Annotated in this window: 53 protein-coding genes (1 of these 53 running past the window's edge); 39 read left to right on the forward strand and 14 right to left on the reverse strand. The window is 47.5% G+C overall.

The genetic code is table 11. The features are described 5' to 3' along the window. The 4 genes from CRJ00_RS02680 to CRJ00_RS02695 form a co-directional block, all read left to right on the forward strand. Positions 1–207 (forward strand): integrase core domain-containing protein (locus tag CRJ00_RS02680; RefSeq protein ID WP_144038076.1); only part of this gene is annotated, 207 nt, incomplete at its 5' end. 421 nt (positions 208–628) lie between these two features. Beyond that, positions 629–1,963, forward strand: coding sequence for a TlpA family protein disulfide reductase (locus CRJ00_RS02685; RefSeq protein ID WP_180268400.1), 1,335 nt, complete (start codon positions 629–631; stop codon positions 1,961–1,963). Continuing rightward, positions 1,953–5,138, forward strand: coding sequence for a SusC/RagA family TonB-linked outer membrane protein (locus CRJ00_RS02690; protein WP_099365351.1), 3,186 nt, complete (start codon positions 1,953–1,955; stop codon positions 5,136–5,138). The genes CRJ00_RS02685 and CRJ00_RS02690 overlap by 11 nt, the downstream gene beginning before the upstream one ends. Then, entirely contained in the window at positions 5,048–6,556 is a 1,509-nt protein-coding gene (locus tag CRJ00_RS02695; RefSeq protein ID WP_144038077.1) for a RagB/SusD family nutrient uptake outer membrane protein, read from the forward strand. The genes CRJ00_RS02690 and CRJ00_RS02695 overlap by 91 nt, the downstream gene beginning before the upstream one ends. A gap of 1,049 nt (positions 6,557–7,605) precedes the next feature. Here the strand turns inward: CRJ00_RS02695 and CRJ00_RS02700 are convergent. The 4 genes from CRJ00_RS02700 to CRJ00_RS18580 all read right to left on the reverse strand — a co-directional run bounded on the left by CRJ00_RS02700 (position 7,606) and on the right by CRJ00_RS18580 (position 10,086). Then, on the reverse strand, positions 7,606–8,292 hold the full coding sequence (locus CRJ00_RS02700; RefSeq protein WP_099365353.1) for a potassium channel family protein: 687 nt from the start codon (positions 8,290–8,292) through the stop codon (positions 7,606–7,608). Positions 8,293–8,296: 4 nt separating this feature from the next. Then, positions 8,297–8,854 (reverse strand): potassium transporter TrkG, encoded by a 558-nt coding sequence (locus CRJ00_RS19320; RefSeq protein ID WP_218962172.1) that lies wholly within the window; start codon positions 8,852–8,854, stop codon positions 8,297–8,299. A gap of 30 nt (positions 8,855–8,884) precedes the next feature. After that, on the reverse strand, positions 8,885–9,670 hold the full coding sequence (locus tag CRJ00_RS18945; RefSeq protein WP_218962169.1) for a potassium transporter TrkG: 786 nt from the start codon (positions 9,668–9,670) through the stop codon (positions 8,885–8,887). 227 nt (positions 9,671–9,897) lie between these two features. Continuing rightward, the gene (locus tag CRJ00_RS18580) at positions 9,898–10,086 is read right to left on the reverse strand and encodes a hypothetical protein (protein ID WP_144038078.1); all 189 of its coding nucleotides are present in this window, start codon (positions 10,084–10,086) and stop codon (positions 9,898–9,900) included. Between the two features lie 1,060 nt (positions 10,087–11,146). Here CRJ00_RS18580 and CRJ00_RS02715 point away from each other — a divergent pair. Then, positions 11,147–11,344 carry a hypothetical protein gene (locus tag CRJ00_RS02715; protein WP_099365355.1) on the forward strand — a complete coding sequence of 66 codons (198 nt, stop codon included), beginning with the start codon at positions 11,147–11,149 and terminating at the stop codon, positions 11,342–11,344. A gap of 228 nt (positions 11,345–11,572) precedes the next feature. On the opposite strand, the gene CRJ00_RS18735 is transcribed toward CRJ00_RS02715, so the two are convergent. Beyond that, positions 11,573–11,728, reverse strand: coding sequence for a hypothetical protein (locus tag CRJ00_RS18735; RefSeq protein WP_180268401.1), 156 nt, complete (start codon positions 11,726–11,728; stop codon positions 11,573–11,575). Between the two features lie 88 nt (positions 11,729–11,816). Further along, positions 11,817–12,335 carry a hypothetical protein gene (locus CRJ00_RS02720; RefSeq protein ID WP_144038079.1) on the reverse strand — a complete coding sequence of 173 codons (519 nt, stop codon included), beginning with the start codon at positions 12,333–12,335 and terminating at the stop codon, positions 11,817–11,819. 76 nt (positions 12,336–12,411) lie between these two features. Between CRJ00_RS02720 and CRJ00_RS02725 the strand changes: the two genes are divergently transcribed. From CRJ00_RS02725 to CRJ00_RS02735, 3 genes are all read left to right on the forward strand, one after another. Further along, positions 12,412–12,636, forward strand: coding sequence for a hypothetical protein (locus tag CRJ00_RS02725; protein WP_099365357.1), 225 nt, complete (start codon positions 12,412–12,414; stop codon positions 12,634–12,636). A gap of 14 nt (positions 12,637–12,650) precedes the next feature. Next, entirely contained in the window at positions 12,651–13,847 is a 1,197-nt protein-coding gene (locus CRJ00_RS02730) for a GTP-binding protein (protein WP_099365358.1), read from the forward strand. A 99-nt stretch (positions 13,848–13,946) separates the two neighbouring features. Next, positions 13,947–14,843 carry an NAD(P)/FAD-dependent oxidoreductase gene (locus tag CRJ00_RS02735; protein WP_099365414.1) on the forward strand — a complete coding sequence of 299 codons (897 nt, stop codon included), beginning with the start codon at positions 13,947–13,949 and terminating at the stop codon, positions 14,841–14,843. Between the two features lie 1,147 nt (positions 14,844–15,990). Here the strand turns inward: CRJ00_RS02735 and CRJ00_RS02740 are convergent. Then, complete coding sequence (locus CRJ00_RS02740) at positions 15,991–16,605, reverse strand: MauE/DoxX family redox-associated membrane protein (RefSeq protein WP_099365359.1); 615 nt, start codon at positions 16,603–16,605, stop codon at positions 15,991–15,993. Positions 16,606–16,675: 70 nt separating this feature from the next. Then, complete coding sequence (locus CRJ00_RS02745) at positions 16,676–17,296, reverse strand: Crp/Fnr family transcriptional regulator (protein WP_099365360.1); 621 nt, start codon at positions 17,294–17,296, stop codon at positions 16,676–16,678. 515 nt (positions 17,297–17,811) lie between these two features. On the opposite strand from CRJ00_RS02745, the gene CRJ00_RS02755 reads away from it, so the two are divergent. The 18 genes from CRJ00_RS02755 (at position 17,812) to CRJ00_RS02850 (ending at position 35,963) form a co-directional block, all read left to right on the forward strand. Continuing rightward, positions 17,812–18,783 (forward strand): hypothetical protein, encoded by a 972-nt coding sequence (locus tag CRJ00_RS02755; protein ID WP_099365362.1) that lies wholly within the window; start codon positions 17,812–17,814, stop codon positions 18,781–18,783. Between the two features lie 63 nt (positions 18,784–18,846). Beyond that, positions 18,847–19,902 (forward strand): histidine kinase, encoded by a 1,056-nt coding sequence (locus CRJ00_RS02760; RefSeq protein ID WP_099365363.1) that lies wholly within the window; start codon positions 18,847–18,849, stop codon positions 19,900–19,902. Between the two features lie 5 nt (positions 19,903–19,907). Beyond that, positions 19,908–20,660 (forward strand): LytR/AlgR family response regulator transcription factor, encoded by a 753-nt coding sequence (locus CRJ00_RS02765; protein WP_167554341.1) that lies wholly within the window; start codon positions 19,908–19,910, stop codon positions 20,658–20,660. 339 nt (positions 20,661–20,999) lie between these two features. Next, entirely contained in the window at positions 21,000–21,908 is a 909-nt protein-coding gene (locus CRJ00_RS02770) for a hypothetical protein (protein WP_180268402.1), read from the forward strand. 3,125 nt (positions 21,909–25,033) lie between these two features. Continuing rightward, a complete protein-coding gene (locus tag CRJ00_RS02785) occupies positions 25,034–25,318 on the forward strand; it encodes a DUF4134 domain-containing protein (protein WP_099365416.1) in 285 nt (94 codons plus the stop codon). A 10-nt stretch (positions 25,319–25,328) separates the two neighbouring features. Further along, the gene (locus tag CRJ00_RS02790; protein ID WP_099365367.1) at positions 25,329–25,667 is read left to right on the forward strand and encodes a DUF4133 domain-containing protein; all 339 of its coding nucleotides are present in this window, start codon (positions 25,329–25,331) and stop codon (positions 25,665–25,667) included. After that, positions 25,664–28,153 carry a TraG family conjugative transposon ATPase gene (locus tag CRJ00_RS02795; RefSeq protein ID WP_099365368.1) on the forward strand — a complete coding sequence of 830 codons (2,490 nt, stop codon included), beginning with the start codon at positions 25,664–25,666 and terminating at the stop codon, positions 28,151–28,153. Before CRJ00_RS02790 ends, CRJ00_RS02795 begins: the two co-directional genes overlap by 4 nt. Continuing rightward, positions 28,146–28,835, forward strand: coding sequence for a conjugal transfer protein TraI (locus CRJ00_RS02800; protein WP_144038082.1), 690 nt, complete (start codon positions 28,146–28,148; stop codon positions 28,833–28,835). The genes CRJ00_RS02795 and CRJ00_RS02800 overlap by 8 nt, the downstream gene beginning before the upstream one ends. Positions 28,836–28,848: 13 nt before the next feature. Next, positions 28,849–29,499, forward strand: coding sequence for a hypothetical protein (locus tag CRJ00_RS02805; protein WP_144038083.1), 651 nt, complete (start codon positions 28,849–28,851; stop codon positions 29,497–29,499). Further along, positions 29,496–30,131, forward strand: coding sequence for a hypothetical protein (locus CRJ00_RS02810; protein ID WP_099365371.1), 636 nt, complete (start codon positions 29,496–29,498; stop codon positions 30,129–30,131). Before CRJ00_RS02805 ends, CRJ00_RS02810 begins: the two co-directional genes overlap by 4 nt. A 13-nt stretch (positions 30,132–30,144) precedes the next feature. Further along, positions 30,145–31,341, forward strand: coding sequence for a conjugative transposon protein TraJ (gene traJ / locus CRJ00_RS02815; protein ID WP_257213671.1), 1,197 nt, complete (start codon positions 30,145–30,147; stop codon positions 31,339–31,341). A gap of 21 nt (positions 31,342–31,362) precedes the next feature. Beyond that, the gene (gene traK, locus CRJ00_RS02820) at positions 31,363–31,983 is read left to right on the forward strand and encodes a conjugative transposon protein TraK (protein ID WP_099365372.1); all 621 of its coding nucleotides are present in this window, start codon (positions 31,363–31,365) and stop codon (positions 31,981–31,983) included. Beyond that, positions 31,980–32,426 (forward strand): hypothetical protein, encoded by a 447-nt coding sequence (locus CRJ00_RS02825; RefSeq protein ID WP_099365373.1) that lies wholly within the window; start codon positions 31,980–31,982, stop codon positions 32,424–32,426. Before traK ends, CRJ00_RS02825 begins: the two co-directional genes overlap by 4 nt. Then, entirely contained in the window at positions 32,398–33,657 is a 1,260-nt protein-coding gene (gene traM, locus CRJ00_RS02830) for a conjugative transposon protein TraM (RefSeq protein ID WP_099365374.1), read from the forward strand. Before CRJ00_RS02825 ends, traM begins: the two co-directional genes overlap by 29 nt. Positions 33,658–33,682: 25 nt before the next feature. Beyond that, positions 33,683–34,552 (forward strand): DUF4138 domain-containing protein, encoded by an 870-nt coding sequence (locus CRJ00_RS02835; RefSeq protein WP_099365375.1) that lies wholly within the window; start codon positions 33,683–33,685, stop codon positions 34,550–34,552. Positions 34,553–34,673: 121 nt separating this feature from the next. Then, a complete protein-coding gene (locus tag CRJ00_RS02840; protein WP_144038084.1) occupies positions 34,674–35,318 on the forward strand; it encodes a hypothetical protein in 645 nt (214 codons plus the stop codon). Positions 35,319–35,332: 14 nt separating this feature from the next. Then, positions 35,333–35,662, forward strand: a complete 330-nt coding sequence (locus CRJ00_RS02845; RefSeq protein WP_180268403.1) for a hypothetical protein — start codon at positions 35,333–35,335, stop codon at positions 35,660–35,662. Between the two features lie 112 nt (positions 35,663–35,774). Beyond that, entirely contained in the window at positions 35,775–35,963 is a 189-nt protein-coding gene (locus CRJ00_RS02850) for a hypothetical protein (protein ID WP_099365378.1), read from the forward strand. 70 nt (positions 35,964–36,033) lie between these two features. Here the strand turns inward: CRJ00_RS02850 and CRJ00_RS02855 are convergent, their stop codons facing one another. Together CRJ00_RS02855 and CRJ00_RS02860 are read right to left on the reverse strand one after the other, a co-directional pair. After that, a complete protein-coding gene (locus CRJ00_RS02855; protein WP_099365379.1) occupies positions 36,034–36,711 on the reverse strand; it encodes a DUF421 domain-containing protein in 678 nt (225 codons plus the stop codon). A gap of 56 nt (positions 36,712–36,767) precedes the next feature. Beyond that, positions 36,768–37,037, reverse strand: a complete 270-nt coding sequence (locus CRJ00_RS02860; protein ID WP_099365380.1) for a hypothetical protein — start codon at positions 37,035–37,037, stop codon at positions 36,768–36,770. Positions 37,038–37,195: 158 nt separating this feature from the next. On the opposite strand from CRJ00_RS02860, the gene CRJ00_RS02865 reads away from it, so the two are divergent. The 4 genes from CRJ00_RS02865 to CRJ00_RS02880 all read left to right on the forward strand — a co-directional run bounded on the left by CRJ00_RS02865 (position 37,196) and on the right by CRJ00_RS02880 (position 41,712). Then, positions 37,196–39,388, forward strand: coding sequence for a hypothetical protein (locus CRJ00_RS02865; RefSeq protein ID WP_099365381.1), 2,193 nt, complete (start codon positions 37,196–37,198; stop codon positions 39,386–39,388). A 413-nt stretch (positions 39,389–39,801) separates the two neighbouring features. Further along, on the forward strand, positions 39,802–40,539 hold the full coding sequence (locus CRJ00_RS02870; RefSeq protein WP_099365382.1) for an SDR family oxidoreductase: 738 nt from the start codon (positions 39,802–39,804) through the stop codon (positions 40,537–40,539). A gap of 139 nt (positions 40,540–40,678) precedes the next feature. After that, entirely contained in the window at positions 40,679–41,332 is a 654-nt protein-coding gene (locus CRJ00_RS02875; protein WP_099365383.1) for a DUF6766 family protein, read from the forward strand. A gap of 110 nt (positions 41,333–41,442) precedes the next feature. Continuing rightward, positions 41,443–41,712, forward strand: coding sequence for a hypothetical protein (locus CRJ00_RS02880; RefSeq protein ID WP_099365384.1), 270 nt, complete (start codon positions 41,443–41,445; stop codon positions 41,710–41,712). 162 nt (positions 41,713–41,874) lie between these two features. On the opposite strand, the gene CRJ00_RS02885 is transcribed toward CRJ00_RS02880, so the two are convergent. The 4 genes from CRJ00_RS02885 to CRJ00_RS02905 form a co-directional block, all read right to left on the reverse strand. After that, a complete protein-coding gene (locus tag CRJ00_RS02885; RefSeq protein ID WP_099365385.1) occupies positions 41,875–43,383 on the reverse strand; it encodes an FAD-dependent oxidoreductase in 1,509 nt (502 codons plus the stop codon). 921 nt (positions 43,384–44,304) lie between these two features. Next, a complete protein-coding gene (locus CRJ00_RS02890) occupies positions 44,305–45,069 on the reverse strand; it encodes a LuxR C-terminal-related transcriptional regulator (RefSeq protein WP_099365386.1) in 765 nt (254 codons plus the stop codon). Positions 45,070–45,119: 50 nt separating this feature from the next. Beyond that, complete coding sequence (locus tag CRJ00_RS02895; protein ID WP_099365387.1) at positions 45,120–45,800, reverse strand: metal-dependent hydrolase; 681 nt, start codon at positions 45,798–45,800, stop codon at positions 45,120–45,122. A 310-nt stretch (positions 45,801–46,110) separates the two neighbouring features. Beyond that, positions 46,111–46,530, reverse strand: a complete 420-nt coding sequence (locus CRJ00_RS02905; protein WP_099365389.1) for a nucleoside-diphosphate kinase — start codon at positions 46,528–46,530, stop codon at positions 46,111–46,113. Between the two features lie 83 nt (positions 46,531–46,613). Here CRJ00_RS02905 and CRJ00_RS02910 point away from each other — a divergent pair, with 83 nt between their 5' ends. From CRJ00_RS02910 to CRJ00_RS02950, 9 genes are all read left to right on the forward strand, one after another. Then, positions 46,614–47,462, forward strand: a complete 849-nt coding sequence (locus tag CRJ00_RS02910) for a 4-hydroxy-3-methylbut-2-enyl diphosphate reductase (RefSeq protein WP_099365390.1) — start codon at positions 46,614–46,616, stop codon at positions 47,460–47,462. Positions 47,463–47,599: 137 nt separating this feature from the next. Further along, positions 47,600–48,634, forward strand: coding sequence for a ferrochelatase (hemH, locus tag CRJ00_RS02915; RefSeq protein WP_099365391.1), 1,035 nt, complete (start codon positions 47,600–47,602; stop codon positions 48,632–48,634). Between the two features lie 3 nt (positions 48,635–48,637). Then, a complete protein-coding gene (locus tag CRJ00_RS02920; protein WP_099365392.1) occupies positions 48,638–49,894 on the forward strand; it encodes a metallophosphoesterase in 1,257 nt (418 codons plus the stop codon). Between the two features lie 338 nt (positions 49,895–50,232). Continuing rightward, on the forward strand, positions 50,233–51,717 hold the full coding sequence (locus CRJ00_RS02925; RefSeq protein ID WP_099365418.1) for a hybrid sensor histidine kinase/response regulator: 1,485 nt from the start codon (positions 50,233–50,235) through the stop codon (positions 51,715–51,717). After that, positions 51,707–55,294: a response regulator gene (locus CRJ00_RS02930; protein WP_099365393.1), complete on the forward strand. Its 3,588-nt coding sequence runs from the start codon at positions 51,707–51,709 to the stop codon at positions 55,292–55,294. The genes CRJ00_RS02925 and CRJ00_RS02930 overlap by 11 nt, the downstream gene beginning before the upstream one ends. 11 nt (positions 55,295–55,305) lie before the next feature. Further along, a complete protein-coding gene (locus tag CRJ00_RS02935) occupies positions 55,306–55,701 on the forward strand; it encodes a response regulator (protein WP_099365394.1) in 396 nt (131 codons plus the stop codon). Further along, positions 55,698–56,513 (forward strand): CheR family methyltransferase, encoded by an 816-nt coding sequence (locus CRJ00_RS02940; protein WP_099365395.1) that lies wholly within the window; start codon positions 55,698–55,700, stop codon positions 56,511–56,513. Before CRJ00_RS02935 ends, CRJ00_RS02940 begins: the two co-directional genes overlap by 4 nt. Before the next feature lie 5 nt (positions 56,514–56,518). Next, positions 56,519–56,893: a response regulator gene (locus tag CRJ00_RS02945; RefSeq protein WP_099365396.1), complete on the forward strand. Its 375-nt coding sequence runs from the start codon at positions 56,519–56,521 to the stop codon at positions 56,891–56,893. A gap of 367 nt (positions 56,894–57,260) precedes the next feature. After that, positions 57,261–57,671, forward strand: the 5' portion of a protein-coding gene (locus CRJ00_RS02950) for a PAS domain-containing protein (protein WP_099365397.1). Its footprint extends 2,109 nt past the window's final position; only the first 411 of its 2,520 coding nucleotides appear in the window; the start codon lies at positions 57,261–57,263; the stop codon falls past the right edge of the window.

The raw sequence follows: 57,671 nt of genomic DNA on the forward strand, positions 1-57,671 counted from the left end.
AGGCCGATGCAAAACGGTTACATTGAACGTTTCAACCGCACATTTCGGGAAAGTATCCTGGATGCCTACCTCTTTGAAGATACACAGCAAGTACAGATACTTGCAGAAGAATGGATTCAGGATTACAACTACAAAAGACCACATGAGTCATTGGGAGGAAAGACACCAATGGAATACGATGCCCTGCCGGCGGCATGTTATCAATAGGTCAACTTTAAAAAAGATTGACCTATTGATAACAACTATTTTTAAATTTGAAAACTCGCCTGGATGCCAGTCCGAAAATAGGGAGGGTTACACATCCAAGTATAATATTTCTGATTCATGATCTTAATAGGTTGGTGATCTCACCTCCTGAATAATATTAGTCTTAGTCCTAAACTGGACAGATCAATAATTTCTTTCGACTATTATTTCTTAAAATTCTTTGGTGCCGTTCTGATCAACAGAGCAGTGTCCAAAGGAAATATCACCAATTATGAAAACTTATTTTTTTTATTCAGCTCGAAAGCATGTAAGATATATGCATTTGCTTTCATATCGATTTATTTTCACTCGGCTCATAACCCGTCTATGTATTAAGTGGAAATTATCCCTAATAGTACCAACGTTGATTTTCTTTGTAAATGTGGGAAATGCCCAGCAGATCCGTTCAAATCAAGCGAACGGGGAAATTCAGCGATTGGAGATCCCTGAAGGTGCACACCTACCGGAATCATTCTGGAACATTTCTGTGGACCTGGTTAACCATCCTAGCGGAAATTCCAGAATGTTCCTTGGGGAAATCGCGAATACTGAGCTTGTAGTCCTGGATTTCTGGGCCACATGGTGCGCACCATGTGTTGCCGCCATACCAAAGAACATGGAGATCCAGCAGGAATACAAGGACCGATTGATGTTTGTTCTGGTAAGCAGGGAAAATAGGGAGACCTTAATGGGATTTCTGGATAGACAGTCATCAGATCAGGGTCTATCCCCATCCTGGACCGTATGGGGAGACAGTACCCTTCACAGGACCTTTCCAACAAGGCTGATACCACATTATGCCATCATACATAAAGGGATCTATAAAGGAGCGTTGGAGGCAGACCAGATGAACAGGGAAAATATTCAAAGGATGCTAGAGAATGACTGGGAAGAAATAAAGTTCAAAAAAAAGGAGAATGCAATTACACATAGGTATGATGAGAATGGTCTTCTCTATGTTGATGGGAATGGTGGAGGTAAGGAGTTTATAGCATACCATTCCGTCTTCGGACCGTATAATCCCTCCTTGGGATATGGTAGCACCAAAGGGACCATCCCAAGTGAAAAGGGAGGAAGGCTGAGCTTTCTGAACATATACATACCATGGTTCTACCAGGTGGCCTACGGTGCTGGAAGGAACACCTATTACCAGCTGAACCGGGTGGTTCTTGATGTTGCCGATCGATCAAAGCTGATACATACGGACTCGGGCCTCGATGCAAAGGAGTGGATAGAGGCAGGGAACGTCTATAATTATGAACTTTCGGTCGGTCCTGCCCTAGGGAGCCGGTTCTATGAGATCATGAAGCAGGATCTGGCCAGGATCTTTCCCCAATATACCGCCCATGAAGAGATCAGGGACATGGACTGTTGGGTGCTGAAGATCATGGATAGAAACAGGCTGGATGGCCACCGGACCAGGTACCTTAACACCCGCACAAAATTTGATATGTTCGGGATCTCGCTTGAGCGGATCTCCCTTAACGGTTTTTTTTCAATGATGAAGGACTATTTCATGCAATCCAGTACGGAGCCTTTGATCGCGGATTACCAGTATCCGGATCTTATCGATATCGAACTATCCACCCAGATGTCGGATATAAATAAGGTCAATGATTCCCTGAGGGAATATGGAATCCGGTTCATTAAGGAGAAAAGGCCCCTACAGATCCTTGTGATCAGTGATAACCCCAAAAAAGATCAAGATGAAAACTAAAGATATAATAGTATTCCTGTTCCTTATTTTTCTGGGTATGTCCCAGAACGCCAATTCCCAGCAACTCCTACGGGGAGTCGTACTGGATGCATCCAGCCACGTTCCCATCCCACTGGCCGTTGTACTGCATAATGGAAAAAAAACTATGACCGATTCCGTTGGAGCATTCCACCTGAGGGTCCGGACCGGTGATAGGATAAGGGTGACAGATATTGCCCGCCATCCAAAGGAACATGTTTTTTCGGATGGGGATGGAACAGATCTGACCATATTACTGGAACCATTGATAGAGCAGCTGGAGGAGGTTGTTGTCAGTTCCGGGTACCAGGAGCTCTCCAAAAAGGATGTTACGGGATCCGTAGCTGTTGTTTCCAGGGCCGAGCTGGAAAAGAACCCTGACCCGAATATCCTTTCCAGGCTCCGTGATGCGGTCCCGGGATTGATATTCAACAAGCTGGACGTCCTACAACGGCAGAGCATTTCCATAGGTGGGAAATCCACCCTGTTCGCCAATTCCGAACCATTGGTGATCCTGGACAATTTTCCCTACGAGGGGGATATTTCTGATATAAACCCCCAGGATGTCCAGAGTATCACCGTGCTCAAGGATGCTGCCGCTGCAGCAATCTGGGGAGCGCGGGCAGGGAATGGGGTCATCGTGATAAAGAGTAAAATAGGGATAATGGGACAATCCAATAAATTCAATGCTTCCATGAACCTGGGTATATCGGATCCCGTCGATCTTTTCTACAATGCCAGGATGACAAGCCCCGAGTTCATAGAGATGGAAAAAAGACTTTTTGAAAATGGATATTACCGTTCCCAGGAATCCTCCCAGAGCAATACGCCTCTATCCCCCGCGGTCGAACTTATGATCGCTCACCGTGAAGGTCTGATCAGCGCCGATCAGCTTGACCTCTCGCTCATGGAACTTGGCGCACATGATGTCCGTAAGGACCTGATGAAGGAAGTGTACCGGCCTGAAATGCGCCAGCAATATGCAGTTTCCCATTCCTTTTCCGGCAGGGGGAATGCGGGCATGGTTTCCCTGGGCTACGATAGGAACAGGGAGAACCTGCAGGGAAATTGCAACGACCGGCTCACCCTGACATTCAACCAGCAGATCAAGGTATGGAAGGATCGGATGACCATTACGCCCGGGATAGGTTTTACCCAAAGGGCGGGTGATAGGCCAAATAGGATCCCTGTCGATCTGCGTTTCGGTTCGACCTCCATATATCCCTATGCGGTCCTGAGGTCACCCCAGGGCGATCCCTTGGCGGTAACGAGGAGCTACCGTAGAAAATTCTTGGAATCTGCGCTGCAGCAAGGGCTTTTGGACTGGGAATATGTCCCCCTTTCTGATGTGGAACACCTCCAGTTCAGGACCAACGACAGAATGCTCAGGGCCTCCCTGAATGCAGACCTTGAACTGCTCAGCGGTCTGAAGCTATCGGCAGACTATCGCTGGTTAGGGAGCTGGTCCTCCGGGAAGAGCCTCTATGGTCCCCAGAGCTATTATGCACGGGACATGGTGAACAACTATACTTTCCTTAACGGCGGACAGCTGCAGTATGGAATTCCACAGGGCGGGATCCTTGATGGCAGGTACGGGAACGGGAGTTCCCATAATCTCCGTACCCAGCTACAATTTGATAAGGACTGGGAGGACCATAGGTTTAACATCCTGGTCGGAGGCGAGGTGTCCGATGCAAATTCACGGACCGATTCATACCGCCTATACGGATATGATCCCGAGCACCATGTAAGTGGTCCGGTGAACTATCTTGTCAACTATAAGCAGTACAGCAGTCCGTTCTCCAGGAGGATTCCCTATCAGGATTCCGGATCGGACCTGACGGATAGGTTCCTTTCCTATTATTCCACATTGGGATATTACCTGAAGGACAGATATCTGTTCAATGCCAGTGCCAGATTGGACCGAAGTAATATTTTCGGGGTCCGGAGCAATCAGAAGGGCATTCCATTGTTCTCCCTTTCTGCAGCTTGGTCACTGGATAGGGAGGATTTCTTCCGTCCATTGAGCCACCTTTTTTCCGGTATGAAACTTCGTCTGAGCTATGGACATACGGGGAATGTGGATAATTCCCTTTCCTCCCTGATGGTCGCTCAGAGAAGTCCCGTGACAGCCGACCACACTGGGCTGCCCTATTCGACCATTATGAATCCGGCAAATCCCGAACTGAGATGGGAACGTGTGGCAATAAGCAATATTGGGGTAGATATGGTACTTTTAGGGGGGAAATTCGACGTGACCCTGGATTCATATAGGAAAATTGGAAGGGACCTGCTGGGCAGCATAGATTTCCCAACGTCTTCCGGAATTTTCAGCTTCTATGGGAATACCGCGGGTACAAAGACCTGGGGGACCGATATCTCCCTGAAGGGTAGGTTCCCGATCATTGCAAAGGCCTCCTCGACCACTTCCTTCATGTTCTCCTACAATAGGGATGAGGTCACCCATTACACGCTGGAACATCCGGTGACAAGTGTCCTTTCCGCGGGCCATATAGGGAGCTTCCCCGTTGTCGGTAGGCCCATCCACAGTATCTTCGCGTACCATTGGAGTGGTCTTGATTCCGAGAATGGTAGACCGCTGGGCCTGATCAATGGGGAGGTTTCGGGTGATCATAGAAAGATTATCCAGTCCTCAAAGTTGGAGGACCTGCTCTTTGTTGGGACCTCCAGGCCAAGGATGTTCGGATCCCTGCGACAGGAATTCATCTATTCCAACATAAGCCTTGCAATCGGACTTTCCTACCGGTTAGGATATTGGTACCGTAGGGAGTCCGTCAATTATAACCATCTGTTCACGGCGACCAGGGCGCATGGGGATTTTTCAGAGCGTTGGAAGGTCCCAGGCGATGAACTTTACACACAGGTCCCCTCCATGCCGACGGTAAGGGATAATAACGAGGTCCTGTTCTATACGAACTCGGCCATTCTGGTGGAGCCCGGTGACCATATACGGATCCAGGACATTCGGGCACAGTACCGTTTCCAAACAAGGGAAATCCCTGGTACAGTGGCACTGTTCGGACATATTGAAAATGTTGGGATGCTGTGGAAGAGCAGCGGGAAGAAGCTGGACCCGGATCATCCCAACCAGAAGGCCCTGAGGTACTGGACATTTGGTATGAGGATCGATTTTTAGGATTATTTATTATGATGAAGATGAAAAATAGATTTATGACGATGGCCATGATCGGTATAACAATGGCCATTCTGGGATGCGGAAAGGATTTTTTGGAGAAAAGGAAGGATATTTCCCTGGCCGTACCCCGGACACTCGAGGATGCAGAGCTTCTGCTCAACCATACCAACCAGAACTTTGGGACGACCCCAGGCCTGCAGATCATCTCTGCCGACGAATACACTATGGAAGAACCGAACCTGAACTCCCTCAGTATTACGGAAAGGAGCAGTTTCCTATGGTCGCGTGATTTCTACCAGGGGGAAAGGTTCAATCTGGATTGGACCTATATGTTCTCCCAGGTATATTACGCCAATACCGTGATTGAACTGATCGATGGGATGGGGGCGTTGGAGGGACCACAAAAGGACCGTGCCGATGGCCTACGGGGCAGGGCGCTGTTCCATAGGGCCCATGCCAACTGGTGGCTGGCCCAGCTGTTTGCGGAGAATTACAGACCTGGACAGAACGACGGTTCACTGGGCATTCCACTTAAGAGGACCGGGAATATCCATGAGGATCTCAGGGTCTATTCCCTAAAGGAGACCTATGATTTTATCCTTTCGGACCTCAGGGAGGCAGAACGGCTGCTTCCGGCAGTCCCGAGCGGACTTTCCAGTCCATCCAAACTTGCCTGTGATGCGTTTTTTGCGCGGATATTCCTGGATATTGGGGATTATGGCCAAGCCCTGGCACACGCTGACCTTGCCATCCCGAAACTTTCCCTAATGGATTACAATCAGTTCGGACTGGAAAACGATAGCAGGCGCCCGTTCCCTGGACTCTTTCCCTCGGGGAACCCTGAAGTAGCCTTTTTCTCAAGTGCGATTCCCTACGGTTGTCCCGTTTTTGGCAACGGATGTCGGGTGGACCCGCAAATCTATGCTTCCTTTGAGCAAGGTGACCTTCGAAAAAACCTGTTCTTTTATCGATTTGACGACCAGCAAAACGTTATTTTCCGGGGCTCCTATGGCGGAGCTTCCGTGTACGCACTGTTCACTGGCCTCGCATTGGACGAACTCCTGCTCATCAAGGCCGAATGCCTGGCAAGGGAGAACGAAGGGCCAATGGCGGTCAAGGTCCTCAACGACCTACTGGAGACAAGGTTCGATCCGGCCTCCTTTTCCCCAAGGGTTTATACCGATGATCGGGGCACCCTTGATATGGTACTCATGGAACGCAGGAAACAGCTCCTGGCAAGAGGGCTCCGCTGGTCAGATCTGAAAAGGCTGAACAGGGAAGCAGGTCGGGAGGAATGGTTGAAACGTTCCTTTCCTAAAATGGGCGAGTTTGTACTTTCCCCCGAGGATCCCAGATATATTTTCCCTATTCCAATGGAGGAGGTTGAGCGTTACGGCCTTGAGGTATATCCCCGATGATCTGGGCCTAAAGTAAGGGGAGGTTGACCAACCCATTGGTCCTAGGCGCCCCCCCTTACTTCCTATTTCCCATGCAATGGGGGCAGTTTATATTAGGGGGGCTGATGGCACTTCCCATGGATACATTCAAAGGATGCGGAGGTAAGGAGCCGCTCTGATTGCTGGCCCCCTTATTATCATCTAGATTGCCCGGCGCATTCCTTTCCAAAATAATAGGGCTGAGGAGTTCGCCAACCCCAAATAGGAAACAAAGTGGGGAATTTGCCTATAAATCGCAAACTACATCGAGCCTATTCCGACCACTGGCATTAACCCCAGCTAAAATAGGTGCTACCACTGTTCCATTTCCCAAATGGCCAGGTATTGCTTCGCCGGTGTACAACCAATGGGATAAGAGTGGGCCATCCTTTTAGCTCAATGCTCCAGATCCCAGGGACCCGGGGCTGGAAATGGCAGTAATCCTAGAAACCAGATAGAACCTTGTATCGACCATCTTTATGAACATATGATCGGTTGCCAATTTGTTCTAATTTTCCCAATCGACAGTGCATTTGACAATAAATGGAAATTACTTTGCTTTCCCGGCTACAGTGAGCCGCCTAATCCATTTTTGCCATATCGAGCATATTAGGTATTAGGTTCAGTTTCTGACCAACGGAGGAAACATATAATAAATTGAGTTATTAAAATTTTATCTTTATATTCATGCCAATAAAATTTAAGGAGAAAGGTTTTATATTTGGACAGCGAACAAATTCAATGGACCATAGTTGTCATCCTGATCGTTTTCATTGTTCTGGATATCCTTCGTGTCGTTAACAGACATGGAAGGGACTGATCATGCAGACTGATCTGATGGCCCTATTGTGTACCAGAATGTAAACTTTCACTGATTATGTCCTGTTGGTCGATCTGAACGGGTACATTGCCAACCTCCTTACTGTGCTGATCCGGTGTCTTTGACCGATAGCAAAAGGTTCCCTCCGATAGAGCTTGGTTAGAATGGAACAGATCTGTCATCTGTTGCGCACGGGCAGCCCGGTACGGCCCTATATTTTAAGGAATTCTTTTATGCTCCTGTTATTGCCGTATATCACAATGATCTCTCCTTCCTGTAATATGGTATCAGGCTTAGGGATGCCATGAAGAACTGTGGTTACTATCCTGCTCCTGCCGATAAGTGTATCACGTTCCGTTTTTTTGAGGATGGTCAATACCAGGATCTCATAATGCTCTCTAAATCCAATCTCCTGGATCGATCGACCCACGTACTTCTGTGGGATGATGGCCTCAACGATACTGTAGTTGGCATTTAGTTCAAACGAGTCCACCAAACCACTAAGACAGAGTTTTTTTGACCATCTTTCAGCAGTTTCCTCTTCGGGATGGACAATTTCAGAGATCCCGATGGCATTCAGGACCTTCTCATGTAGACTGTTTACCGCGCGGCTTATGATCCTTTTGACGCACGCTTCCTTGCACAGTGCAGTTACCATTATATTTGCTCCCTCGTCCTCGCCAATGGCAACAATGACCACGTTCGTGTTTTTCAAAGGAAGGGAGTTGAAAGCAACCGGATCGGATGCATCTAAGGCAATGGTATGGGTGATGTGTTCCTTTAGAGCTGAAACGCGTTCCAGCTTGATATCCACACCTATCACTTCGTTACCCTGTGCCGTAAGTTTTATAGCTAGGGATGCGCCAAAATTTCCAAGGCCAATAATAATGAATTTCATAAGTCTAGTTAATGGTTAGTTCTTCCTTTGCATACCGGTATCCGGTAAATTTTACCTTCCTGAAAACCGCGATCATAATGGAAAGCATCGTTACCCTCCCTATGAACATCAAAACGATCAGCACGGCCTTGCTTGCCATGGACAGCTTAAAGGTGATCCCGAGTGTAAGACCTACAGTGCTATATGCCGAGAAACACTCAAAGGCGATCTGAATCAGGGTGAAGTCGTTTTCAAAAACACTGATTAGCAGGATGCAAATCCCTATGACAAATAGAGACAGGGTCATGGTAGCGAATGCCCTTTTGATGGTGATTTCCGCGATCTCCCTCCTGAAGATCTCCAGCCTTTCCTTTCCTCGCACCAGGCTCAGGATGTTCAGTACGGCCACAGCAAATGTACTGGTCTTGATGCCCCCACCCGTTGAGTTCGGCGAAGCCCCTACCCACATCAAAAAGATTACCAAGAGGATGCTGTGTACCTGAAGGTTGGCGAAATCTATGCTGTTGTACCCCGCAGTGCGGGGGGTGCTGGCCGTAAACAGGGCAGTTATCCACCGTCCAATAGTGCCATGCCCACTGAAGGCTGACTTGCCCTACAATAACCATAGAATGATGGTAGCAGTTAGGGTTATGCTGAATGTCGTGATCAGGTTGATCTTGCTATTGATGTTTATTACCCAGGGTTTGGAGGGATATTGGTCCTTTGAATATCTGTAAATCAGTAGATTGCTTAGGTGCTTGATGTACCGTAAAAGGTTGATCACGATTGGAAAGCCCAATCCTCCCAGAACGAACAGAATGATGATGATAAGCTGGAAGGGGTAATTGTATACCAGGGTTTCATCTGCAAGCCCAGATTCGAGCGTAGAGAAACCAGCATTGCAGAAAGACGAAATTGAATGGAATGTACAGAAGAACATATGCTGGACAAATCCATTCCCGACAGGAGGGGTGCTGAAAAAAAGTAGGGCTGCCCCAACCGCCTCAATGGCAAAGGTGATGAGTATGATCCGCTTCAAAAGAAGGAATACTTCGCCCAACTTATCCGAATTTGCAATGTCCCTACTTGCCAATTGGTTCTGATAGGAAGAACCCCCTTTGAAGAAATAGGCGAAATATGAAGCAAATGTCAATATGCCTAGCCCACTCAGCTGGATCAGGATCATTATTGAAATCTTGCCAAATGGTGTGAAGGCCGATGCAGTATCCACGACAATAAGACCAGTCACACATACTGCACTCGTTGCAGTGAAGAGTGCGTCTATCCAGGACAGCTGCTGGGTATTGGACACTGGGAGATGTAGGATCATCGCGCCCAATAGGATCAGAAAAATAAAACTACCGGCAAAAAGCTGGGCAGGGTTGTAAATTCTCTTCAATTCTAGTTCCTTTCTCCAAAATTAAAAAATAGTTGCGAAAAAATCACAGATGCTCCAATTTATCTGAATACTGTCCTGTGTGGTTCAGTTTATTTTTTTCCATGCCTTTTTTGGATCTGTGTCGGAAGATGGCCCACCATCCAACCTTCTTTCTGCTTTTCGGCACTCGGGAAATTCAGTACTATATTTCATCTTTCCTGAATGTACAGCAGGGACCCAAAGATGGCTCACGGGATCTTTTTGTTGTTCATCAGGAACCAACTGGCGTTCATATACCGATCCAGTTCCTTTTTCAGTAGTTCTGGCCATTTTTCCAGAGATGAAATAATAAGTTCTTCACCATCACTGTATTTCCTTTTTGATCTGGCCAGTAACTGTAGCTGGTCAAGTTCGGTCTGTTCGGGATATTTTTCCATCGTCTCTCATAATATTGGGGACCCCCATATTTCCTTACTGATCTCTGTATGTGCCCCCGGGTTTCCATGATAATAGATATGGTCAAAAATATCAAAAAATATCACGGAACGTAAGTCATCTACTGATCATAGAACTCTGGGAATGCTGGTTAGAGGGCGCTGGCTCCAACCAATTCATGGGATTTTTTTTTCATGACACTGCGTTTCAGATTTTTATCGGTATATTTGTCTACGTTTATTATGGTAACTTGAACAAAGTTTACTATCCATCCCACCCTCTTCAATGAGGGTGGGATTTGTTCTAAATATGGGCCTCCGGATCTGGGCCAGGCCGTGTGTCTATCGATCGGGAATCCCTAAGCTAAATTCGATCCTTAAAACCCTGTGGAAATCCTACCATCACCAGCTCTTATTCATCAAGTGCGGAGATTAGGGTTGATTTGACCGAAATCTTTTATATATTTGGGTGTTTGTCAGAACACCCTTGATGCGCATAAGCTCAAGTTAAGGAAAATGCAAAGGTAAAATTTGATTAGGATAGTACCTTCGGGTACTATCTTTTTTTGGTAAGTTTCATAAAATCACTAGTATATTAATTGATCGGTCCCCGCTTATATTTTGGCGGGGATTGTTCATTTGGACCAGTTGGAACGTGGACTCCCTGGTTTAATTCAGGATATTTAACGGAGATCCCATCCAAGGCTGACAGATAGCATACATAAGGGGCGGGAACGGGCTTTGAAATCAAAGGTCTTTGGTCAATTTTCCTGGCTCCTGTTCGTGCAGTGCACGCTGGGGACAGTGAAAGGCACCATATCTGGAACCCGCAAAATCCCTTAATTAATAAAATGGAACCATTTCTAGAATCAGTCCAGCTGTAGTTTGGCTGTATTTACCGTATTGTATATAAATATCCATTGGTAAAATTTTCGGCCAGGTCGAAGTGCTCTTTCGGCTCGGTTCCATCACATGTGGGATATTATCCCAATCTTGTCCATATATTCCTTGACATTTATCACCGCCCCACCATCTATCGGTTTAAGGACCCAGGAAAAGAAGTTTGATATCTTACAAAAACATTCAATTTGGGCAAACCGATTGCACCACCCCTCCTGAAGCTGGTACAGGTCATTTCTATCAGCAACAATTCCAATCTCCACATAATAATTTGAAAGTGGGGCTTGAACCACATTGGTCAACCATGAAGATCGATGAGAATTATGGACCTTTTAGGAAGCAAAAGATAATCGAAGGCTGACCAAAAAAAGGATGGACATGGAAATAACAGAAGTATTCGGGCCGACATCCTAGTGGGTTGGTCAGGTCGCATGAAATGCCATTCCTCAAGTATTGATGAGGTTCTTCTTTTCAATTGGAAAACCGCATTCAAGACCATTTCTTGACTGGGTATGCCTGACAATGGACAGATTTTTAAGGTAGTCCCAAACGATCTACGATGAACTTGTGGCTGTCTGTTAGGGACTGTTTACTTTGGTGAGTTCTGCATCAGCACCCTAGAATGCCCGAATGGTCCTGATGAATGGTAAGCATAGGGATCCGGATAGGATACCAATTGATAGAGGTGGAGACATACCTGGATCGATCGCCCAACTTGGAACGGATTTCGACCTTTAACCTTCAAAATATCCAGGTCTACAAAAAGGGATAGGTGGTCCGTCGTTTCAATACACGTTTTCGGGAGCGCATTTACCGATTGGGAGGGAATTGGGTTAATTAGTGACGATTGAGGCCTTTTCTATCCAGATTTCCACTCGTTTTCTGTCCATTCCGTTAAGGACCGTTTTTCCCCTTATCAGTATGGGCCTGTCGGAAGCCCTTACCTTTTTCCCTCCGGATAGTGTCACTTCTACCATGGCGGGTATCCCGTCCTGTCCACAGAACATACATTGATCGATAGGGAGAACGGACAGCAGGAACATATTGTGCCTGAAGCCGGGTTTAATCGGGACGACATATCCTTGTAATGCTACCTTTTTGCCATACATGGCCTCTAGCCTCGGAGGAAAATGAGGTGCATAGACTTTTTTGACTTTTTCGGTAGTCACCCTGTACATCAGCAGATCGAACGTTTCCCAAACGCTGTTCATCATAGGTACATGGTCGGTAAGATGCTTGGCTTCGTTTATATTCTGCTGGGCGGAAGCCGTTGGGACCACCGTAATCAAACAGACCAATAAAATACTTCTAAGTGATAATCCTGTCATATCCTGATGATTGGTAGTTTTCAAATATATAAAAAAATCAATATCGCAACAATGTTGCATTTAATAAAATTTATGATTACTTTTGGACAAAGACATATATATGAGTGCTATACCCAAAAGTTTTGAAGAGTGGAGGTTCTGCATCGAGCAGAGATGTGGTATCCCGCTGACACTGGAATTTGCAGAGGAACGCCTGTCCATTTATTTGGATGAAAATCTCCCGGAGACACAGCGTTTTGTGAAACTTTATGGTGGGGGTCACCTTTGCAACATTCGGGAATGGCTATCCCGGGCCATTTCAGAGAAACGAAAGCCGGAAATCTAATTAAATATTATACCATGAATAAGAAACTACCTGTAACCGTGTTGAGCGGCTTTTTGGGGGCTGGGAAGACCACACTATTGAACCATGTTCTGCATAATAAGGAAAATCTGCGGGTCGCTGTAATCGTCAACGATATGAGTGAGGTCAATATCGATGCGCGGACGGTGGAGCGGGAAGAGGCGTTATCGCGTACGGAAGAAAAACTTGTCGAGATGAGCAACGGCTGTATCTGCTGTACACTCCGTGAAGATCTGATGGTAGAGGTGGAGCGTTTGGCCAAAGAGGACAGATTTGACTACCTGCTGATAGAGAGTACCGGTATCTCCGAACCGATCCCGGTTGCACAGACGTTTAGCTATGTGGACCAGAACAATGGAATTGATCTTTCATCCTTTAGCTATATCGATACGATGGTGACCGTGGTGGACTGCTATAACTTTTTCAATGACTTTGGCAGTGCTGAGACACTGAGCGACAGGTATCTGACGGATGACGATCTGGATAATAGAACCATTGTCAACCTATTGACCGATCAGATCGAGTTTGCCAATGTGATCATCCTCAACAAATCCGATCTGGTGTCCGAAGAAACATTGGGTATCCTTGAAGCCGCGATCCATAAACTAAACCCGGGTGCAAGAACTGTCCGTGCCCAATTTGGCAAAATTGATCCGAATGATATCATAGGTACGGGATCATTCGATTTCGATGTAGCCTCATCATCCGCCGGCTGGATCAAAGAGCTGGAAACTGAACATACTCCCGAAACAGAAGAATATGGGATTTCTTCTTTTGTATTCCATTCGCAGAGACCATTCCATCCCCAACGTTGGCACAACTATCTTAATGTAGGTTACCCGCACAACATGATCCGGGCAAAGGGACTGTTCTGGCTGGCCTCACGTCCAGATGCAGCGATCAGCTTCAGTCAGGCCGGAGGAAGCCTGCGTCTTGAAAATGCGGGTTCGTGGTGGAGCAGTATGCCCGAAGGAATGCGCTATCGGTATCCAGGATATGCCGATATACGTAATGACCTTTTGAAACGTTGGCACCCGGAGTGGGAGGATCGCAAAAACGAACTGGTGTTCATCGGCCAGAACCTTGATAAAGAAAAGTGCCTATCAGAACTTGAAGGCTGTCTTCTCACAGAAGATGAAGCCGATGACTGGAGATTTACCTCGTGGAAGGATGAATTCCCAAAGAACCTCTAATCACTTTCGTCGCTATAAAAAGACGGGACCGGATCATTAAAGCTGGGTTTGGAGATGCCATTTGGAAGCTCCCCTGAAGATTATTCAAAAAAGTATGCTATGAAGGAAAAAACGAATTTTGATGTTATTATTATCGGTGGCAGCTATGCCGGACTGTCTGCCGCGATGTCCTTGGGCCGCTCGCTCCGTGAGGTGCTGATCGTTGACAGTGGTCTTCCCTGTAATCGGTATACACCACATTCACACAATTTCATTACGCACGACGGTGCCGTACCCGGGGATATCGCAGCGAAAGCTAAAAGCCAGGTCCTGGAGTACAGGACAGTGTCCTATCACCAGGATATTGCTCTGAGCGGACAAAAAATCAATACCGGATATCAGATCAATACCCGGTCCGGTAAAACATTTCAGGCAAAAAAACTCATCTTCGCAACGGGTGTAAGGGATATCTTTCCGGCCATTAAAGGTTTTGAAGAGTCTTGGGGGAAATCGTTAATCCACTGTCCGTACTGCCACGGTTACGAGGTTAAGGGGCAGAAGACCGCTATTCTGGCCAATGGAGAAAGGGCCTTACATGTAGGTGGTCTTGTTGACAACCTGACCAAGGATCTTACGGTTATAACGAGAGGGAAAGCAGATTTTTCGGAAGAACAATGGAAATCGTTGGAAAGAAACAGGATCCGGGTCATCGAACGGGATGTGGTCGAGGTTATGCACCACAACGGTCAGATAAAAGCAGTACTATTTGATGATGGCACGCAGGAAAATTATGATGCGGCCTATGCGGCCATTCCCTTTGAACAGCATTGTGATATTCCGGTATCCCTTGGCTGCGAACTGACCCAGGCGGGACATCTGAAAGTCGATCAGTTCCATCAGACCACCGTTGGCGGAATTTTTGCTGCGGGGGACTGTACCTCAATGTTCCGATCTGTGGCAAATGCCGTTTCTACCGGTAATTTGGCAGGTGCAATGGTCAACCACCAGCTTGTTTAGGATAGCTTTTAACCACTGGTACGAATTAACTGTCCATACCTTCGGTCAAGGGGTATAGGCCCTTATTCTCCCGATTCCGGGAAATAATTGCCGGCCCCAACCGGAGCGTTCAGGGGACATGATCGGGTGCTACAACGGTAGGGTATGGTTGGCTGGAAATCGATGGGACAAGACGCCCGTTGGACCGCGGTCCCGGGGAAACTATGGATTATGACCTGGAGACCTATATTGAACCGATACAAAAAACCTCTACAGAGGGGATTGGGATTACCACCCAGGTAGAGCACAGGATGAAACTGCTCTATGGGTTTCGGGAAGCTTTCTGGTATTTGTCGACAGTGTCTCCCTAAACTTCAAAACTTTCCTTGTCAAGAAGATATATCCAGCCAGGTTCCTACCCATCTTTAGTCGGTTAATCGGACTATCCATCAACCTCTTTTTTATGTAAAGAACTTTGGATAGTCCCCAACTTGTACAAAAAATCCAATTCCCAGGCTTAAACAAATATAGTTCCTCCTTTTAGGAAACCTAGGTGAAGCTCCTGCATACGTCCAAGAATTTGCTATTTGGGTTTTACATGATAACCACGCAATGGGATAACCTCATATGCTCTGTGCAATCCAATCCGTTTCATCAAGATTCCCGGAATCCTGATCGCCAACACAGTTAGGGAGGTGTTTGGATGCAGGGAGTTCTTACCTTAGGAACGTAGCCTACAAGTCTCCTGACGGAAAGTTAGAATTTCAAGATGGGTAAGGAGTAAGTTAAAGCTTGAACTATCCTTTGAAAGCCGGGGGGACCAAATAAGGTGGCCATCAATGGACGGCCACCTCCGTTATGCTTAGCTCCTGGTATTACGGAAGCTCATAACTTCCCCTGTCGGATAGGGGTGTTCCTGAGTTCTGCTCCGGTGTCTCTGTTTCCGTGGGCGGGGCTTCAAACCGGAACTTGCATACCTTGCTAGGATCCGGTTTACAGGTGTGGAGACCATCTACTGGTATCCACTGGTTGGTTGAATAGTCGTAGCCATAATCCATTGTGGGAGAATTTGAGTACGCACTAGCGGTAATTGCAGCCGCTGCGAGCAAGGTTCCTCCGAGTATCCTTTGGGAACCTCTTGATAGTTTTCTGTTCATGATATGATTGTTTAAAGTTTAACTTTTCTTTTACTTTCCATGGCTAGGGCAGAAATTCCCAATCCGACCAATACCAGATTGAATATCAGGTGTTCAGTCCAGTTCAAGGATCCAATAAGGCCAGAGCAGCTGCACTGTGAATGGTGCATCCCGGTCACCATCATGATGGTGATATATATGGTGAAGGTCCCCATCAGCACTACTGAACACCATAACCCGATCCTTTCATATCTGCCAAAAGCGAACAGCAGAATGGAAGAAAGGCATAATTCAAGGATCGGTAGTGCCGGAGCTATCACCGGGGCGATGCCCCTCACAATTGGAACGCCCTTCAACTGGGTCCTGAATTCTTCCAGACCAAGCAGTTTATCCATGCCCGAATAAAGATAGATTAGGCCATAGACGGATCTGGCAATATTGAAGATCAACCGATCACTTACGGAGTATCCTCTTCCAAGATTTCCCTTTACTGGGTGGGGCGATCCGATATCTGCATTGCTGCATACTGGATCATTCTGCCCTGGCACATCCAAACCGCCTTGCAGTTGGTGTCCCGATGACTTTCCGATATCCCCTTGCGGGGATTGGAAGACCGCCGATTTTCTGTTGTGGATCTTTCTTTCCATGAGTATCAACTGTTTTTGACAAATTTACCGACCGATTTGGAACGGGGATGGAAGGTCTGGGCATGCCGAATTATCTGTTTTGCCCATTGAATAGTAGAAACCGCTGCATTTTCTGCACGGTATCCCTTGATATTCCCAGAAGATCGGCCTGCTCCCTTTGTGTGGTAAGTTTCCGAAGTTCCGGAAAAAGGCGGTCGAACAACAGGTACCTTTCCGATGGGGAGGTGGATTCTTTGACGGTCAACATCTTGGCCAACGCCCTGGAGTTGTTGTTTGAGAGAATGTTGACCAGGCATGCCGTATTGGGGTCCTGTTCTAATCCCTGACGTATTTTTTTATTGCCAATGACAAGTATCAAAGATTTCCTAAGGGCGACAATATCCCCCATGATGCATGTGGTACTGTAGGGATGTATGGTAGTGGAGATGGACTGGTACTGTCCAGCGATCAGAACTAGCCTCCTGCGGCCCTTCCAGCTTCCTTCCTTTTCCCGGGCCAGAAGTCCGTTCATGACCAGTCCGGTTATTTTAAGGTTCGAACCTTCATGGAAGAGGTATTCTCCCCGTTTCAGGTTCAGGATTTCAAAGGATTCCATGGCCCATTGGAGATGGTAGTCTTCCAAGTGGCAATGTTTTGCCCAGAATTCCATCAGATCTAGGAAAACTTTTGGGGCCTTCAAATTTCGGTTCATTTCAAATTGGGGCTAACTGCTGGGGAAACTGCTGGCTCATGTGCCTGTTCCCCGCCCGGACATACGGTTACAAAAGTGATTTTTTTTGTCCACCTACCATCTATGTTTCCTCCGAACGTACATATTCCATGGATAAAAAGCAGTTTGCATTTGTTAAATCCCTCAACCGGCATTATATATATTTTATATGAAGATTGGGCAGAGATGGTTTGCACATATCGCCTGTAAGGGACAAATTTGGGTAGATCGATTCAAAGCCTTCTTGGCCGGAAGCCGTAAATCCGATGCGAGATCGGATACATTGTTAAACAAAAACCGGACATACTATGGATTTATCAGCATTGGTCTCCCTAATAGAAGTCCTTTCAGAAACTCCAGTTTCAGTCGAGGGAATGAAGGATCTATTTTCAGGGGACTCATCTGAGAGGAAATGCAACATTGTGTTTCCGTTTTAACTGACCCAAAGGTGCGCATCTACATTTGCGCACCTTACCTGGAAAACCATTTACGGATCCATGGCTTGCCCTGAAGCTTTGATTGACCATAAGTTATTAACCAATAAGACCTTCTCTTTTCCCCTGGAGGAGAAAAGCTGGCGGGAATTCGCCTACTTTTCTGCCAATGTGTGCCATATATTCGGGCCAAAAAATTTTAAGGATGCATTTTCATTGTTCGAAAGGGCAATTGTGTTCTCGCAGATTCAATCAACCCACCATTTCCAGAAAGAACAGGAAATCGAACTCGGCCCTAGGGGGGCAGGGCAGGATCCTGAACTGTTTGTCACCTTCCATTATGGCAAGTACAGGATGCTCCCTCTGCTCCTGATTACCTCTGGCAGATCGGTGGCGGTGGTAATCTCGGAGGAAGTATATGAAAAGTATTCGCGATTCTATTCTGGATGGATGCAGACTGATAATGGTGGACCGAGGCTTTTTCTTGAAAGGGCCGAGAACCCATTCCTGGGCCTGCGAATTAGAGGGCACCTTGAGCGGGGAGTAGATATTTTTGTATACGCTGACGGGAATTCGGGTTCGAAAGGTTCAATTGTTCCCGATGGACTAAGGGACCAGCAGCTCCTGATGGGATCAATCGGTATAAGGAGCGGATTCATGGAACTGGCACACCTGCTTTCTATAAGGACCCGATTCGTGCTGGAAACCTCAGCCAGCTTGGACGCTGAACCCTATTTGCAGGTCATCGAACGGTTTGACCCAAAAGAATTCAGGGACAGGTCGGATTTCGTCGATACAAGTATACGGAGGATATATGCCCGTTTTTCTGAATATCTGAAGGATTCACCAGTGAACTGGGAATCCCTTTTCTACCTCCATCAATCAAGGCCTATACTGTCCGATAAAAACATCTGGAGTCCTGAACACAGGGTCATGCCCCTCTACTTCCCAAATATACTGGACAGGTTCAGTTATAGGGTTCATCAGGTCGATTCCCAGACCCATATTGGACTTTGTAAATTACTTTTGGACTGAAGCGACGGATTTCGTATTTTAAGGGCAGCAAGATATGCCCACATCCAACAAAGGACCCGAGCCATGAGGAACCAGAGGAATTATTTGATCAAATTGCACGTGATCAGTTGGATGGTCTACGCCCTGTTGTTCTATGCCATCAACAAGTTGGGCAACCAGGACCTTTCCTTCTGGACCGTTCTGGTGTCACTCCCTTTCTTTGCGTTCGTATTCTACGGCGTGAGGACCATTCTAAAGGGGTGGATAGGAACAGGCAAAATCTTGGCAGGGATCTGCCTTCTTGGAGGGTTCCTGGTGATATGCGGGCTTTTGGTCTATCTGATGACCTATGGCTGGCAACAGAAAGGGATCGTATACGGTAAATATGTCGTTCAGGGAAAGGATTTCGATCTCCGGGAGTTTATCCAGACCTGCCTTATCATGTTGGGACATTTCACTTTTCTGGCAATCCTTGATTTCCTGAATTCCAAAAGAATGAACGAAATTGCAGAGAAAATCGAGCAGATGGAGATGAGGTTCAGGGAAGAGAACCTCCGTAAGGACTATGAATACCATGCTCAGGCCGAACAGATCCCATCACATTTTCTGCTTAACGTATTCCAGATGTGGGAAAGCCAGTTGGGGACGGCAAATTCGCAGATCGGATCCCAGCTCACCCAGATGTACCAGCTGGTGGAATATTTCATGGGATCTGGAAGTGTGGACGGGGGACGGGAAATCCTGTTGAGCAAAGAGATAGAAATGGCAAGGAAATACCTGTCGCTCCAGATGCTGATCTCCTCCAGAAAGCCACAGATGGAATGGAAAGTCTCGGGGAACACCAAGGGAGTGGTCATACCACCAACTACCCTTCTTGGTCTGGTGATGAACATATTCAAGCATGGATCGGCTTATGATCCCCTGCACCCGGCAGTTATCGAGGTGGATGTGCAGAGGGATTCCTACAGGATTCTGGCAAGGAACAAATGCATTCCTTCAGGTCATGGCCTGATCAGCCATGGGCTTGGCCTTGTTCATATGAGGAACCGTTTGGATACACTGTTCAAGGACCGCTGTCAGTTGACGATCGAAAGGGACCAGGATATTTTCCTGGTCGACATCTTAGTAAGGTTAATCTAGGCATTATGATGAGAAAACTCTATACCATCCTGGTCGATGATCAGGAAGTATTTCTGGAAAAAATGAGGTCGGAATTCAAAAAGATAGAATTCGTGGAATTAGCAGGTAGCTTCACCAACCCTATGCATGCACTGCGGTTCCTGCGGGTGAACCCGGTTGACCTTATCATTCTGGACGTCGAAATGGAAGGCATTAACGGATTCGAGTTCATGGATGCCTCCCCGAAAAGGGAGGTCCTTACGATTCTGTGCACCGCCCACCAGAGGTTCGAGGAACTGGGGTACGACAAGCGTGTGGTCGATGTCCTTTTCAAGCCTGTTGAACCCTTTCGCCTTAAGGTCGCACTTCAGCGTGCCCTTGATGCCCTTAATTTCACGAACCACCGAATGGACAATCAGTGGAATGAAATCGAGGACAACTATGACTACTTCCACCTGAGTGGCCCCGGAAAGGGCCAACGGGTAAGGGTGTTCCACCGGGACATCGTCTATCTTACCGCGGTGGATGGAATGGTGGAGATCACCACCATAAACAGGCACAGTATCCATATGTCCTATAGATCCATGAAGGATATCATAGGGGGGACATCACAGGGACTTTTCCTTCGGTGTTCCAGGAAATATGCTTTCAATGTTAATTTTTTCCATTCCTATCGAGACCATAAGGTCTACCTGAACCATACCGAAGAACCTTTGGATCTGGGAAAGATCAGATTATCTTCGGAGTTCAAGACATTTCTTGATACGAATAAAATTTAGAATTAGGGTCAGTAAAACTTTGCCGCCTTCTCAGAAGGATAAATCATAGGTTCGGTCTATTTTATCACTAAGATGGAAAACCCGACTTATAAAAAGATTTATTTTTTCAAGAATCTACTTGAACTGATCATCGTATGGAGAGCAGAAAAATTTCCTCCGTCAGATCTACCAGATAGGACCGGACTGTTCAAACAAATGCAGGAAAATTGCGGAGAGTTCCAAAAATCGCTCGGGGAAGAGCTGCTGGGACCAGTGGAATCAATGGAACAGAAGAAGAAGCTGATGGACATGTATGTCCAATTGCAGCAGATACTCAGCGGAGGGTGGGTTCTTTTGGAAATGAAGTCCCCCCAAAGTGAATCGGATTTGGTCTTACAGGCTGTGGTGGGCCATGTTTCTGAAATGATGAACTCCATTCTGGAAAAGCTGGAATGTCCGATCCCCGGATCGTCCATGTATCCGGACCTTGCGGATGATAGGGAGCATATTGCGGATCTCTTTGAAAAAACCAAACCTTTCTGGACAGGGGACCTCCACATGGGGCTCATGGGGGAAAGGATCAAGGAGTACATAATTGGTAATGATCTGAGGTTCTTTCCAGGTAAGGATGCAGGGCAGTATTTTTTAAAGGTGCTCAGCTCGGTTGGCGGCTGGGACTGGTCGGAGGATCTGGCCCACCCATTTTCGCCAAGTGGAAGATTCCTATTCTACATGAACTATAACTCCAAGGCATTTATGGACGATCTAGTTCGTTGTATCCAGCAAAAGGTCTCCGAGCAGCCCACATGGGATGCCAAGTTCGTGGTACTCTTGGATTGCCGAAAAAAAATGCTGCAGATGCACTTCCGACAAGATACCGTCCTCAATCCCGCCTATCAGGGGGTCCGGGAATATCTAGAGAACTGGTTCGAGGCAGAGATCTTCTATTTGGAAAATGCGGGGGTCCTGGTGGAAGGGAATAAGCCAAGACCAGTGAGGACAGAGGTAAATCCAGCAAATAAGTTGATGTGCAACCTATCGGCCGACCAACTCTCGATCCTTCTAAGGGCAATGGATGAGATCCGCCTGGTAGAGGCAAGGTCCCTCAGCCAGGTCTATAGGATGATCGTGCCGTATCTCTCTACAAAGAACCGAAAACACCTGTCCGCTGATTCCCTACGGGTAAAGTCCTATCAGGTTGAACGATCGGATAGGGAGCAGGTATTGGAGGTTCTGGATCGGATGGCATCGAAGGTCAGCGCCCTTTGATCTTGGCGCCATCCAAATGGAAGCATAAATTTTATTGGATTGAATAATGGTCCGTAATAAATTCAGGACGGGTCATTAGTTCTAAAAATTATCCTTCTATGGTCGTTGTATCCTCCAAACCGAATTCCTTTCTTTCCATAGATCTGGGATTATCCGTTAAAGGCCTCCGTAAAGGATAACAAACCACCCCAATTGGAAAAAGTAAAGATATAAAATGCCGGTGGTGAAAAGGAAAAGGTGGATCCAATGTATTGCTAGATGATCCATATTCGCATCGTCCCCAATCCTGGCCTAAGTTATCGGAAGAAAAGTGAGGAAAAAATACAGTACCAACCTGGTCCAAAGGGTTTTAGGTACACCATCTGGGACTGGTGTACCTAAAACCATAATAGTTTTTATTATGGCAGATTCCTGTGACTCATTGCACCCTTTCGATCAATGCCCATGATGGTACAGTACTGTTATCTTTCTTCTAATCCAAAAAAATAGGTTTCCATCCTAAGGTTATTCGAATCAGGTTTTTCCAAAGAAAGATGAAATTGGAATACAGTTTCAGTCCTGGTGCCTAAACCTACATTCTGTACGAACAGCAGTTGGACATAAAGGATGCTGACCATAACCACTCAGGGGGTAGATAATTAATATGGTGATCCAAAAGGACATTGAAAATGCGCTGGGCATGAATTTATATCCTGTGAGGTTCTGATCCTTAGATATCGTATCATAAAAAATCCTTGCCAAAATAAATTGGCAAGGATACTAAAACAATTATTATTAGGGATTTAATTTAGCAATCAAAAAATGGTAAGTATCAGAAAGTACCACCCTTACAAGTTAAACCTAATCATTTACCAGACCTGATATTTTATCAACCAATAGCCTGATGAACATTTAAATCTAATTAATTTTTTTAGATATTACAAGCTAATGAAGAGGAGTTGTGGCATCTCTGGCAAATGTATATCAACACAGCACCGGATGATATAAACTTTGATTCGTAGACCATTCCAACAATAGAAAAAGGGGTAGCATTTTTAAGTGCTACCCTATTCACATTTACCTAAGTAATCCACCAGAATCAATTTCGATTATTTAATAAATCTGAGAATCACTCAAATATTCCATAAAAAACAATCCCTGTCGGAAAGGGGCCAACAGGGAAAATTAAGTTAGATGTGAGAATGCCATTACTGTATAAAGGTAATCGAAACCTCGTGGAAACGGATATTCCTATCCGTTAATTTTTGTATAAGGAATTGTTAATAATCGGGCCATTGTCTTTTCAAAACCTCCATGGCTCTCCACATTTTCTTCATGTAGATTAATCTATAAGTACTTAATGTTCTTTCTTATGACATCTATCATAGCTGTCCCAAAAAGAGTAAACAGGACAAGCGACTGGCTGACTGCCCTGTTCATATTATTTATTTAAGGTATCCCTTGGAGGTATTATCAGGAATAGGAGTTTATGTTGAATTAATATGAAGTAGAGTACGTGATGATCTCCTCGTTCGGGAACCGATCTTCAGCACAGGTTTCGTTATTCGGTAATATGACCGAAAAGTGGAGGCCTTAGGACATGTTGGGTTAAATGTACTTGAATTCCCCATGTCAGAAATCAAATTGGTATTATCGACATATGGTTTCGGATAATGTTTATTTACCGTATTCCCTCCTTTCCAACGGCTCTTACCATCTGGTCCTTCCGCTGCATTTTATCCAGTCACTGGGATAAAAATTTTAATTAGCGAAATATGCGTAATTACGTTTTCATTTGGGATGAATATTGCTTTACTTTCTCCGAACTGGCAATTCCTGCAACTAACATCAATATTCCTTAAAATAGAATGATGATGTTAAATTATTTGGAGAAGGTTATCCTTTATAGGGTATACCAAAATAAGAGTTTATTGGATCTTGAGATGCATCCCAACTTTAAACCTACGTTAGTGAGATTGGTTCGGTCCTCCAAACTGGTCCCTAAAAATGATAACGGTATAATTTCGGAATACCCCTATGAATTCGAGATAACCAAATTGGGGATTCGACAATTGTTCTCCTGACTCGATCGATTGGTGGTCATATTTCCGGGCATGGCCATCCTTTAGGATAATTCATCTTTTTTTTCCGGATAACGTTACTGGTGGGGCTTGGCAATATATATCTGGTGGCATCGTTGGTCCGGATCAGATCCCAAGAAGGTGTAGGTGGGGCATAATATCCTCCCGAATATATTTTGATCCCGCTTGATCTTGCGATACCTTACCGACGATCGGCTCGATCCGACTTCAACCACACAGTAAAATACCTTCGTTTACCAGTTCAACCTGCCCAATAACCTTTAGGCAGGCAAGCCACTTGCGTTTTTGGGAGTGGGATAAAGTATCTGGACAAGGCATCCCAGCGGAACCGGCACGCCATCTCACCGAGAGGAATTTTTGCCATATGCATCGTGCCAATTCTCTTATACAGAATGGGTTATGGCCTGGTGGGGTCCATGTGGCAAACTTAGCAGTGTTTCCATGTACCTATTAATACACCACTCCCTCGCTCCGTTTTCCAGAACAACCCCATCATTTAGCAAAATAAAACAACCTTGGTCCATTTGGTTCTTCTGTTTCCATAAGCTGGTCCCTTTTTGTCCGGTATTGACACAAAATATCTTGCATCATGCCTTTGATAGAAGTTCGTTCTCCCAGAGAAGGGTTACTATTTATAAAAGGGGCAGTTTAAAAGCCATCCGTGGAGCCGTTATTTTATCCCCCCATTATCGATCGGTCTGCGCCGATGCACTGGGATCCATGTCTGCATGGGTACAATTCTGGGTACAGGTCCATATTGTACTTGACCAATCTATGTTAATGGACTTTCTTTGGTCATATTGTTTTGCATAGTCCGAGAAGGATGTGTGAATGTGGATCCTGCCCCGTGAGGGGAATGGATTTAACTGTAACGATCGAATTGACATTTTTGAACCCTCCGGTGTGCTCCATGGTGCAATGCACAGGAATATTACATGCTAAGGGATGCAACACCGCAGGGCTTCAATTTAAACCAGATATCTTATGAGAACACCAAAAACGAACAGGGACTCCATTCCTGGAAAATTCTGTTTCATTCGCACCATGCTTTCACTTGCATATGTGCTGATCGTGCAGGGCAGCATTTACGCCCAGGATGGGATTTCCGGAATAAACGAAGCTAACCAAAGGGTTAGGAGCTATTTCGATGCCGGAACGAACCTCATGTACGCAGTGGGAGCCCTGCTGGGGCTCATAGGCGCGGTGAAGGTCTTCCAGAAATGGAACAATGGAGATCCTGACACAGGAAAGGTTGCCGCAGCATGGTTCGGAAGCTGTGTATTTTTGGTTGTGGTGGCGACCGTTATCAAATCCTTCTTCGGTATTTAGCACCTAAGGAATGGAAAAATTCAGGATCAACAAAGGCATCAACACGCCACTGGAATTCAAAGGTCTGAAGGCCCAGTACATCTGGTACCTGGCCATAGCTACTCTGGGACTGCTATTCCTATTTGCTCTGCTGTACTATCTGGGAATTCCATCCTGGATTTCGCTGGGCCTAATAGGATCATCCGGTGGTACTATGATATGGGTAACCTATAGGCTTAGTGATCGGTTCGGTCAGTACGGTCTGCAGAAATGGGCTGCCCGAAGGAGGTGGCCTAAGGTAATAAGGATCCGTTCAAGGGCCATATTCAATGACCCAAGTATTAAGGAACATAAAAACTTTCTGGGATGAAAAGAAAAACCGATATCAGGGAAGGATGGCCGATAATAGGGTACCAGGACGGTTTCCTTTTGGGCAGGATGGGAGAAGTGAGCAGGGTCTATTCACTTCAGCTCCCTGAGATTTTCTCACTTTCGAGAAAAGAGTATGAGAACTATCACCAGGCATGGACAAAAGCGATCAGGTTGCTGCCGGTTTCAAGTATCGTCCACAAGCAGGATTGGTTCTATACAGGAAAATATTCTCAGGACCTAAATAGGGATTGCGGATCCTACATCTCGCAGTGCAGTGAACGTTACTTCCACGAAAGGCAGTACATGCAGCACGAATGTTACCTGATCCTGAGCATGGTGCCCAAAGGACGTGCAAGAATGATGTCATTCGGGAGGACGCTCCTCCATGGATCACCTGTGCCCAGGGATATCCTGGATCCTCAAGCGGTAATCGGCTTCAAGGATGCCTGTGGACATTTTTGCGGGGCCCTCTCGGACTCTGGCCTGGTCCAGGTAATGCCGGTTGGGAGCGATGGACTGTTCAGTACACCGGACTCCCCTGGACTATTGGAGCGGTACATCTCCCAGGGTCAATCTCCTGGTGAAAGGATTTTGGGTGATATTGATCTTTCCGGAAAGGACATCCGAATCGGAGATAGGGAATTAAGGATCTATAGTCTTGGTGATGTTCAGGATCTCCCCCAGTTCAGCATGCCCTGTACAGATTATGAACCCTATAGCAGTGATAGATCGGCCTTCCCCGTAGGATTCGGAAGTTTACTCGGTCAGCTTATGCCCTGTGACCATCTGGTGAACCAATATATATTCATAGGGGATGTCAGCGCAAGGTTGGATCAGCTGGAGCGTAAAAGGCTCCGGTTACAGTCCCTTGCTGCCTATAGCAGGTCCAACCTGATCGCCAGGGACTCGACAAATGATTTCCTGAACGAGGCCATAGTCCAGCAGCGCATGCCCATCAGGGCTCATTTCAATGTCATGGTCTGCAGTTCCGATCAGAGTGAACTTCATCGGATGTCCGGTCTGGTTGCCGGATCGCTCAATAGGATGGGCTGTGGTATAAAGGTGGAGAGCGTTGGCGCCCCACAGATCTTCTGGGCCGGGATACCTGGGAATGCTGCTGAAATGCCGCTGTACGACTCTTTCGATACCTTCACCCAACAGGCATGCTGTTTTCTCAACCTGGAATCTTCTGCCATGTCATCCACAAGTCCTGTAGGCCTCAGGCTAGGGGACAGGCTGTCCGGGAGACCCCTACATGTGGATATAAGCGACGAGCCGATCGAAAGAGGAATAACGACCAACCGGAACAAGTTCATTCTGGGCCCGTCGGGCAGTGGGAAATCGTTCTTCACGAACCATCTAGTGCGGTCCTACCACGGGAGTGGTGCTCATGTGGTCCTTGTTGACGTTGGACATTCCTACCAAGGGCTCTGCCGCTTGCTGGGCGGGTATTACTTTACCTATAGTGAGCGTGATCCCATAAGCTTCAATCCCTTCCACATACCTGATGGTGAACTTCCCGACACCGAGAAGCGTGAGAGCGTAAAAGCACTGATCCTTGCTCTATGGAAAAAAGATGACGAACCCTTCAGAAGATCGGAATATGTCGCTCTTTCCGGGGCCATCACCGGTTACTTTACGCATATGGGCCAGGATGGAGGATTTGCATGTTTCGATGGATTCTATGAATACCTGAAAGGTCCCTACCGTGAACAGATCCGGCTGGAAGGGGTGAAGGATAGGGATTTTGATCTGGAGAACCTCCTTTATGTACTAAGGCCATTCTATAAGGGCGGCGAGTTCGACTTCCTTCTGAACGCCAGGACAAACCTGGACGTGCTGCAACAGCGCTTCATCGTTTTTGAGCTCGACAGTATAAAGGACCACCCCATCCTATTCCCGGTGGTAACATTGATCATCATGGAGGTTTTCATCTCCAAGATGCGCAAGCTTCCTGGGATCAGGAAGATGATCCTGATCGAGGAGGCGTGGAAGGCCCTTATGAAGGATGGCTTTGCGCAATATATCCAATATCTGTTCAAAACGGTCCGGAAGTTCTTCGGAGAGGCGATCGTGGTCACCCAGGAGATCGATGATATCATCTCTTCTCCCATCGTTCGCCAGACAATCATCAACAACAGTGATTGTAAGATCCTTTTGGACCAGAGGAAGTACGAGAACAGGTTCCAAATAATCGAGGAGATGCTGGGACTCAGCGAAAAGGAACGGGCTATGGTCCTTTCGCTCAACCGAGCCAATGAACCGAATAGGAAGTACAAGGAGGTATTCATTAGCCTTTCGGGCACTTTTTCCAGGGTTTACCGTACGGAGGTGTCCCTGGAGGAATACCTGTGCTATACCACAGAGGAGCGAGAAAAGAAAATGTTGGAGAAATTCGTGGAATCCAAGCTTGGGGACTACAACGAAGGCATTAAGGCCATGGCGGAACACCTGAGAGGAAAAACAGGGGGGGAACATGAATAAGATAAAATCCTTAGCAACTGCCCTTTTGGCAATATCCCTAGTCCTTCTCCCTATGGGAAGATCCCATGGACAGCTGGTGCTTGCAGAAGTCCTCCGGCTGGCGATAAAACGTGTAGTCAAGGCTTTTGATCTGAAGGTTCAGAGATTGCAGAACGAAACAATATGGTTGCAGAACGCCCAGAAGGTCCTGGAAAATGCCCTTTCCAAACTCAAGCTCCAGGAGATTTCCGAATGGACCCAGAAGCAGAAGGAGCAGTACCAGGTATACTTCAATGAGTTAAGGACCATACGAGAGGTCATCGCCAGATACAGGAGGATCCAGCAGATCGTAAAGATGCAGTCGGACCTTCTCACCGAGTACCAGGAGGCGTGGAAGCGATTTTCCTCCGACCCGAATTTCTCGCACAAGGAGCTGATGGAAATGGAGAGGATGTATGAGGGAATGCTCGATAAGGGACTTGATAACCTGGAAGCGGTCCTTCAGGTCATCCGGCCATTCAACCTTGAGATGACCGACCAGCAGCGTATGGAGGGGATCGACCGCGCAGCACGGACCATGGCGGCCATACTGTCCGATCTGAGGGCCTTCGGAAGGCAGAATGTTCTGCTCAGCCTAGAACGCTCAAAGGACGAAGCCCAGAGAAAGGCAGTTCAGACCCTTTACGGAATTGGGAACAACTAATAGTTTAATCACCATGAGAACAATATTTTTTATGTCATTATTTGTGGTCCTGGGCATCCAGAGGTCCAATGCACAGACCCTAGGGGAGTGGACAAGACAGGGTGCCACCCAGAAAAAATACCTTATGGCCCAGATAGTGGCAAACGGTGCATTCGCGGAACTCCTTTCCGGTGGGTACGGTCTTGCCCGCTATGGTCTTGCCATGGTGGGCGATCTCTCGAGGGGGGAATATTCTCTCCATCGGAGATATTTCGACTCGCTCTCCCGGGCATCCCCTGGAGTACGCAGTTCCTGGTATTTAAAGGAGATCCAGGAGATCTATGGATCGATTGCAAGTCTTGCCGGGCTGTCCGAAGGACAAGAAGAGCTGTACGGGATACCAGGTAGGGAAGCCTCTGTTCTACAGGATGACCTATATGAACGCTGTGCAGAACTCCTGGATGCACTCATCGGGATCCTTCGGAGGGATGGCTTCAGGCTATCGGATTACCAAAGGATCCAACGTATCGAAAAGGTCCATGGAATGGTCAGGCTGGCACACAGGCAAATCTTGGAACAACAGCTCCAGAACAGGGCAATAAGGTACCTGCAGCAACGGGATGTCCAGCAGCTAGAATTTTTAGGTAGATCCTACCGGTTTAAATTAATGAAAGGGAAGAGATGAAAAAAAAGTTATTGATCGGTATTGTGCTATTGGTACTGATTTCGGCGCAGGCCCGGGCCCAATCCACCGAAATTCAGCAGCTCCTGTTGAATGTGGAAAAATTGGCCCAGTTCAAAAAGGTGCTCAAGGATATGGAGGAAGGGTATGAGATACTGAAAAACGGGTATAACCATATCCGGGATATCTCCAAAGGGAATTTCGGATTACACAGGTTATTCCTCGATGGCCTATTAAAGGTGAATCCGGCGGTCCGGAACTACCACAAGGTGGCTTCCATCCTATCCATGCAGAAACGGATACTCGAGCTCTCCATTGGCCATACCGGGGACCTGGTACGGCAGGGAGGCTTTGATCCAAAAGAACTGGAGCATCTGGAAAATCTGTATTCCAGGGTGCTCCAGGGCTGCCTAGAAGAACTGGGCGAACTCACTATGGTACTGTCCGCTGGTCGGGCAAAAATGGATGATGGAGAACGGCTACGCACCATTGATTCGGTCCATGAGAGGATGGAGCGGCACCTTCGGCTAATAAGGTCATTGACCGCGTCCAATAGTATCCTCGAATACCATCGTCAAAGGGAGTGGGATCATATGGGTTCCATGAAGAGTTTGCAGGGAATAACAAACCGTTAAATATTTTACAGAAATGAAACGTAGACATTTTATGGTGATCTTTTTTGGTTGCCTGGGCCTTTGCCCCCAGATGGTCCTGGCCCAGGATCTCGGGCAGGATCTCCTCAGCCTTCGAGAGGTCCTCGAGCAGCTTTATTTAGAAATGGTACCCCTCAGCCAGAGGCTGATGGGTGTTGGCCAGGGGCTGGCAGGATTCGCTGCCCTACTGCATATTTCCATAAGGGTATGGAGGCACCTGTCAAGGGCAGAGGGCGTAGATGTCTACCCCTTATTGAGACCGTTTGCGATAGGACTGTGCATTGCCTTCTTCCCTGCATTCATGGGGCTTGTAAACGGAATCCTTTCACCGACTGTTGCTGCTACCAATGCCATGGTGGAAGATTCGCAAACAGCCATTGAGGTGCTCCTTGAAAAGAAAAGGGAAGCTGTAAAGCAGACTATCCCGTGGCAGATCTATGTGGGTGAGGGTGGTGAGGGGGATAGGGACTTATGGTACAGATATACCTACAAAGATGAAGACCCCTCAGAAGAAGGGCTACTACAGGGCATCGGCAACGACATCAAGTTTGCCATGGCAAAGGCAGCATACGGTTTTCGAAATGGGGTAAAGGAATGGATGAGCGAAATCCTTGAGCTCCTATTCCAGGCTGCAGCTTTATGCATAGATACCCTCAGGACATTCCAGTTGGTGGTACTTACCATATTGGGACCACTGGTCTTCGGACTATCGGTTTTCGAGGGTTTCCACCACACGCTCACCGTCTGGCTTGCCAGGTACATCAATATCTTTCTCTGGTTGCCGGTGGCCAATATATTTGGGAGCATCATCGGCAGGATCCAGCAGAAAATGCTACTGATCGATCTGGCCCAGATCCAGGTAATGGGCGATACAATGTTCGACAGGACCCATCTGGCCTACCAGATCTTTCTGATTATCGGGATCGTAGGGTATTTCACCGTACCATCAGTGGCGAACTATATTGTCCATTCAAGTGATGGCAGCGTATTTGGTGTTCGGGTTACCCAAATGTTCTCCTCAACGGCAGAAAGGGCAGTAGTTGTTTCATCCTCAGGATTATCGATGGCAAGGGATTCGTTCGGTGATGCGGCCTCGTCGATGGGACAGGGGATGGCTCAACAGGCTTCCAATTCTCCCTATTTAAACGATCAACAGGGTTTCCGGGCAGGTAAGAGCAGGAATTCCGAATAATATCAATAAACCAGATTCATCATGTTCAGAAAATTCAACAACCTTGATACCGCCTTTCGGCAGGTTCGTAACTTTTGCCTCTTGATCGTGGCCATTTTTGCTGGCATCTGCCTTTATTCTGTGTACAGGAACGGCCAGATCTCAAAGGATTCCAATCAAAGGATTTATCTGTTGGCACCGGGCGCCGTACTCCAGGCTGTTGCCTCAACTCGGGGTGAGAACCTCCAGGTGGAGGCACAGCAGCATGTGGAAAGCTTCCACCATTATTTCTTCACCCTTGACCCTGACGAAAAGGTGATCCGTGAGCAGCTCTCTCGTGCGCTCTACCTGGCTGATGCCAGCGCCAGGAGGAGCTATGAGACGCTGCTCGAGAAAGGGTATTATCGGGATATCATTGCAGCGAACATCAGTCAGCGGATCAGCGTAGATAGTATAGTCATGGAGATGGGTTCCCATCCCTATAGGTTCAAGTTCCATGGTTCCCAACAGATCATCCGATCCAGCGTGGAGACCACACGGCGTCTGGTAACCATGGGCCAGCTGCGGGAGGTAACAAGGAGTGCCAATAATCCCCATGGATTTCTAATCGAGGGCTGGAGGACGACCGACAATTCAGAGCTGAGGACCATCGAAAGGAGATGAAGAAGGAAATGGACACAAAAGCATCAGGAAATTTCCATAGGTTGATCAGGAACAGCATAACCTCTCGGATCAGGGGATTACGTAGAGGTATCTATTTTTTTTCACTGCCATTGGTGCTCCTTCTTGCCCTATGTTTCGGTGAGCGTTTCAAATTTCCCAACAACAGCGGGGAAATGTCCCCTACCAGACGGTTTGGCAGGCTGGTTCAGGTCTCGGTGCAGCCCTCTGATGAAGCACAAAATACTATTTACCTAAAGCGATTGAAATCCCATAGGGATTTCCTGGAGCGGATCATGGACTGCAAGGCCCTTGGATGCGAGGAACTCCGTAGCTCCTTGGCCCGGGAACATGCCGGACTCCTGGATTCCCTGTATACAGCTATCGAATTACTAAAACACAAAAAAATCTCTAAAAATGAAAATCATAGATCAACTCAAAAGTAGATTGAAGGGAAGTTCCAAGGGCACTTTCCTTGCCATCAGCCTTGCCATTGTGGTCATTGGAATGTTCATCCTGGGCACCTTTGGCGACCGGTCGGGAAGAACGGTTCAAAAAGATGGACTAATAGGCGAGGTGCCTAGTCCTAATCCTGATGGGGATCTGGTTGTCAGTAAATTGGAGCACTACGAGAGGTTGTCCAGGGAACTGCTAAATGAGAACCTCAGCAATGGTGTGCAAACCGATACACCTTCATGGGGCGATTCGCTGGAGGAGCAATGGGCTTTTCATGAGCCAGGATCCTATGGCCGAGACCGGCCCATCACATCTGCCCAAGAACAGATCTACGATCGTCTTGAACAGATCGGCCGTCTAATCAAGGATCCGGAACCAATGGTCCCTCAGGATGATTATGCAAAATTGACCTACATGGCAGGTTCGTCAATGCCTACCAGCCCACAGGACGCTTCCATCAAGCAGCTTGAAGGAATAATGGCAGATTACACACGATCAGATGGGCAGGATGAGGAACTGCAGCAACTGGGAGTTCTTCTGGATAAGATCCAGATGATCCAGGACCCAAGTAGGATACCGATGGACGATGCAATGGAAGGGATTGCGAGAAGGCCAGCGGTACATTCGGTTTTTAGACACGATCCTGGAATATCGCACTTAACCCTGGATACACCTGATCGAAAGGGGGAGAAGGGCGCGTTCCAAAATATTGAACTGGAGGGAATCGAAACCACCGGCGATAATTCATTCCGGGCCATGGTGGAGATGGACCAACTGGTACAGCACGGCTCCATCCTCAGGTTACGTCTTTTGGATGACTTGACAACGGCTGGGTTGAGGTTCGAAAAACAAAGTCTCCTGTTCGGAGAATGTTCGATCTCCCAGGGCCGGCTCCGGGTCAGGATAAGCTCCCTGCATAAGGGAGGGAAGATCCTTCCCGTAAATCTTGAGGCCCATGATCTTGATGGAATGTTGGGGCTTTACGTTCCGGGCACACTACTTTCAGAACCTGGTGCGAATGCACTGCAGCAACAGGTCAATAACATAGCTATATCGGACCTGGAAAACCCCGGCGTGGGAAGATGGTATTCCAAGGTTGCCGGCATCGGTGTGGACGCTGCACGAAAGGTCTTCTCTAAAAGACCGGGTAACAGAAAGATCAGGATCAGGGCAGGGCATCAACTGCTGCTCGTCGACTCGGAATCCGAAAATATTAAATAATAGGAAATGAAAACAAAGCAACATTATGAGAACAGTCAAATTCACAATATCATTGGTCCTGTTTCTGAACTTGACCTGCCTGAATGGCCAGCAACCCTCCGCCCAGCTTTCTAAAGACAGCATACTATTTAAGGAGATACTGATCTCCGATAACATGACGACACATATCGTCTTCCCTGACCAGATCACTATGATCAATCTGGGCAGCAGCGAGATAGCTGCCCAGAGGGCGCAGGGTTCAACGAACGTGCTACAGCTCAAGGCGATTTCCCCCGAATTCCAAAGGACCAACCTTACGGTGATCACCAGCTCGGGTTCCCTGCACTGTTTTGCCGTAGGTTACACAAAGGAACCAAAGGTGATGATCTATAGGTTCAGGGATACCACCCATACCCCTTCCGCTAAATTCATCAGACCACCAGTGGACCTAATAAGGATCAGGTCTATTGCGCAGAACCTTGTCTTGACGAAGGGTCGCCGGTTGACCCGCAGCCACCGGGTAGGAGGGGTTAAAGCAGATCTGCAGGGGATATACCTCCATGGAGATCAGTTCTATCTTCCGATCATTCTTTACAACACGGGCGCCGTGGGATTCCAGGTACAGGGTATTTCCAGCAGCCTGGTCCCCAGGTCCCGACATAGGGAGACCGCAATCCAGCACCTGGAAATCAAGCCATTGATGGTCCTTGGACAGCAGGAACTGGATTGCCGTATGGATAATCCGGCAGGAATGGTGGTCGTACTTCCTAAGTTCTCCCTGGCCCAGGATCGAAAGATGGTTATACGTATACTGGAGAGGGAGGGCACGCGGAACCTGGAACTGAACGTTAAGAATCAGCATCTGGCCAAGGCAAAGGTGATTTTAGAAGAAAAAACCGAAAATTATGAACCATAAAAATTATGAATATCTCAAAGAACAGCTGCTCTACAGCGGTTTCGGTAACGGGCTTGAGGATTCTCTGAAGGACAATCTACAGAGACAGCCAGAAGGCTTCCAGTTGCTCTTCCAGACTGGAATGGGAAAGGGAAGGATCCGTGCGGAACTCAATTTTTCGAGATCCAGCCAATCAGATATGTACTTCTTCAATTCCTATAGGCTGGAAATCGTGCCCCAGGGTACCGAACAGAGAAGGGCCCAACTCTTCTATGTTAACGGCAGGGACCGCTATACATTGAAGGAGGCCTATAATCTCATGCATGGTAGGTCTGTATTCAAGGAACTATCAAATCGCCAGGGGGATCGGTATGAGGCATGGGTCCAATTGGACCTCAAAACAATGGACATCAATGGAAACCACCGTTTCAGGCAGTTCCATAAGAATTATGGGTTTGATCTGCAGTCGGAGCTCAATAGGTACCCTATCAAGGAGCTCGAAATGCCCGATAGGCGACAGGACCTGATCGATGCCCTCCAACGGGGTAACCGCCAGCCTGTGACCATGGACCTGGAAAAGGGTGAGACCAGGTTGTACCTACAGGCCAACCCCCAGTTCAAAGTTCTCAACGTCTATGACGAAAATGGCATCAGGCAGGAATTCCTGGGGACTGAGAAGGGAATGGACCTAACCATGGAAAAGACCGATAGGAAGAAACTTTCCACAGGTGAGCTTTCAGAGGCAAAAAAAAAAATACACGGACGAAAACGCGGTTTGGGGGGATGATATGGTCCAGTTTCATGAAGTTGGAGGGAACACTTCCCCGGATATTCCATGGACTTCGGTATGATCACAGGCTGGGGATGTCCCATCTTGCCGTTTATATGGCACTAATGGAGCAATGGTACACAGATGGTTTCCAGGAGCACCTGGAAACCTATGCCCGAACAACGGCCAGGTTGGCCAAGGTTTCCCTTGCCACATGCTACGGCTGTCTTTCGGACCTGGATTGTTACGGATATATAAGCTACCAGGCCAGCTTCGATCCTAGGATCGGTAGCAGGATCGAATTCAAGATTGGTCCTGACGATCCTAGGGGGCAGGGTGGTCTTCCCATCCGTCCGGATTGAGCGGACAACATTTCAATGGGTAAGGGGAGTCGGGAGATCAAGTGCCAAAGGGAAGGGTTGGGAACGGGATTGATTTATCGGTTGTGTTTTTTTTTTAATAAGCAAAAAGGTAATGGATCAGGGAAGAGGTCTGCGTAATGTGGACGGATTTACAGAAAAGAATGAATTCGAAGGATTGATGGATCAATTAAAAAAGTTCGAAGCCATGCTGAAGCTCCTGCAGGGTGAACCTGCGGGTATGGGCATGGATTATCATCTGGAACATGGTGATTCATTCCTCCGGCTGAGGGTATATGGCTGATCGCTCATCCCAAAAATGGGCAGCGGTCATTCCCAGCAGCACGGCTGGGAATCACCTGGGGATCTTATATTTATATCCGTAGATCCCTTATTGCCACAGCCCATCTGCCCTGGGCGCACCTTGGACAGTCGCCTTTTTCTGGAAGGGATTCCAGCACATTTCCACAGAACATACATGCTATGGGTGTTTTTCCATCAGATTTTGAGATCTCCCTGTAACGAGATGGGAAAATGGGTAGCCCGTATTTTACTTCCTCGGGTGGATAAAAGATAAGGCTTAAGGTTCCGTCCACTTCCAGAACACCTTCCTTGACCTGTCCCAAATGTTCAACATTCAGGTTCCTCAGCTCGGAGAAGAACTCCATCCTAGAAAAGGCCATCCTGTTACCGTTCTCCATATGGAACATCCCATGCCAAATAATGGTCAGTGCAGAACCTTCCAGCATCTGTTCCATAGGTCTGAACTTCCTTACGGTCCAAGTCACGGCCTTATACAGTAACACTACGGTGAGAAGGACAATAACAGCATGGATTATCGGAAGATCATCCTGGAACATAGGGTCCCCTGCTGCTGAACCTAAACTGATCACCATGGCCATCTCAAAAAACGTCAACTGTCTTACCCCCCTTCTTCCAAGGATCCGGAGGACCGAAAGGACCAGGAGGAACATAATGATGGTACGGAGGAAAATCTCAGCAAGAAAATCCGTTTGTGAACTGAGTAGCGATTCCTGAATAAAATTTTCCATAGATAATAGATGTTGACCCTAAGAAGTTGCTCGTCATGGGAAGGAACACGTGCACCCTAGGTTTTGTTCAATGGGTTAAACAGGTTATGAGCCATAGGATCCAGAATTGAAAAATAGGTAAATCTGGACATCGCCCCTAACTCGCCTAAATTTTGTGGAGGGCCTCCGGTCTCAAAGAAAACCATCCATAGGACGTTTCCAGATCCATTTAACCATGTCAAACATAAAGCATCCTGGTCGAGCCTGAAGGATATCTCCAGGTTCCGGGATGCCGGGTATGGGCCGCCATTCTGTTCCACGTACTTTTCAGGGCTCCACCATCCCAAGCTCTCCGGTCAATGGAAGTATGATACAGCGTTGTTCAAGATCGAACAGAACTTTCTTTGTACCTGACTGTTCAGTTGACAATCGAAGAACCCTAGGTCCTTGGCTGTCCTTGCGACTGGGAAAAGGGAATGTTTTTTTAACCATTCAATTACGAAAAATGCTAAACCATAATTTCAGTCCGCTCATAACAATTCTGGACCTTCGGAACAAAAATTATACAGAAATCGGATCAGTCGAGATCGGATCCCAAAGGGGGTTATTGGTGAAATCGCCGACCGAACTCCTGCTTTGGATGGAACCGGCCAAGATGCCCATTGTGATAAGACTGGCCAGGCACTTTGGCCAGTTCAAACTGGACTCCCAGAACCTGGGAACGGGCAGGTTGGAACTCAGGTTCCGCACAGGTCTGGGGTCGTACCATATTGTGATCCATGACCATAGCGATGGCGTGGATTATATCGAGTGCAGGACCTCGTTCATCCCCTCTTTTGGTTTTCTCGGCCTGGAGATCTATCCGGATGTTCTCTTCATCGATGGAGCAACAGGTTCTGTCCCCCGGCAGAAGGCCGTACTGCAACAGCAGGTCCAGCTCCGGTCAGCAAGTTTATTGCTGGAGCTGGAAGGCAGGACAGGGACAGCCTTTTACCACCATGACCTTAGCGCTCTTTCCGATCTGGCAGAGGACACCAGGAGCAGTCTGTCCGGAATAATAAAGATAAGATGGCCAGAGCTTGGACCCAGTTTCAGGCAGGAGAACCAGGACCCATTAAGGCGAGGTAGGAAATACAGCATAGGTCATTTCCATCTCATCATCGATCACCAGAAGTGCTATTCTGCTAGGGATCTTTCCATGCAGATGCTCCGGAGCCTGGAAAGGGTTTATCCGAGGTTGAAACTGCCAAAGCTGAGCTTGGAGAACTATTTCCGAATTGCCAAGGACAGCCTCAGGGACCTGGCCAGGAACCACGGTTGCTGGCAGAGCGTTGGAAATTCGGACTACCTGAACGCCTATATGAACGATTATGGGAATCCCCCCGAGAGCATGGTGCAGATGGCGGTGCTTTCAACGGTTTGGGAATATGACCAGAAGTTCCCGTCCCGCTACGGGGAAATGGTATGCAGTAAAATTCTTGAGGGTATCAAAAACTTCTTCAACCCAAAGACACAGTGCATCGAACGATGGATTCCCATCAAGGAATACGTGCTGGATAACGATGAAGAACAGAAGAAGCCGAGGGTGATGGATTCCTGGTACCTCCACCATCCCCTAATCCAGATCGCGGGTATGATGCAGAGGGGCTTCAGGCAAGACGACCTGGAGGGAAAATTCTATAGTTCCCTTGGTTATTGTATACGAGTTGCCCGACACTTTGGCTACCGGTGGCCGGTTTTCTATGACCTGGATTCCCTTGATGTCATCAAAGGTGAAACCCAGCCAGGAGAGGGAGGCGAAAAGGATGTCGCAGGATTATTTGCCTTTCTTATGCTCAGGGCTTATGAACTCTCAAAGGATGAGAAATATTTAAGGGAGGCGATACGTGCGGCAGACTCCCTCTCCGAATACGGTTTTGACCTTATCTACCAGTCCAATAATACGGCCTATGCCGCAGAAGCATTGCTGGAGCTCTGGGGCCTATATCCCGATTCCAACTACTTTCAGCTCGCTGAATTATGTATCGGGAACCTTATCCGCAATTCGGCCATATGGACCAGGGGATATGGGAACTCCAGCAACATACCGACATTCTTCTCGCTTTTTCCCTTGTCTGACGCACCGTATTCAGCAGTCTTTGAAGAACAGGAATGTCTAGCATCCTTCAAGAGGTTTCTGGTCAAGGCCAAGGAAATCGGAGCCCCTGTTTCTCCCGGCATGGGGATGCTGGTATGTGAATTCATTAAACATGCCATCGCCAGGCTACCCTATTATTATCCTCCGCTTTTGCCGGAGGATATCCTGTCCCCCGAACCGAAGACAGGTGTGGTTTACAAAGATTCCTGGATACCTCTTGAGGATATCGGAGACGGTTGGCTTCCGGTAGGACAGGTAGGACAGGAGGTATATGGCGCCGGAGGTGTTTTCAGGGTACTGAACACCTTTAGCATTGATCTTGCAAGCAGTGCCAGCCATCTCCTGGTGAACTACCCTTTTTCGGTGGTCGGCAGGTCGCGGGGAATGGTTCGAATACAAGTCCATGGGTCAAAGGGGTATGACTTCCAGTTCCGGCTGAACGGTCTGGGGACAAATACCTACACAATAGAATTCCAACATGGGGAGGGTATAACCCTTAAGGGACGCTCACCTGTCTTCCATAGGAGGGCTGGCCAGGTTATTACGGTTAGGTGGGTCTAAACAAAGGGTTGGACCGATCGAACGAAAGGAAATAAATTGGGAATACGGGACATACTTCAGGTAGATATCTTCCCGGATGAAAATCGGTCATTCGGGGATGGCCATATTTTCCAGGTAGCTGGTTTTTCCTTTCTATCCACAAACAAAGAGGCCGATATCTAGCGTTCCCGAACTCTTTGGCCATTTGTTTGTTCCCTCTTTAGATAGGACAGGGGGAATGGTTTCCTGAATCGAAAACTTATGTTGGATGTTCTGGGCCCATTTCCTTTAGATCTGGATTACATAAGGTGGGGACCAAGGAACGGTTCCAGCACATCGGGACCGGGGAGTACCATATTGTCTTGGTGGTCCAGTATGGGCCGATCATTCCAACTAAAAGGACGGGGTTCAGAATATAATTTTTACAAACGGATATGGATATCTTAAAGGAAAAAAAGGCGCTCATAACAGGAGGTACCTCTGGCATAGGGATGGAGGTGGCCAGGTCTCTGGGCCAGTTGGGCTGCGATGTTGTGGTCGTGGGCCGTGATGCCCAAAAGTTACTGGAGGTGCAACGGACTTTGGGGCACGGTCAAGGGGACGGAAGATTGACCGCGGTACAATATGATCTTGCCGACATGGAAGGTACCATGGAATGGTGCAACGACATGTGGGAACGGTATGGTCCGTTTGATGTACTGATAAACAATGTAGGCCTGGGGTTCGATACGGTGATCGATGCCGACCCGACTGATCTGGATTATCTGATCAGGACCAATCTGACATCCTATATGGCCCTTGCTGGTATCTTCGGGCAGAAAATGATAGATAGGCGTAAACCGGCAGATATCCTTCAGATCAGTTCCATGAGCGCCTCGACTAAGGAGGCTAATAGCTCTGCCTATGTTGCATCAAAATCAGGTGTATCCGGTTTTACCGAAGCGCTCCGGAAGGAGTTGAATCCCCATGGTATCAGGGTCACCCTGATTGAGCCCGGTGCGGTCGCCACTCCTATGCAGGAGATCCCGGAAGGAGAGAAGGATAACCTTGTGGATAAACAGGAGATGCTCAGACCGCAGGATATTGCCGGGATAGTCACCTTTATCCTCCTTCAGCCCCCGAGGATAAACATGCCGGTGGTGTTGATCAAGCCCCTGATGCAGGTCATCTGATTGCAAATGGGACCATGTTGTTCGGTCTTGGTAAAGAGCCTGTTAACCTGATCGGAATGATAAAAGAACAAATGGGACGATAGGGAGTCCAAATGGTAGCAACTCGTATAAATAGTCACATATCCTTAGATAAATAATCATGGTTAAGAACTACTTTCACAGAAATGGCCTTTCGATAGTCTTTATTTCACTTTTCCTGGTCACGTTGGTTCTCCAGGTATATTTTGGTTGGAAGGAGGAGCTCTCCGAATACCTTGAGAAAGGCCATTATCTTTCTTTTTACGGTTACTTACGGAGCGGTCATTTTATTTCGGCCACTTTTGAGAATTTCCAGAGCGAATTCCTTCAGATGGCATTGTATGTGATCCTGACCATATTCCTCAGACAGATCGGTTCGGCGGAATCAAAGAAACTGGAGGGAAGGGAGGAGGTGGACAGGGAGCCTGTTGCCCGTCCAGATTCTCCGTCTCCGGTAAGAAGGGGAGGCTGGGTACTTGCGATATATAGACATTCCCTTTCCATAGCCTTCATATTCTTGTTTCTGGTATCATGGGCCATGCACCTTTATGGCAGTTATCAGGCCATGATCGAGAAGAACACACTTGTTGGAAAACCGGTCCTGGGGATCGGGCAGTTCCTTGGTGAGCCAACATTCTGGTTCGAGACATTCCAAAATTGGCAGAGCGAGTTCCTGTCGGTCGCCTCAATAGTCATCCTGTCCATTTACCTACGCCAGAAGGGATCTCCCGAGTCCAAGCCGGTCGATAGTCCCCATATGCAGACAGGTAAGTAAAGACCTAACGATGGGGTGCCTGTATTCCCATCCACTACTTTGATCCCTTAACCGGGAAGAGGGGGCAGACCCTTCACTGAATTGATAGAACACACAACCAGCAGGTGAATATGCATTTAAATGAATTTGGGATCGGTGAGGAATTGAGCTATGTCTTTGTAAATTCTGGTCATACCAGGATCGAATTCCATTATGTGGTTTACAGAGGTAAGAGCATAGGTATTGGCGCCTATGATAAACAAAGTGGAAGGTTACTTAAAGCCTTGGTCCGATCAAAGGATGGCCGTATGTTGATTGGGGAGAAAAATATCTCCGATATGGATGGCAGTATTCGTGAGGCCCTGGAACATCTCTTTGAGACATTTTATGGTCCTCGATGATCCTCGATGGCCATCCGATTATCCGGAAAGGACAATCGGTAGAAACCCTGGGGCTCAGGGCTCCTCCCCCAAGGCCATCCCAAGCTGACCTTCTGCAGCTTTATCTTCGGAGGAGGGACAATTGAATACCTGTTCCCTGGATAGGACCGTGTTCCGGTTGGTTCATTCAAGGCGGTCAAGGGGGCTGGTGGCAGGACCAGACAATATTCTGCCATTGATGTTGAAACGCGAACCGTGGCATGGACAGTCCCAGGAAAGCTCCGCACCGTTCCATCTGACCTCGCAACGGGCGTGGGGACAGGTGCTCTTCAGGATGTGCAGCTCTCCATTCTCCTGGGCATATATGGCGTAGGAACTCCCCTTGAACCGAACTACCTTAGCCTGGCCGGCCTGGACCTCTGCAAGGGACCGGATGTGTTCCATACCGACCTTGTCGGTGATCATGTCCTTGAGCACTTTTGTGTTTTCGCTGATGAAGGAGGTGAACCCCGCTGTGGGCCTAAATCTCCGGGGATTGAATAATTTTTCGAATTTATTGGAACCGACCATGATCAGGTCAGCGATTATGGCAGATGAGAGTGTTCCGAAGGTCATACCATTGCCCCTAAACCCTGTTGCAACGAAGATCCTTCCCTCACTGGAGGGAAGTACTCCGATCGAAGGAAGTCCATCTGCCGGTTCGTAATATTGGCTTGACCAGCCGAATTCCACCCTGTCAACCTTGAAATGATCCCTGCAATAGCTCTCCAGACGTGAAAAGCATGCTCCGGTATCCTCTGCATGGCCCGTCTTGTGGTCCTCCCCTCCTGCAATAAGCAATCTTCTACCCTCTAATTCATGCGTCCGATAATAATGGTATGAATCGTAAAGATCGTATCCCAGCGCATCCGGATAGCTGTTGCCCTTAAGGGTAAAGGCAATTGCGTAGCTGCGGTAGGGTGCGGTCGTGAAGTGTAGCATGCTTATGCCAGGAGGGGTATGGGTAGCAAAAACAGCATGTTTTGTGCGGAATTCCCCCAATCCTGTCTGCAGAACGACCTCATGTGAATTCTCCTCAAAGGCAGTGCAGGGACAGTCTTCCAGCAATATCCCTCCATTCTCCACGAATCTTTGCGCCAGAGCATTGATGTATTTTATTGGATGGAACTGTATCTGTCCCGGGATCCTCACGGCTTTTTTGAAGGGTATCGGGAAGCTGATGCTATCGGTCCAGTGCATCTCATAGCCTATCTGCCGGGCAGCTTCCACAATATCGACCAACTGCTTTTCCTGGTCCCCGTCCAAGGCGAAGAGTTCTGCATTTTTGTGCTCCAGATCACAGTCGATCCCCAGTTGGGAGACGTGGGTCTGCAGAATTTCCTTCGCCTGCCGACCTGCATCGGCCAACAAACGCGCATTCTCAATACCGAACTTTCCGATTACTTCCTTATAGGATGTGTCAAAGAAATCATTGAAGTGGGCTGTTGTCCCTCCAGTGGTCCCGAAACCAATGTTGTTCGCCTCCATTATGATGCAATTCATTCCCGACTGCTGCAGCCTATAGGCTGTAGAAATACCGGTTATGCCCCCACCTATGATGGCGACATCAAAAAATCCTCCAGGAATTAAGCGTCCTCCGTTTTTTTTTACTTCAGACTGCCAGATACTCTTCCTTGCTCCGTCTCTGTACATAGATCTGCGGTTTAATTATTAATGGTTTTATTATTCTTACCCAACGAACACCCGGGGGAGGTTTTCGTTGGCAAAAAAATCTGAAAAGGACGGTGTTGATGAGTTCTCCCAACGGAAACTATCGGCATTTGGCAGGGTTAGCCTCGGGCAGTCTGGGACCATGGCCTTACATCTGTCCGTTACAATGATCCATCTCCAGGAGATTGATCCTTCCTGGACAATCCCTTTGACCCTTAGAACCATATGCAATTAATATCAAAAGTTAAGGCCATGTACTGAATGGTATGCAATGACCAAGGGACAATTCTCCATGCATGGATTCTTGGTCCTTTTCTTGCCAGTTGGGGTTCTTCGCTGCAGGTCTATTGATAGGCCCCGATAATTGGTCTATACATGGTAGCTGGTCCTACCATGGGTCTTGATTTCAATGTTGTATGCCCAATTATTCCAGAGATATGAGCTGGGCACTCCTTTGGCCACCCTTTGCATCAGGCACTTATGCTTGTCCTGAGATTACCTAGAGAAGAGGTTCCCCGGCAATTAGGGAACAGGAATTTTTCCGGTTCAGTGGGGTGGCATTAAATATGATGATCAACAGAATATTTATTTTGGATACCGAACGGTATTTTGTATATTTAACTGTTTGTCAGCCACGGTTTGATAGTCGTGGGATCAAAGGCGTGGGATCGCATAGGTATGATTTCTGGGTAGTACCACTGGTGCTATCCATTTTTGCAAGCTTCATAATAACTACAGTATAATTGATTAGTTCCCTATCAGGCATCCTGATAGGGATTTTTTAGCCTCGTATTTTTAGATTAGGGCGGGTGGAACATTTCCTTTATGTTCGTTGCTTTCCTTGTTTACACGTTGATGAAATGCTGGGGACCTGGATAAACTATACCATGCCGTGGCTTCCCATCATATCCAGCCTTCCTTTAGGGATCTTATCAGGAGTTCCTGTATGCTCCTACAACCGGTTTTCCTAAGGATATTCTTGCGGTGGGTACGGATGGTATGCAGGCTTCGGTTGGTGATCTGGGCTATCCTTTTACTGTCCATCCCTTCAACCAGAAGTCCCAGTATACCGAGCTCGCTGGAGGTCAGCTGCAGCTTTTCAACGGAAAACCTCCGGGCTGGCCGAACATTGATGTAGGATGGAAGCCCCTTGAGTCCGATGAACGACAATCTCATCTCCTGGAAGGGAGCTATGTCGGTTATATCGGTATGAAGGACCAGGTTGCGCATCACGTTCCCCGAATCATCGGCGGCAATGGTAATGGTCTGCTGCAGGATGTGTACGAAATCCCCGTCCTGTTTCCTCATGCGGTAGTTGTACCTGGTCTTATAACTGAAGAGGTCCTCCAGGGCCAGTTTCTTCTTGAATTCCACGACTTTGGCTTCGATATCCCCAAAGAGAGGAAGGTCCTCGGGATGCATATTATCCATGATGTATTGTACCGAGAATTCATCTGCCGGTACCCCGATGACCTCCTGGATCCCATTGGAGACCATATCGATATGTTTCAGAAATGGGTCGAACAGGAAAAAATAGGAAGCACCCGGTTGCACCATCTCCAAAACCTGTCGGTAAAGGGCACTATCTAACTTACCGACCCAATCGGTACCCCGTGAACCTATATCCGACCAACCCTTGTATACCTCACTTATGATTGGGTGTTTCATAATGCGCTGATTAGATCCTGATATTATCTACAGGATGATGTTCTACTGTTTCAGTCCAATTCTAAGCTCCCTCCGATGGGAAGAATGAGCAGCTCCTTATCCCTCTTGGAGAACTCTCCAATGCTTCTTGCCTGGTCGATCCGGATCAGCTCCGATGTGTCGAAATGCACTGCAAGCACTCTGTTGCATTTGATGAAATCGGATGCGATGATGGCCTCAGAGACATCCATGGTGAAATTTCCCCCAATCGGAAATACGGCCAGATCTATTTGAAAGAACTCAGGGATCAATTTCATTTCGGCAGTCAGGCTGGTATCTCCCGATATATAGATCGTGCTCACCGGACCGGAGAGTATGAAACCGGCCGCTGTTCCTCCGTAGGAACCGTCCAAAAAACTTGAGGAATGGGATGCGGGGACCATCTTCAGGGTTCCAAAGGGGAACTCCCAACTTCCGCCGACCCCCATGGGGTGGCCCTTGATGCCCTTTTGAGCATAGTGGTTTACGATCTCAAAATTCGATATCAGGGTTGCTCCGGTCTTCTCTGCAAAGAATTCCAGATCCAGGGTATGGTCATAGTGGGCATGGGTCACCAGGATATAATCCGCACGGATCGCATCCATGTCGATATGGGAGGCCTGGGGGTTCTGACGGATGAACGGATCTATCAAAAGATGTGCATCGTCAATCTGGATCCCAAGGCAGGAATGGCCATAGAAGGTTATTCTCATAGGTATGGTGGTTATGGGTGCCTGATCCTCAGGGATGGCACATTTGGTTATTTATGCCAATATACGTTTTTTGGGGGAATACAGGAGCTTATGAGAGAAAAAATTGGACTCGGCGGGAAGATCCCAGAATTCCAGCCTATCATCCAATGAACGCTGGCAGGAACGTGGTGCCACACCGGAGACAGTTCAGGTTGGTAAAGGATGGTTTCTGCCAGCCCTTTGAATTCTGGGGGCAGATTGGACGGTAGTCCAAATAAAATGGTCCGGACAAATGGGATCCCGGACCATGGATGTAAGATGTAAGGATTGTCTAGAACCTCTCGAACATTGAAAAGAAAAAGTTTCCCTCGATGGCCGCATTTTCGTCAGAGTCCGAACCGTGGACTGCATTGGCATCGATCGATTTTGCATATTTGTTACGGATCGTGCCTTCAACTGCTTTTGAAGGGTCGGTTGCACCGATCAAGGTACGGAAGTCCTCAACAGCGTTCTCTTTTTCAAGGATGGCAGCTACGATAGGCCCCGAGGTCATGAACCTGACCAGTTCCCCATAGAAAGGACGCTCCCTGTGCACTCCGTAAAAATTACCAGCAGTCTCTTCGTTTAATTGGATGTACTTCATTGCTACGATCTTGAATCCACCTGCGATAATGTCGTTCAGGATAGCCCCAATGTGACCATTTGCTACTGCATCTGGTTTGATCATTGTGAAAGTTCTATTAGTTGCCATATAAAATAAAAAAATTTTTGCAAATATAATGAAATAGTCTTTAGGATAAAGCGTTTAGTAAAGAGTTTACCTATCTTTGTACTATGGCTAAGAATTTACAGGTTACGATCGATAAGGAATCAGGTTTCTGTTTTGGGGTGGTTTATGCCATAGATATGGCCGAGGAGATCCTTGACCAGCAGGGGTATCTGTATTGCTTGGGAGATATCGTACATAACGATGAAGAGGTGGCCCGTCTGAAGGCCAAAGGCCTCCGGATCATTGCCCATGGAGATCTTCAGGGCCTTCAGAACGAAAAGGTGTTGATCCGCGCCCATGGAGAGGCTCCGGAAACATATAAGATCGCCCTGGAGAACAATATTACGCTGATCGATGCTTCCTGCCCGGTCGTCCTTAAGTTACAGAACCGGATCAAGACCTCCCATGATGATCGAGAGAAGATTCTTATCTTCGGGAAGCATGGCCATGCAGAGGTGATCGGATTATCGGGGCAGACCAATAATGAAGCCATTGTATTCCAGGATATTGATGAGCTGGATAATGTGGAGCTGCCGCACAGTTTCACCCTGTACAGCCAGACCACCAAAAGTGTGGATAGGTTCTATGCCATCAAGGATGAACTGATCAGGCGCGGGTACCAGGTGAAGGCCAATGATACAATCTGCCGCCAGGTTTCCAACCGGTACGAAGATCTCGGGACATTTGCACAACAGTACGATAAGATAATCTTTGTCTCGGGTAAGAAATCATCCAATGGAAAAGTGCTGTTCGATATCTGCAGGCAGGTCAACCCGAATACGGTTTTCATCTCAGATCCCGCAGAATTGGAGCCAGGTCTGTTCAGTGACAATCAGACCGTCGGGGTCTGCGGAGCGACATCTACGCCAATGTGGTTGATGAAAAAGGTAAAGGAGACCATCGAATCCTATTAGTGAAGAATTTCCATCCATATTACCTCCATCATGGTTCTGGGATATCGTCATCTGAATATAATAATACAGGACAATCTCGCTTTATCCTTGCCATATAGGCCCCATTTGCCCTAATTTGTCGTAGTTTTGTGTTAAGAATGAGTAAAAAGGCAAAAAAGGGAGTTTTATTGGTGCAATTGGGTACCCCCAATGCACCCACAACGGGCGAAGTTCGCAAGTATTTAACAGAGTTTCTGATGGATCCTAGGGTAATGGATATACCCTACATTTCACGTTCATTGCTGGTCAAGGGGATCATCGTGCCAAGAAGGGCACCCAGATCCGCGGATACCTATTCCACCATCTGGTGCGAGAAAACCGGATCACCGTTGATGAGGTACAGTTTGGACCAACAGAAGATGCTGCAGGCCGATCTGGGTGAAGAATATCATGTGGAACTGGCCATGCGCTATCAGGAACCTTCCATTCCCAAGGCAATGAAGAACCTGGAAGGGATGTTCCTGGAGTCTTTGACCGTTATCCCCCTGTTCCCACAATATGCATCAGCTACCACCGGTTCGGTTATTGACCGGGTGATGGAACTGATGCGAAGTTGGCAATACTTTCCCAAATTGAATTTCGTCAGTAGCTATTGCGAGGATCCTTTGATGGTGGAGGTCATATCAGACCATGCACGGTACCATGACCTGCAGAGGTTTGACCACTTTTTATTCAGCTACCATGGATTGCCTGTAAGGCAATTGGCCAAGATCGACCCGAAAAAGGAACTCAGCTGTCCTGATTTTGGTTGTGAAAGCTGCAAAAAGGAAACAAAACCGTTCTGTTATCTGTCCCAATGTTATGCCACCACCAGAGCTGTGGTTGCTAAACTGGGTATCCCAGAGGGAAAATATACCGTTTGTTTCCAATCACGGTTGGGCAAGACACCTTGGATACAGCCTTATACATCAGATTCTTTGCATGAACTGGCCAAATCAGGAAAGAAGAGAATACTGGTTTTTTCACCAGCTTTTGTGGCAGACTGTATTGAGACCCTTGATGAGATCAAAGTGGAATATGCCAAAGAGTTCAAGGAATCCGGTGGCCAGGAAGTAGAAATGGTGGAGAGTTTGAACAATAATCCAAAATGGATTACGGCGTTGAAAAGAATGGTGCTGGAAAACGGAAATTAATAGATGTTAAAGTTAAACGCGGTCATATTATTCCTCTTGGACTTTTATATATTTTTTGCCCTGCGGGCAACAAAAATCAAGTTCATGCGTACCAGATGGTTTACGATCCTATGGTGGGGATATTCCCTTATCCTATTGGTCGGTCTCTATATTTCCTTTGCATATTCCATCCCACTGATGGTCCGTTCCATCATACTTGTTGCCTTCTTCATCACGGCGGTGAGCAAATTTATCTATGCAGTGGTTCTTGTCATCGATGATCTGCGAAGGGGGGGGATATGGGTTTCGCGCCTATTCTCGGGTAGGAAAGGACAGAATCTGCAAGAAAGGCTCGAGGAGTTGGAGGAGCCTCTCCCCGAGGTCCCAAAAAAAGGCATCTCACGGTCTGATTTTCTGCTGAAATCCGGGATCATAGTGGCGGCATTACCGATGGTCCCATTGGCCTGGGGGGTAATCTCTACGGCATATGACTATCGCATAAGGCGCCAACGATTAATCCTTCCGAATCTTCCCAAAGAGTTCCATGGTCTAAGGATCGGCCAGATCTCCGATGTGCATTCGGGCTCATTCTATAATAAAAAAGCTGTTCTGGGCGGTGTCGAGATGCTATTGCAGGAAAAGCCGGATGCCATATTCTTTACCGGGGATCTGGTGAACAACGTAGCGAATGAGATGCGTGATTACCAGGATATCTTCAGTAGGGTCAAGGCCCCATTGGGTGTTTTCTCCACCCTTGGCAACCATGACTATGGCGATTATTTCTATGGTCCGACGGATTCTCCAGCGAAGCGTAAGAACCTTCAGGATGTCATCGAAACCCATAAAGTGATGGGTTGGGATCTGCTTATGGATGAAAACCGGACATTGAAAGCGGGGAACGAGGAGATTGCTATTGTAGGTGTCCAGAACTGGGGTACGGGGCGTTTTCCAAAAAAAGGTGACCTACGGAAGGCTCTGGTCGGCACGGAAGATAAGGCCGTGAAATTATTGTTGTCGCATGATCCATCCCATTGGCGTGCGCAGGTATTGGATACAGATATTGACGCTATGTTTGCAGGCCATACCCATGGAATGCAGTTCGGTGTACGTGGGGAGAACTTCCAATGGAGTCCTGCCAAATATATTTATAAGGAATGGGCGGGCCTTTACAGAGAAGGCAATTCACAGCTCTACGTAAATACTGGATTTGGTTTCCTGGGATATCCTGGGAGGGTAGGTATAGCCCCTGAGATAACTATTTTTGAACTTCTTCGGGCATAGGCCGATATTTCTGGAATCTGCCCCCCACCCATATTTCTTGATACGGGTTTCAGATCTTTGGATCCCCTTTTGCCTTATGGATATGGCAAGACTGTGGGCATTTTGGTCATCCCTGCCCTAGATGGCCCATTCGTTGTCCCCGGAACATATACCCTCCCCATTTTTGCCCTTCCATTGAGATCGAACTGACCAGAAGTTGGCGGTTTGGACGGTTGCAACTAGAATTGGTACGCGTCTCCCTGGACAATTTAACCCAAATCGGCACTCAATGGGACACTTTATCCATTGTTTTTGGAAATAACTTACTATTTTTGGTCCTGCACATCAAACCGATTGCCATGATACTTATAGTGGATGATATCCAGGAGAATATTTTTTCGTTAAAGAGGCTTCTTGAATCCAAGGGCTATCAGACCGATTCTGCGCCATCAGGGGAAGAAGCGCTGAAATTGGCAATCAGGAACAATTATGTACTGATAATCATGGATGTGCAGATGCCTGATATGGATGGCTTCGAGGTAGCAGAGACCCTCAAGGGGCTCAATAGGACAAAGGACATCCCGATTATTTTCCTTACGGCGGTTAATCGCGATAAGAGTTTTATTGCCAAAGGCTACCAGAGTGGAGGGATAGACTATGTGACCAAACCGATCGATCCGGAGATACTTCTGTTGAAGGTTGGTACATTCTACCGGCTATACGAGCAGAACCAGATGCTCATCAATACAAAGGAGGCCCTTAGGCATGAGGTGGAAGTGAGAAAACGTGCCGAGCAGAATCTGTTGAACAGATCTGAATACCTGCAGGGGATCCTTGAATCCATTCCCCAGATCGCCTTCACCACCGACAGATCGGGCACGATCGAATTCACCAACCAGAAGTGGTACGATTACTCGACCTCCCAAACGGAGTTTCCCCAGGGATGGCCCGGGGAGAGTTGTTATCTTGCCGAATGGCTGGGAAGAACCTATGTCGGTGAAACATACCAAAGGGAAGTTCGGATCAAGAATCTATTTTCCGATGAATTCCGGTACCATCTTTTGAGGATCGCTCCGGTGAATCTACCCGGTGGGGAATTTAATTGGGTAGGGACCTTTACAGATATTGAGGACCATAAAAGGATAGAGAAGAAAAAGGATGCCTTTATCAGTATCGCATCCCATGAGCTAAAAACACCGCTAACCGGGATCCGGGCATACGCCCAACTGGCAGAAAGAAGCCTTAAGGATTCCCAGGACACCAAAGCCTATGGATTTGTTAAGAAAACTCTGGAGCAATCCGAAAGGCTCAATGCCCTTGTTACTGATCTGCTTGATGTAGCGAACATTGAGGAAGGTAGGATCAAACTGAGGAAAAAATTTTTTGATCTGGAAAAAGCCATCGAAAATGTTTGCATGGGCGTTGTGCAATCCTACCCCCAGCGTAGTGTTGAGATCACCAGGCATGGGGAACCACTTAAGGAAAAGATCTTGGGTGACCAGATCAGGATCGAACAGGTGCTCAACAATTTTCTGGGCAACGCGGTAAAATATGCTCCCAACCATGACCGGGTGGAACTATCCACCGAGATCTCAGATGGGGAGCTGAAGATAAGCGTGACCGACCGTGGAATTGGAATCCCGCCGGAAAAACTACCCTATGTATTCAATAAGTTTTACAGGGTGGAGGAATCCTCGGTAAAATTCCAGGGCCTTGGCCTGGGGCTTTTCATCTGCCAGGAGATCATTCAGGGCCACGGAGGAATTTGTGACGTTGAAAGTACACCGGGGCTCGGCAGTACGTTTTATTTTAAGATCCCTTTAATATATGACAATGAACAATAGGAAACTCTTCAATCTTCAATTGGGTTTTGCCTTTTCGATGCTGGTTATGGTCAGCTGTTCGGTAATAACATACCTGAGCCTAAAGGACCAGCAGGCCAATAAATCCCTCGTAGACCGAACAAAATATACCATAGTCTCCATGAACCAGATCCTATTGGACCTCCAGAATGCGGAAACGGGCCAGCGGGGCTATCTTCTGACAGGGGATCCCAAATACCTTGCCCCATACAGAAGGAGCAAGGACTCGCTATTGATAAACATCGAACAGGCAGGGGCCTTTTTTTCGGATAGGGAACTCCAGAAACAGCGTTTCGATTCCTTAGGTGATATTGCCAGGAAACGGATGGACATCTTGGACCAGGTCATGGACCAGAAGGTCCGAGGCGATGCCCAGTGGATGACCACCTTGGGAAAGGGAAGATCGCTGATGGATTCATCCAGGAGAATCATAGGCGACATAATTTCCAGGGAAGAGGCTGTACTTGAGGATCATAGCCGTAAACTCGAATCCTCCTCCAAAAGCACGGGGGCCTTCATTATCGTGGCATCCATGCTCTCGCTGATCATCACAGGGCTACTTTTCTGGAGATTGAGGGCGGATCTTTCCAAAAGGAACCTCCTGCAGTTACAGTTAATTGAGAAAGATAGGGAGATCAGTGGTCGGATCAACAGTATTAAGGAGATCGCAAACAGGATATCCCATGGACAGTACGATCTGAGTGTGCAGGACTTCAACCAGGATGATCTTGGCAACCTTGCAGAATCCATCTCCCGGATGACCCAGTCCCTTAAGACCTCCTTTGATGAACTGAAGGAAAGTCAGTGGAAAAAGACAGGCCTGGCCACCTTAGGTCAGCATATAATGGGTAATCTTACCTTTCAGGAACTATCGCAGAGGGTCCTTGCATTCCTAATGGATTATCTGGATTGTTCCAACGGAAGTCTATACCTTTTCAATAGGGGAACATTGAACCTGGTGCATTCTGCCGGGATGGACGGGGAGATAAGGGACTCCTTCATTCCCGGGCAGGGGATCATTGGACAGGTCTTCTCGGAGGGTCGGACCCGGTTGGTATCCGGGCTGGAAGATCCCTCTCGAAACTTTATTTCCTTTTCCCAGGGAAACCTTCCTGTTGAACAGATATTGGTCATACCCATACTCCATGAGGGAAGAGCGGTGTCGGTCATCGAATTGGGAAAGTTGGGACCTTTCAGACCAAATGCCCTTGATCTGGTGGAGATGTTGAATTCGAGTATCGGTCTGGCCTTTGCTGCGGCAGAGACCAGGAAAAGGGTCCAGGACCTGCTGGAGGAGACCCAGGCCCAAACCGAAGAACTCCAGGTTCAGCAGGTAGAGCTCGAGAACCTGAATACCGAGCTGGAAGCGCAGGCCACAAAGCTCAGGGTCTCTGAAGAGGAGCTGCGTGTACAGCAGGAAGAACTGATGAACTTTAACCAGGAACTCGAGCAGCGAAGTACGATGCTCGAGGAAAGGAACCAAAGGATCGCGGTACAGAATATGGAGATCAAGGAACGTGCCGAGGCACTTGCCATGAGTACCAGGTACAAATCCGAGTTCCTTGCGAATATGTCGCACGAACTGCGCACACCATTGAATTCCATATTGCTTCTCTCGAAGATCCTTTCGGAGAATGAACAGGGCAACCTGGATGAGGAACAGATGGAATCCTGTAAGGTGATCTGGACATCTGGCTCTAGTCTTCTGAACCTGATCGATGAGATCCTCGACCTTTCCAAGATCGAAGCGGGGAAGATGCAGCTGGAAATCCGCCAGGTGGATATCCCTTCAATGAGCAGGGATATCAAGGGTATGTTCGACCCTCTATTCAAGGATAAGGGGGTGGACCTGAAGATCGATTACAACATTCAGGAGGTTGGCCTGTCATCCTTCCATTCCGACCGATTGCGATTGGAGCAGATACTCCGGAACCTTATTTCCAATGCCCTAAAATTTACCCATAAAGGAACTGTTACCATCCAGGTTTCCTCCTCGGAGAAAGAGGTCACATTTAGGGTCCGGGATACCGGCATTGGAATTCCGTTGGAAAAGCAGAAGATCATATTCGATGCTTTCCAACAGGCCGACGGTTCGACCAAAAGGAAATATGGAGGAACAGGTCTCGGTCTGTCCATCAGTAAGGAGCTTGCCAAACTCTTGGGAGGGGACCTGAGTGTCGAGAGCGTAGAGAATCAGGGGAGTACATTTACCCTTCGTCTCCCGCTGGACCTATCCATGGATACAGGCAGTCTCGATGAAGGTCCCATTGCGAAACCAGAGATCCAGGAGCCCCTACAAAATTTGCCGGTAACTCTTCCTGAAGGGTTCGATCTGGCCGCTTTACCCGAACCTGTCGCCGACGATAGGTATTCCGTGGACCAAGGCGGCAGGTTCCTTCTGATTGTTGAGGATGATATAGCTTTTGCCAAGGCTCTTTTGGATTATTCACGTAAGAACGGCTATATGGGGATCGTTGTAACTCAAGGTGATCATGTCCTTCCCATAGCGGTCAACCTAATGCCGGTTTGCATTCTACTGGATATCCAACTTCCGGTAATGGATGGCTGGCAGGTGTTGGAACAGCTCAAAGGAACTCCATCCACTAGGCATATCCCGGTGCATATGATGAGTTCACAGGAAGCCAGGAAAGAGAGCCTCAGAAAGGGCGCCATCGATTTCATCAACAAGCCGATCGCCTTCCAACAGATGCGCGGCATGTTCACGACAATTGAGAGGGCATTGGAAAAGGGCAGCCAGAAGGTTCTGATAATAGAGGAAAACCCTAAACATGCCCAAGCACTCGCCTATTTCCTGGATAACTTCAATATCGTATCGGAAATAAGGGACAATGTTAAGGACAGCGTAGACTCACTTACCCAAGGAAATGCAGATTGTGTGATCCTGGACATGGGAATTCCCGATAGGATAGGTTATGAGGCACTGGAAGCGATAAAAAGTGTCAAGGGATTGGAGAGCCTTCCGATCATTGTCTTCACAGGAAAGAACCTCTCCAGCAAGGAGGAGCTAAGGATCAGGGGCTATGCAGATTCGGTTGTGGTTAAAACCGCACAGTCCTACCAGAGGCTTCTTGATGAGGTAAGTCTTTTTCTGCACCTGATAGATGAAAAACCAAATGACCAATCCCTTCGCAAGAAAGCCTATGGTTCATTGGGTGAGGTACTCAACAATAAGAGGGTACTGATCGCGGATGACGACATCCGAAATATCTACTCCCTTACCAGAGCGCTCGAAAGGTTCCAAATGGAAGTGTTCTCTGCACTTGACGGTAAGGAGGCGCTGGAGGCCCTAGAGCTCCATCCAGAGATCGATATCGTTCTCATGGATATGATGATGCCCAATCTTGATGGATATGAAACCATCAGTAAATTGCGCAAAGATAGGAGGTTCTCGGATCTACCTGTAATAGCAGTAACCGCCAAGGCCATGTCCGGGGACAGGGAAAGATGCATTGCGGTTGGAGCCTCGGACTATATCTCCAAACCTGTGGATGTTGATCAGTTGATATCCCTTTTAAGGGTATGGATGTACGCCAGTTAAAAAAATGAAACATGAATAAGCGAACCAAGATCTTGATCGTCGACGACGATCCCCGGAATATTTTTGCCCTTAGTTATGCCCTTAAGGTCAAGGGCTATGATGTGCTTAGCTGCACCACGGCCCAACAGGGGATGGAATTCCTCATCCAGACCCCCTCGATCGGAATCTTACTACTGGATATGATGATGCCTGAAATCGATGGTTTTGAAATGATGGAAATGATAAGGGAACAAGGGCTTGAACGGACCATAGGGGTAATCGCGGTCACGGCACGTACCATGGCAGGAGATAGGCAACGGTGCCTTGATTCTGGTGTGGACGGTTTCGTTTCCAAACCCATCGACCTGGAAGTGTTGCTGGCAGAAATTGAAAGGCTGCTCAGGACTGACGGCAAACAGGTAGAATGAGGTTACAGATTCAAGAAATCGATCGGTTCCTCGAGGAACTCTACCTGAAGTTCGGTCTCGATTTCCGGGGTTACAGCAAGCCCTCGCTGTACAGACGTGTTTCCAGGTTTCTCTCCGAGAATAAGATACCCTCGGATCCCGCGGCGTGGATAGAGGTTTTTGAGAAGGACGGATTTCTAGATCTATTCCTGCAGCAGGTCACAGTAAACTATTCGGAAATGTTCAGGGATCCAAAATTCTACAGTGCCATCATCAAGGACATTATCCCTTATCTGGCCACGTTCCCGAGCGTACGCATATGGGTGCCCGGATGCGCCGCGGGTGAGGAGGCCTATTCTTTTGCCATCATGCTCAAGGAGGCAGGTATCTACCATAAATGCACCATCTATGCCACAGACATCGATCCCCACTGTCTTCAGATGGCCCGAAAAGCGATCTATCCCTTGGACATGTTAAGGACCTATTCGAGAAATTATCTTCTTGCAGGTGGGAAAGAGGATTTTTCGACCTATTATACCGCAAATTATGGGTATGCACAGTTTGATAAGTCCCTCTCAGAAAGAATAATCTTTGCTTCGCACAACCTGGTCTCAGAAAGTGCCTTTAATTCCTTTCAGCTGATATCCTGCCGCAACGTACTGATATATTTCGGAAGGGAGCTCCAGGAAATGGTACTTGATAATTTTAACAGAAACATAGAGGGATCCGGCTACCTGTGCCTTGGGTCCAGGGAAACAATCCAGTTTTCAGGTATAAAGAATCAGTATAAGCAGATTTCGGACCAGAAAATATATAAAAAAATATATCTTTGAAAGCTATGAAACAAAAAATTGCCTTGGTTTTTGAGGACGATCCTCATGTTCTGGAAATATATGAAATAGTCCTGCAGGGAATGGGATTTCATGTCAATAGCTCCATGACCTCCCACGATGTCCTGGAAAGAGTGGAAAAGTCACGGCCGGACCTGATAATTATGGATAATTGGATCCCTGATATTGGAGGTGTCCAGGCCACGCAGCTTCTAAAACAGCACGATACGTATAATAAGATCCCCGTACTATATGTTTCTGCAAACACTGAGGTGGAATCACTTTCAAAAATGGCCAGGGCCGATGCCTACCTGGCCAAACCATTCAGTCTGGATGAGCTGGAGGGTCAGATTCTTGCAGTCCTGGAGGGACCCGCCATCTGATATAGGCGTATCCTATTTCCGGCCCCATGCACGGGGGACCCGGATCCTTCGGACCTCGTTCCAAAGAACCCAGCGCATTAGGGGTTTAGGAACAGGGCCGGTACATGTTCAAACATTTATTTTGTTTTCATGCCGGAATATGGCAAAAAAATGTTAGTTTAATCATCGGAATGCACATAATCCTTTTCCCGGAGAAAAAGGGTTAAATGGGACTTAGTGAACTTTTAGCAATGGTTGTTTGTAATTATATTGGGCGTATCTGAATTGTGAATGGTTAATGGGATATTTCTTGGGCTTTATTTTGGACCAATTTATTTTCAGGTACCTATCCGGTTAGTTTCTTACAGATATTTCAAATCTATTATTGATGGAATTTAAGGACTTATGTGATTTTTTGGATGTACCCCTGGTGCTACTGAAGGTAAACGGGCCCGGGACAGTTATTCTCGATTATAACCTGGCATATTCCGAGCATTCAGGGAAAAATTCTGAGGACCTGCATGGAAGGCCTTTCTTTGAGGTCTTCCCAGATAACCCCTTTTTGGATTTTGGGACTCCCTGGGCAAATATTTTTGATGATATAGACGCTGCAGGACCAGGAGTGGGTTATCTGGTCCACCGTTGGGAACTCTCACCGGAACTCAAGGTGGAGTCCTTCCGTGTAAAGCATAAAATGGTAAGGTTACCTGAATATTCTGAACAGGTACTTCTGCGGGCCCTATATCCCGTAAATACTTCGGGAATGGGCCACCTCCAATCCCATCCAGCCTTTCCAATC

This window comes from Sphingobacterium sp. 1.A.4 (assembly GCF_002734245.1).
GTDB lineage: Bacteria > Bacteroidota > Bacteroidia > Sphingobacteriales > Sphingobacteriaceae > Sphingobacterium > Sphingobacterium tenebrionis.

Bases quoted from the DNA above. Each gene is read 5' to 3' on its own strand.
- CRJ00_RS18580 (WP_144038078.1), bottom strand. From the start codon at position 10,086: ATGGAAAAATATCCCGAACAGACCGAACTTGACCAGCTACAGTTACTG.
- CRJ00_RS02865 (WP_099365381.1), top strand. From the start codon at position 37,196: ATGCTAAACCATAATTTCAGTCCGCTCATAACAATTCTGGACCTTCGG.
- CRJ00_RS02825 (WP_099365373.1), top strand. From the start codon at position 31,980: ATGAAGAAGGAAATGGACACAAAAGCATCAGGAAATTTCCATAGGTTG.
- traJ (WP_257213671.1), top strand. From the start codon at position 30,145: ATGAAACGTAGACATTTTATGGTGATCTTTTTTGGTTGCCTGGGCCTT.
- CRJ00_RS02690 (WP_099365351.1), top strand. From the start codon at position 1,953: ATGAAAACTAAAGATATAATAGTATTCCTGTTCCTTATTTTTCTGGGT.
- CRJ00_RS02935 (WP_099365394.1), top strand. From the start codon at position 55,306: ATGAATAAGCGAACCAAGATCTTGATCGTCGACGACGATCCCCGGAAT.
- CRJ00_RS02895 (WP_099365387.1), bottom strand. From the start codon at position 45,800: ATGAGAATAACCTTCTATGGCCATTCCTGCCTTGGGATCCAGATTGAC.
- CRJ00_RS02905 (WP_099365389.1), bottom strand. From the start codon at position 46,530: ATGGCAACTAATAGAACTTTCACAATGATCAAACCAGATGCAGTAGCA.
- CRJ00_RS02925 (WP_099365418.1), top strand. From the start codon at position 50,233: ATGATACTTATAGTGGATGATATCCAGGAGAATATTTTTTCGTTAAAG.
- CRJ00_RS02845 (WP_180268403.1), top strand. From the start codon at position 35,333: ATGAAGTTGGAGGGAACACTTCCCCGGATATTCCATGGACTTCGGTAT.
- CRJ00_RS02795 (WP_099365368.1), top strand. From the start codon at position 25,664: ATGAAAAGAAAAACCGATATCAGGGAAGGATGGCCGATAATAGGGTAC.
- CRJ00_RS02785 (WP_099365416.1), top strand. From the start codon at position 25,034: ATGCTTTCACTTGCATATGTGCTGATCGTGCAGGGCAGCATTTACGCC.
- CRJ00_RS02790 (WP_099365367.1), top strand. From the start codon at position 25,329: ATGGAAAAATTCAGGATCAACAAAGGCATCAACACGCCACTGGAATTC.
- hemH (WP_099365391.1), top strand. From the start codon at position 47,600: ATGAGTAAAAAGGCAAAAAAGGGAGTTTTATTGGTGCAATTGGGTACC.
- CRJ00_RS02810 (WP_099365371.1), top strand. From the start codon at position 29,496: ATGAAAAAAAAGTTATTGATCGGTATTGTGCTATTGGTACTGATTTCG.
- CRJ00_RS02760 (WP_099365363.1), top strand. From the start codon at position 18,847: ATGAGGAACCAGAGGAATTATTTGATCAAATTGCACGTGATCAGTTGG.
- CRJ00_RS02800 (WP_144038082.1), top strand. From the start codon at position 28,146: ATGAATAAGATAAAATCCTTAGCAACTGCCCTTTTGGCAATATCCCTA.
- CRJ00_RS02745 (WP_099365360.1), bottom strand. From the start codon at position 17,296: ATGAACCGAAATTTGAAGGCCCCAAAAGTTTTCCTAGATCTGATGGAA.
- CRJ00_RS02700 (WP_099365353.1), bottom strand. From the start codon at position 8,292: ATGAAATTCATTATTATTGGCCTTGGAAATTTTGGCGCATCCCTAGCT.
- CRJ00_RS02730 (WP_099365358.1), top strand. From the start codon at position 12,651: ATGAATAAGAAACTACCTGTAACCGTGTTGAGCGGCTTTTTGGGGGCT.
- CRJ00_RS02770 (WP_180268402.1), top strand. From the start codon at position 21,000: ATGAAGTCCCCCCAAAGTGAATCGGATTTGGTCTTACAGGCTGTGGTG.
- traM (WP_099365374.1), top strand. From the start codon at position 32,398: ATGAAAATCATAGATCAACTCAAAAGTAGATTGAAGGGAAGTTCCAAG.
- CRJ00_RS02725 (WP_099365357.1), top strand. From the start codon at position 12,412: ATGAGTGCTATACCCAAAAGTTTTGAAGAGTGGAGGTTCTGCATCGAG.
- CRJ00_RS02805 (WP_144038083.1), top strand. From the start codon at position 28,849: ATGAGAACAATATTTTTTATGTCATTATTTGTGGTCCTGGGCATCCAG.
- CRJ00_RS02885 (WP_099365385.1), bottom strand. From the start codon at position 43,383: ATGTACAGAGACGGAGCAAGGAAGAGTATCTGGCAGTCTGAAGTAAAA.
- CRJ00_RS02740 (WP_099365359.1), bottom strand. From the start codon at position 16,605: ATGGAAAGAAAGATCCACAACAGAAAATCGGCGGTCTTCCAATCCCCG.
- traK (WP_099365372.1), top strand. From the start codon at position 31,363: ATGTTCAGAAAATTCAACAACCTTGATACCGCCTTTCGGCAGGTTCGT.
- CRJ00_RS02850 (WP_099365378.1), top strand. From the start codon at position 35,775: ATGGATCAGGGAAGAGGTCTGCGTAATGTGGACGGATTTACAGAAAAG.
- CRJ00_RS02765 (WP_167554341.1), top strand. From the start codon at position 19,908: ATGATGAGAAAACTCTATACCATCCTGGTCGATGATCAGGAAGTATTT.
- CRJ00_RS02855 (WP_099365379.1), bottom strand. From the start codon at position 36,711: ATGGAAAATTTTATTCAGGAATCGCTACTCAGTTCACAAACGGATTTT.
- CRJ00_RS02840 (WP_144038084.1), top strand. From the start codon at position 34,674: ATGGGAAAGGGAAGGATCCGTGCGGAACTCAATTTTTCGAGATCCAGC.
- CRJ00_RS02870 (WP_099365382.1), top strand. From the start codon at position 39,802: ATGGATATCTTAAAGGAAAAAAAGGCGCTCATAACAGGAGGTACCTCT.
- CRJ00_RS02945 (WP_099365396.1), top strand. From the start codon at position 56,519: ATGAAACAAAAAATTGCCTTGGTTTTTGAGGACGATCCTCATGTTCTG.
- CRJ00_RS02735 (WP_099365414.1), top strand. From the start codon at position 13,947: ATGAAGGAAAAAACGAATTTTGATGTTATTATTATCGGTGGCAGCTAT.
- CRJ00_RS02835 (WP_099365375.1), top strand. From the start codon at position 33,683: ATGAGAACAGTCAAATTCACAATATCATTGGTCCTGTTTCTGAACTTG.
- CRJ00_RS02930 (WP_099365393.1), top strand. From the start codon at position 51,707: ATGAACAATAGGAAACTCTTCAATCTTCAATTGGGTTTTGCCTTTTCG.
- CRJ00_RS02880 (WP_099365384.1), top strand. From the start codon at position 41,443: ATGCATTTAAATGAATTTGGGATCGGTGAGGAATTGAGCTATGTCTTT.
- CRJ00_RS02920 (WP_099365392.1), top strand. From the start codon at position 48,638: ATGTTAAAGTTAAACGCGGTCATATTATTCCTCTTGGACTTTTATATA.
- CRJ00_RS02890 (WP_099365386.1), bottom strand. From the start codon at position 45,069: ATGAAACACCCAATCATAAGTGAGGTATACAAGGGTTGGTCGGATATA.
- CRJ00_RS02755 (WP_099365362.1), top strand. From the start codon at position 17,812: ATGGCTTGCCCTGAAGCTTTGATTGACCATAAGTTATTAACCAATAAG.
- CRJ00_RS02910 (WP_099365390.1), top strand. From the start codon at position 46,614: ATGGCTAAGAATTTACAGGTTACGATCGATAAGGAATCAGGTTTCTGT.
- CRJ00_RS02875 (WP_099365383.1), top strand. From the start codon at position 40,679: ATGGTTAAGAACTACTTTCACAGAAATGGCCTTTCGATAGTCTTTATT.
- CRJ00_RS02940 (WP_099365395.1), top strand. From the start codon at position 55,698: ATGAGGTTACAGATTCAAGAAATCGATCGGTTCCTCGAGGAACTCTAC.